Source organism: Caldimonas sp. KR1-144 (assembly GCF_049446155.1).
In the GTDB taxonomy this organism is placed as follows: Bacteria; Pseudomonadota; Gammaproteobacteria; order Burkholderiales; family Burkholderiaceae_C; genus Rivibacter.
In genome coordinates this window covers 658,660-707,676 of record NZ_JBMSEE010000002.1, presented here as the reverse complement: position 1 = coordinate 707,676, position 49,017 = coordinate 658,660, and the positions used below count along the sequence as shown (strand labels likewise).

Sequence of the window (49,017 nt, the reverse complement as noted above, 5' to 3'; positions counted from 1 at the left end):
CGCGCGCGGCGTCGCTTTCGATCTTCTTTCGCGCGGCTTCGGCAGCGGCGTCCTTCTTGGTCTTGGCCTTGACCGCGGTCGCGTCAGCGTCATCCTCATCGACCGCGGTCTTCGTGGCCTTGGACGGGAACACGTAGTTCACCGCACGCTTGATCGCGGCCGAGCTCGCGTATCCGCGCGCCTCGAAGGCCGTTCGCAGCTCCATGACCTCTTCGAGCTTGTCCTCGTCGAACTCGTCGGCCTCGGGGTCCAGCTCTGGATGCTCGCGCTCGATTTGGTCGATCAGCAGGTCGACCTTGACCTGCTCCACCGCGATGGCGCGCGCCTGCGCGGCTTCGGCGCTGGACTTGATGCCGATGATCTCGCGGTCCAGCTGACGGATCTGACGCATCAGCTGGGTAGCCTTGGCGGCCTGGCCGTCGTCGAGCGCCTTCTCGTAGTCGGCTTCGAGCTTCGCGATCTCGGTCTCGGCGTCCTTGATCTTCTTGGCCGGCGAGTCGGGCGCGTCCTTGCTGCGCGCTGCGGCGAGCTCTTCTTCGAGCTGCTGGATGCGCGTCTTCGACTTGCGGTTCAGCTCGTCGAAGCGGGGCTTCGGGATCATCTTGACCGGCGGCTTGCCCTTGTCGGCGCCCTTGCCTTCCAGGTCGTCGTCGCCGGGCTCAGCGTCCTTCGCCCCGGCCTTGGTCGGGTCGTCCTCGTCCGCGCCGCCCTTGTCGGCGTCGCCAGCGTCGGCCTTGTCCTTGGCGCCCTTGTCGGCAGGCTCGCCCTCGTCATCGGGGGTGAACTCGTCGCCGCGATCGGCGTTCGCCAAATCGTCATCGCTCGCGCCGCCTTTGTCGTCGGCGGCACCGCCGATCGGCTCGTCATCGACGATGCCGAGCATGTACGGGGCCAGCATCCACTTGAGCAGCTTGTTCATTGGTTCTCGTTCTCCGGGGTTGGGGCTTGGGGGGTCGTCATTGCTTGAGCCACGCGGGCGCGGCTCTCCTGGTCTTCACGCTCTTGGGCGCGAGCGTGTTCGTCGGCCTTCAGCATCTCGTCGAGCTGCTGCTGCCGTTGTTCGAGCGCAAACTTGCGGTTCATCTTCTCGACCTCGAGGGCGTGCTCGCGCTCCATGCGCTCCCACTCGAGCTCCGGGTCGGCGCCCGCGGCCTTGGCCTGCATGTCCATGACCTTGAGCTGCGGGTCGACTTCCTTGGCCGAAGCGTCGGCCAGGGTCTTGCGCGTCTGCGCCTGCTTGAGAGCCACCTCGGCCTCGGCGCCAGCGGTTTCCAGCTGTGCGCGGCGCTGCGCTTCGGGCGAATTCGCCGCCGCGTTGATGTCTGCCAGGATCTCGCGCTTGCGGCGCAGGCGGCTGTTCTCGATCAGGACGCTGTCGGGGATCGGCACGCCGAGTTCGCGCAGCGCCACGGCCTGTTCGAACTGGCTGTCTTCGATGCTCGCGCGGTACGGCACCGTCGTGACGATGATTTCGTACTCACCCACCGACAGATCGTTGACGATCCGGCCCGCGGCCATGTCGTAGGTGTTGATCTCGATCGGCTCGGCCTGGCCGGACAGCGGGTCGCGGATGATGTTGAGCACGCGCGGCGCTGTGTAGAACTCCTGCACGATGTCGATGACGTTGCGCGCCAGGAAGTAGTCGCTGCGCTCGAGGTTGTCGAACAGCGACGTGAAGTTCACGTTGCTGGCCTGGCGCTTCTGCGCGATGGCCTTGGCCGCCACGTCCTCGCGGTCGAACCCCTGCATCGAGTCCGACACGTTCGAGATCGACTTGATGTATTCCTCCGCCTTGAAGCTGATGCGCTCCAAGCCGGTCGGGATCTGGTTCGGCGTGATCTTCTCGGCGCTGGCCACGTCGTCGAGCTCGAGCACCAGGCCGGTCTCGGCGCCGCGCTCTTCCAGCTCTTCCGGCGTCATGTTCGTCAGCGCGCCGGTCTTGACCTTCCAGCCGGAGTTCGCCGTCGTGTTGATGACGTGCAGCTCTTGCGACGTCGTCTTGTTGAGCAGTTCCTGCGGGCCGAGCAGGTTCTCGACCAGGCCGATCGTGCGGCCGTGCCGGAAGTACGGGAAGTACGGAACTGTCGTGAAGTGCTTGTACGGGCTCCAATCGTCATGGAGCACGATGTCGTCGGCCGTCACGCGCCACTTGATGCGTTTCTCGAAGCGCGTGAGCACCTCGAGCGCGAACTGCTCGCGCACCGCGGCGATGCGGTTGCGATCCCAGTGCTCGGGGATGCGGCGAACCTCGCCCGAGATCGGGTCGACGAAGAACTTCGACTTGGTCAGCTCGCGGAACTGGCGGTCGAGCAGGCGCACGTAGCGGCGCTGGCCGGCGCTGCCCTCGTCGTTATAGAAGCCGCGCACCTGGGTCGGGCCGCTGAAGCGGTCGCGCATGTGGTCGAGCGAGTCGTAGCCGTGCAGGTAGGCGCTGTCGACGCGCGTGCGCAGCTCGGCGGCCGCCTCGCGGTCGTACTGCAGCGCGATGTCGTCGGGCGTCTGCCACCGGGTGACGAACACGTCGTTCCAGGTGTCGGGGTCGTAGTCCTCGGCGTCCGGGTCGACCACGACGTTTTTCGGGTTCAGCTTGTCGATGGCGATGTCGCCATAGACCGAGTCCGAGAAGTCCAAGCGCACGTCATAGAAGCCGCGGCTGGTGATCGCGCCGTCGGCGAACACGTCCGAGCGCACCCACTGCAGCTGGTTGGCCGTGGCGATGTGCTGCCAGACCATGTTCAAAGCGTCGGCCGTCTCCCCGGTGCCGCCGCGCTTGGGCAGGAACGTGGTCTCGGAGCGGTTCTCGATCTGCTGGCCGAACATGGTCGACAGCGTCGAGAGGATCTTGTTGATGGTCAGCGCGGGCCGACGCGCCGCGCGCAGGCGGTCCAGGTCTTCCTGCTGCCACTGCAGGCCGGCGAAGAAGTTGTTGCAGACGTCCGCCTTCTTGACGAAGTCCACGTGGCCGTTGTCGCGGCACCAGATGTACCGCTCCCACTGCTCGTTCGCGATGTTGTTGTCGACCCGCGCCTTACCCATCACACGTCCTTTAGGTGTTCGACGGGGCGAAGCTCGGCGCCGGCTTCAGGGACGAGCCCTGGCGGACCATGTTGTTCATGCTGCTGATGCCGTGGTCGGCGTCCAGGCTCTCGATCGGCACATGGATCTCTTCGCCCGGTGCCGGACTCATGCGCTCCAAGAACTGCTCGAGCGTCTCGTTCAAGCCTCGAGGCGTTCCACGTGAAACTACGGCCTTCTTCAGTAGAGAATCTGCCACGGCGAGGTTTGGCGCTTGGTGCTTCAGTGCGTCGAGGTCCGCCTTCGACAGCTCCTTCGCCTCGGCCACCGGGATGGGCTGCTCGGCGGCCGGCTTGGCCAGGTCGTCGGCGATCGTGTAGTGGTGAACGTCGCGGCCGGCGTAGCGGTCGATCAGCGCGCCCGCCTCGGTGTTGAGTTGGTCGAGGTCGCCCGGGCGCAGGCCGCGTGGCGGCCGATCGTCGACCCAGTTGCCTTCCAGCATCGAGTCGCGCAGCACCATCAGCGCTGCAATCGCTTTGTCGAGGTGGTGCTTGCCACTGTCGGGGTCGATGTCCTCGCCCTCCCACCACGGGCCGATGTGGCGCGACACGATGGCGTCGAAGTAGACGCTGGCGCGGGTGCCGGCGGCGCGGTAGTTGTGGCGCCCGTACTTCAGCGCGCCCTCGAGCATCGCCAGGCCGACGTGCCACAGCACGCGCCACGGCAGCGCCGACAGGGGTGCTTTGCGCACGCCGACGGCGTCCTTGGGGTTGGTGTCCTTGACGCTCATGCCTGGCCTCCCAGCTCGAAGAAGCGGCGCAGGAAGGTTGCGGCGGCCGCCGTCGGCGGCAGGCCCAGGACCGTCACATCAGCAGGCTCGCCAGGCACGCTCCACGGTGCGGGAGACGGTCCGAGCAACTGCTCCTTCTCCGCCAGCAGCACGGCGTTGTCGGCGTCCTTCACGGCCTGGTCGAGCGCGTACGGCAGCCCGAACTTCGCGGCGACCGCCGCCCAGTTCAGATCCTCGAGGTCGCAGTAGCCCGGCAGCATGTGCTTGATCGGGCGCGGCAGGTCGACGAGGTAGGCCTCGGTCGCGTCGTGCAGCAGGGCTTGCATGGCCAGCTCGGGCGGCACGACCTGTGAGACGAGCACGCTGTGCTCCGCCACCGAGTAGAACGTGCTGCAGTGGCCGCCGTAGCGGCACAGGTTCGACAGCGCATGGGCGATGTCGAAGATGTCGATGTCCTCGGCGCGCGGGTCTGCCGGGAAGTAAGCCTTGCCGGACGACGTCTGCATCCAGTCGCCGGCTCGCAGGGGCATGGGGTGGTTCAAGAGCGTGATCTCCCGAGGTACGCGATCAGGCGCACAAGAGTCGCGGCGTTGTCGCGCGCGTGCCCGAGTGCGAGATTGCAGTGGTTGCAGATGTACCCGCGGGTGTGGCCGAGGCGGTGGCAGTGGTCGCGTACGAGTCGGACGCCCTTAGCAAAGCACAGAGGACAGTCGCCCTCGCGCCGGTTCGCAGCGGCTGCTGCGCGGCGCTCTGCGTTGATGCGTTCCTTGTTGCGCTCATAGCTCTCGCGTTGCTGCTGTCGCTTCTGCTCAGGTGTGCGGGTGGTCTTCCACGTGCCGTCGGGGTTCTTCCAGAGCTTCTCCTTGTTGCGCTGGTAGTACCTCTGAGCCTGCGCCTTCGCGGCGGCCGGGTCCTTGTACGGCACTGGACGATTACTCTACGCCGTTCTACGTAGAGTGTAAAGGCTGGTGTTGCGGCTAGTCCTCATCGGCCGCCGGGGGCTGGCCGCCCATGGCGAGCTCGCCGACGAGGAACACGATTGAGTGGAAGCCGGCCCACACACCGAGGCATGTAGCAAGGCCGCCCGCGAGAAATCCGAACATGAAGTCGCTCAGATGACCACCCGATTCTTGAACCAGCCGTAGAGAAAGTCCTCGTTCGCTGCACGCTGCTCGGTGATGGCGATGTAGTGCGCGCCCTGCAGGCTGTTGAGCATGCGCACCAGGACCGAGTCGTCGCCGCGGTGCTTGAGGTGATCCTGCAGCGCCGCGATCGTCACCAGGCCGATGCGCCCGTCGACCGCGATGTCCTTGAAGACCGTGTGCTTGACGTTGAGCACGTTCAGGCATCGCTGCAGCCAGGTCGCCGCGGTCGACACGCCGCAGTTCACCGCGCTGTCGAAGAGCTCGTAGGACGTGTTGGGCGCCAGCGGCGCGATCACGTCGAGCAGCAGCGGGTTCCAGTACTGCAGCTTGTAGATCTGCTGCGCCGTCTCGAGGGGCAGCTCCTTCATGTCGCCCGTGTAGCCGAAGGCGCGCGCGGTCTTCTCCGTGACGCCGTACTTCGTCGCCCCGCCCGCATCGCTCGGGTGGTTCGAGTACCCCTTCTCGAGCCCCAGGGTGTGGTCGAAGGCGCGAAGGAAGTGCCCGTTCATCGGCTCTTCTCGAAGTGGCGCCGCAGGCGGCGTGCGCGTAGCTGCAGGAACGAGGCGACCGCAGCGTCCAGGGCAGCGTGGAAGAAGATGAGGTTGCGCTCCAATGGCTGATGGAACGCTGCGGTCAAGCGGTACGTCGCGCTGGGCAGGGCGGCCAGCGCCAGGAGCAGGGAGACGAAGATCACTGCGCCGGCGGCGCCGATGACGACCAGGTACTGCATCTCGCGCGGGCGCCCAGGCACGTGCTCCGGTGCCGCCGCGCAGGCGAAGGACGCATCCGACGCGGTCAGCGCGAACAAGATGGCTGTGTAGCCCAGCAGGAATGCCAGGCCCGACAGCATCACGACGTCATTGGGGCTGGTCATTTTTCGGGCTCCGAGGCTGCAGGCCGAGGAACTTGCGCGCCCAGTCTTCAAGGAAGTCAGGCACCCGGTCGAGCAGCTTCTGCGTGGCGAAGCCCACGATCACGGCGATGCCGAACGACAGGAACAGGCCGACCCCCGCTTCCACGAGCGCCGCGCCGAGAACCGGCGGAACCAGGAACGCCGCGGCCACGTCGCGCGCGACCTGGAACCAGGTCGTCTGGCGCGCCTGAGCGACGACCAGCACGGCCGAGATGACGCTGGCCGGCAGGAAGTGGCTGAGCGTGGTGAGGATCACCAGCCAGCGGTCGGGCTCGGTCGGGGGCGTGGCGTTCACTGCTCGCTCGCCCAGGTGCCGTAGTCCTTGACCTCTTCGCCCATGGCCTCGGCTTCGGCCTTGTAGAGCTGCCAGTCGCGACGGCTGGACTGCTTGGTCTGGCGCTTCGGCGCGGACTCGCGTGCGGGCGCCGTGGTGCGCTCGCTACCGACTCCGGTCTTGGCGGGCTGACCGCGCAGCCCCAGCTTCTCCAACAGTCCCATCGCGTCCTCGCTGGTTTGGCCGAGTGTATCACCTACCGAAGACTACCGTTGAGCGTTAAGCGGACATATGCCCGACACGCCCCATGCGGCGCGCGTAGGCGCTGAGCTTCTGCGCCACCGTCTTCTCCCGCTTCCTGACCGCTCGGTCCACGGTTGAGATGCGCAGCGGCGGATGCTCGAGGATGAGCCGCATGCACCAGGCGTAGGCGTCGACCGTGTCGTCGTGCTTGCCGCCTGGGAAGCGCAGCAGCTCGGTGTCCACCGTGGCGCGGAACGAGGCGTGCTGCAGGAAGAAGAGCTTGCCCATCTGCATGCGCCCGCGCAGCGGGCCGGCGCGCACCATCTTGTCGGTGAGCGGCGTCAGGGTCTGGTAATTCATCGTCACCCGGCGCTCGGCCAGGCGGCGCTTGAGGATCGCCTTGATCGACTTGAAGATCTGCCCGTCCTCGAAGCCCACCAACCAGGCGCCCCAGCGCTCGTGGAAGTCGATGATGGCGTCCACCAGGGCGAAGCCGTCCTCGTCGACCTTGAAGCGCACGGTGTCGAGCTCGTAGACGTTGTCGAACTCGTCTTGCAGCATGCACGCACCCACGATCCAGTCGCTGGTCTCCTTCTCGGTGATCGAGAAGTCCCAGGCCTGGAAGATGCGCCCGTTCTTGTGGTCCGGCGCGTGCGCGACGTACTTGAACATCTCGCGCTTGAAGAACGCGCCCTCGTCGGGCATGGGGTTCTGCTGGTACAGCGCCGACCACATGCGCGCCTGGCCGGCAGCGACGAAGTTCTTCTTGATGCGCTGAAGGTGCGCGATGTCGTAGCGTGCCGGGTGCAGCGCCGAGTTGATCACGCGCAGGAGCTCGGCGCCCTCGGGTACGGCCGCGCCGGGCGGCAGCTGGGCGATCGTGTCGTCGGGCAGCAGGTACTCGTCGCCCAGCTCGTTGATGGCTGGGTAGCTGACGACCTCGAACTGCTCGCCCTCCCCGGTCTGCATCGCCAGGATGATGCGGCCAGACCAGTCGTCGTCGTGCCAGCGCGTCTGAATGCCCAGCACGCCGCCGCCCGGCGCGATGCGGGTGTAGGCCGTCGACAGATACCACTCCCAGGTGCCGTCGCGGATCACCTGGCTGTCGGCGGCCTCCATGTCCTTGACCGGGTCGTCCACGATGAGCACGTGGGCGCCCTTGCCGGTGATACCAGTGCCCACGCCTGCGGCCGTGTAGCCGCCGCCGGTCGTGGTGCGCCAGGCCTCCACGGCCTGGCTCTCGTCCGACAGCCGCGTCTCGCCGAACATGGCCATGTAGGCCGGGTCGCGCAGAGTCTCGCGGATGCGCCGGCTGAAGCCGGTCGGCAGGCTGATGTTGTAGCTCGCCGCGATGATCTCCCACTCGGGGTGGTGGCCCAGCATCCAGGCGGGGAAGTACTGGCTGGCGATGAGGCTCTTGCCCAGGCGCGGCGGGCAAAACAGCAGCATGCGCGGGCTCTCGCCGGCCGCCACACGCTCCATGAAGCGCTCGAGCCGGCGGCAGATGTCCTGGTGGACCCAACCATCCTGATACCCCGGGTGGAAGCGCTTGATGAAGTGAAGCAGGCGACGTCGAGCGAGGATGCGTCCCGCCAGCTCCTTCTGGAACGCGGCCACGCCCTCGGCGGTGGGCTTGCGGTCGCTTGGCGGCTCAGTCCCGCGGGCGCGCAGCGCCACGTCGGAGTTGTAGTCCATCAGCTGCGCGCGGGGGCTGTCGATCTCGATGCCGCGCGCCAGGCGCTGGGTGCAGCGCCGGCATGAGCGGTGCAGGCCGCTGTAGTACTGGCTCGGCAGGCAGGTCTTGTTGCAGGTTGCGCACGCGCGCTCGGCGTTCTCGCGCAGGCTCAGCACCTTGCCGCTGTGGTCGACGTGGAAGTCCTGGCCTTCAACCCAGCCATCTGCGACCGCGGACTCCCGGTCGTACTTGCGCTTCGCTTCCTTGCGCGCGGCCGCCTTACCCATTGAGCGCCTTCAGGGCGGCTTCCAGGCGCCGCACGGTCTCGTCCTGGCGCTGCTGCACATCGAGCGGCGGCGGGGGTGAGGGAGGCGGGGGGCTGGCGGGCGGGCGCAGGAGGGTTGCGGCGCGCGCGATCCAGTCGCTCACTCGTCGACCTCCCGAGCCTGCACGTCGACCACCTCGGCCTCGTGGATGCGCAGCAGCTCTTCGTCGGACAGCTGCTGCATGCGGTCCAGCACCTTCGCGGCCGGGCCGGAAAGCTCGACCTTCTTGACCTCGGGCGCGTAGAAGCCGCAGATCTTGGCGATCTCCTTCCAGCCCATGATCTCCACGGCCGGGTCGCTGATGATCTTGGCGCTGTCGATCGCGTCCAGGATGCCTTGCAACACCTTCTCGCGCGTCAGGCCCAGCATGTGCGCGGTCTTCGCGCGCTCCGAGATCAGTGCCTGCGTGATCTTGGGCAGCTTCTCGAGCTTGTTGCCCTCGAAGTTGATGTCGGCATAGCCCGCCGCGGCCGCGGCGTCCTTCTTGGTCATGCCGTAGGCGCGCGCGTCAACGTAGGCGGCCTGCTTGGGAGTCAGGTCGCCTACGTCCGAGGGGGCGAGCGCTTGTCGCGCAGCCGGCTCGGGGCTCAGCAGCGACTTTTTGTTGGGCATTGCGACCCAACTCTACCGCATTCTACGTAGAACAGGCAAGAATGCGGTGGAGCGCAACAGATCGTGTTGCACTGAATTTTCGCGGCGGAATTTTTGCAACACGACGAGTTGCGCTTGCAAACGCCTTGGGCGAGGCCGCGTGGCACCCCTCCCCCCACCTCTGCCAAGCCCACCCCCACTTCGGATTCGGTTTCTTGGCAGAGACCGGAGTCCCGTCTCCCCGTCACTTCGCGCGAAGAACGAAGAGCCCGACCCGCAAGCGGGTCGGTCCTGGCTGGCTGAGCGAGCACGTCGCTCGATCAATCAGGAGCACCGCATGTCCGCAGCCCACTACATCGCCCGCCAAGCCCGTATCGCCACCGAGTACACCCGCTTCGGCGTGATCCTCGCCGGCGACGCCATCGTCAACGCCAACGCCGACATCAAGGCCGGTTGGCAGTCCGGCAACGACCTTCGCGCCAAGCTCGACGCGCGCATCGCCGAGAAGCGCGCCGCACGCGCCCCGATGCCCTTGCCCGAGGTCACCGAGATCGACGCCCCCGAGGTGCAGCTCGTTCAGCCGCGCAACCGCCGCGGCCAGTTCGCCAAGGCCTGACCGTGCGCCCCAGCCCGCGAGGGCTGGGGCTTTCGGCGTGCGACCAAACCACAAGGGAGCCCGCATGCCACGACCGACGCTTGCCTCGCACGATGTGCAGATCCGCCACCTGACCCAGCAGCTCAACGACGAGATGGCGCACCGCCAGCGCCTCGAACGCAAGGTCGAGCAGTTGCTGCAAGCCGCGCCGCCCCCGCCGCGCAGCCGCGTGGCCACGCCGCGCTCTCAGCTCGTCGTGCGCTATTTCCAAGCTCACCCCGACGCCAAGAGCGTGACCCAGGCGGAGCTCGATCGCTTCGCTGCCGCGAACTGAGAACGGAGAACTGAGATGTTGATGCTCATCTTCCTCGGCAGCCTGCTCGTGGCTGCCCTCGCCTTCATCGGCGCCTGCTGCTCGCTCGCCGAGCTTCGAGTCGACTGATGGACGCCATCGACGCCATCGCCATCGCCGCCGGGCTGGCCTGGGCCGCCGTGACGGCGTACGGCCAACTGCGGGCGAAGACGTCCGACCTCACGCCCGATGAGCCCGAGGCGCTCGGGTACGAAGCCGCCTGGTGCGGCGAGCGGAGAGACGAATGATCGACGCCGTCCTGCTCTTCGGAGCGCTGAACATGATCTTCGAGACCGTACTGCTGTGCATGCTCGCACCGCGCACTCGGCTCCGCGTGCTGGGAAGCGACGCGGCCTGCCGGGCGCTGCACGTCGCCTTCCTTGGATTGAATTTGGCTATCCACTGGGGTACTTTAATAGGGACAACTTCGGCCGTATTAGCCTTCTGCGGAAGCCTAATAACGGTAAAAGCCTGCAGATTGTTGTTCGGAACGATAGCAAACGGTCGTTTCTACACCACAGGCCTCATCCGCTACACCGCGGATGAGCTCCGCTGATAGCTTATGCCTATCGCCGACCCGCAAGCGGGTCGGTCCTTGCGGGCTGTGTGTCACCAACACGGAGCCCGCCATGAGCCCCACTTTGTCGACTTCTCGCGCGCTCGTCACGACGCGCACGATCAAGCTACCGCGCAGCTCGCCAGCGCCCGAGGGCAGCTTCCTGCACGAAGTACCGCTGCCCGAAGCCGAAGAAGTCCCCGGCCTACCCCGCGGCGAAGTCGCCATGAGCCGCTTCCCCGCTTGGCTACTCGACACCCTGGCCGCCAAGCTGGCCACGCTCGACCACGAGCCCTACACGGTGCTCAACAAGATGGTCGACATGGTCATGGAGCACCACGGCTTCACCGACCGCGCCGAAGCCGAACGCGCCTGGCTGCACGACATCGGCCCCCAAGTGCGACAGCTCGCTCGCCAGTACTGGCAAGCCTCGCAACGATGAACTGAACCCGCATCGCCGGCGGCGTCACAGCCGGCACTTTGGAGAACCCACCATGTCCCGTACCTTCCTGATCACCAAAACCTTCGACCTCTTCGACGCTATCGACCAGGCCGCCGACCAGCGCGTCAAGCAAGCCATCAACATGCGCCTGGCCAGCTACGTCGGTGGCGTCGCCGCCTTCACCGCGCTCGGCCTGGCCGCCAAAATGGCCACCACACTGAAGGACCTGAGCGGCGTCGAGTTCGTTCGCGAAGCCCTGGCCTTGATGGAAGAAGAAGGCGCTCGCACCACGGCCATGCTCGACCTGGGCGTGGAGTACACGAGTCGTGCCGAGAAGATCCGCCTGATGATCGCCCTCAAAGCCAAGTTCGACGACGGCGTGCGTGCCGCTGGCTGGACCGACTACCGCGGCCGCTCGATGGAAGAAGAACTCAGCCGCACGACCGACCCGCGCCAGGTGCGCGACGCCGACGTATCAGCGATCGTCGAACACTTCGACGGCGAAGTGGAAGCCGAACACGTGAAGGCCTTGCTCAAGCAAGACGCCACGCGCGAAGCCAGCCGCAACGCCGAGCGCATCGACGCGGCCATGATCGTGATCGAGAACGCGCTGGCCGGCTCGGATGCCCCGAGCGACGACAACCCGGACACTGCGCTGAAGGAGACCTGGCTCAAAGCACAGGCGCGTCGGGAGGCGCTGCACTTCGGCGATCTGGACGCCCAACTGCGCTCGCGCCTGCTCGAGTCCGCGCGCAGCGCGCTCATGCAATTGGAGATGGATCTGCTGTCAGGCAAGTCGCGCGGTGCGGGTAGCGCCGTCGAGAAGTTGGCCACACTGGCCGTTGCCAAGAACCTGCGCAAGACGCTGACTGAGGCCGTGACGGCCCTACAACAAGCCGAACAGAAAGCAGCCATCGACTGACCTTCTGCCGTAGACTGCCGCACTCTCCAAGCCAACAGGCTGCGGAGAGTGCGGCCGTTACTTTTTCCAAGCCCTGGCCCGCATGGGCCTCAACACACGAGACCACAATGCCCCCGCAACAAAGCAAAGCGTTCCTGAAGCACGCCATCGGCCCGTTCCCCGGCTCCAAGAAGCCGCCAAGCGATCGCGTCGGCAACTTCCTGCGCGAGTCACCCGACACCGGGCAGCTCGTCTGGTCCTGGTGGAATGGCGAGAGCTGGGGTCCGTTCAGCGACGACCCCAAGGTGGCCAAACGCCGCGCCGACAAGAAGCCCTCGAAGTACCAGAACCTGAAGTGGTACGGCGCGGCGACCAAGCCCAAGACGCACTAACCCCATGGGCCAGCAGCACCTTGGTGCCTGGCCGATCGGCGCCTTCGACACGCGGCCCATCCCCTGGGCCGTGCTCAGCCCCGGCCAGAGCCTGACGATCACCTTCACACCGGCCGAAGCCGACTACGCTCGCGAACGCATCGCAGCCAGCTTGGCCTGGCACATGCAGCACGAGCACAGCGCGTACCGAGCCCGACTCGAACAGCGCACCACGCGCGTCGTGATCACGCGCCTCAAGAACAAGGCCAACTTCATCCAGGCCAAGCGCCGCTTCAAGTTCGAGCTCAAAACCTGGAAGCCCTTCGAGCTGCGCTTCAAACGATGCCTGCCCGCACACCGCGACCAACTCACGCGCGAACTCGAGCAAGACCTCAAGAGCATACGCACCAAGCGGCGCGACCCCTCGTTCACGATCACGATCGAGTGGACACCGGCCGGCGCACGACTGCTGCGCACAGGGTAGGCCCACGAGGGGCCAGTTTGCTCCCCCCGCGGAAAACGAGCACCGGCGCGGGTTTCAGCCGGTTTTCCCCTCCTTCTCTGCTCTTCTCAACTCTCTTAGTGAGTAGTAGTTAAAAAGAAGGAGGTAGAAAAAATAGAGGGTGTATATAAGACGGGCTTTGCGTTTTCTAGAGATAGACACCCACCTCGCTGCCAGCCCGCACCAGTCTTAGCTCTCAGCTCGAAGAGCAAAGCGTCCCCTCGTGGGCCTCCCCGCCTCACAGCCATCCCGAGACCCTGAAACTACGTACCTGAGTACGTATCTCTCCGCCGATCAACGCCGCTCGGTGTAGAGTTGGCGCCCTCCATGCCGCACATCCAAGCTCTCAGCGCTGAGGTCGCGCTCGTCAAGACCTACCGCTCCACCCCCCAAGGCGTCGAGGGCTCGCCGTACCCGATGGTGCGCGACTTCACCTCTCACCAACTGCCGGCCGACACCCCCGAGCACCTCTTTGACGCCATCCGCTTGGCCGCCTCACGCGGCTGGTGCCTGCTCAAGGGGCAACTCGACCAGGCGCTGGTCGATGAGCCCCGCGCCGGCCACACCGACCCCGAGCAGCCCACCCACTGGATCTGCCTCGACTTCGACGGCCTGGACATGACGCTCGACGAGGCGTTGAGCCGCCTCGGCCTGGCCGACGTGACCTGCATCGTGCAGTACTCCAACAGCCATGGCATCAAGCCTGGCCTGCGCTGCCACGTGTTCGCGCTGCTCGAGGGCACGATGGCGCCACGCTCGCTCAAACTGTGGCTGCAACAGTTGAACCTGCGCCACTTCAAGGAAGAGATCGGCCTGAACCGCATCGGCACCGCGCTGCGCTGGCCACTCGACACCACGACGTGCCAGAACGACAAGCTGCTGTACGTCGCACCGCCCAAGCTCATCGACCTGGTCGACCCGCTGACCGAGCGTATCGTGCTGCGCACCGCAGCCCTGCGTGCGATCCCCGGCAGCCGCATCCAGTTTGATGCAGCGGGACTTCAAGCTGCGAGCCAGGAGCTACTGCACGAGCTGCGCAAGATCGCGGGCTACCCCAAGCTGCGCGACAGCCAGTTCAAGACCTCCGGCGGCGTGCCATACCTCGCCAAGCCGGGTCTCATGAACATCACCGGCGTGAAGGAAGCCCGCGGCTACCGGTACTTCAACTTCAACGGCGGCGACAGCTGGGCGTACTACCAGCCCATCGACCAGCCCCGCTTCGTCCACAACTTCAAAGGCGAGCCCGCATACCTGCTCGAAGAGATTGCGCCGGAGTACTTCTACGAGCTGATGAAGCGCAACCGCCAGGAGCGCGACGCCAACTCGGTTCACTTCGCCTTCCACAGCGTGGTTCACGACGCTTACTACGTGGGCCAGTGGGACAAGCGCACGAACGACGTGCAGACCTGGAAGGCCGGCAACGAGAAGAAGGCCAAGGACTACCTCAAGCAACACGGCCAGGCTGTGCCCGACGTACTGCCCCTGATGGAGCAACGCTTCGACCCACAGTCCAGCGTGCAGATCGACCTAGACGAAGGTGTCATCAACACCTACCGCGCCCCGAAGATCGAACCTCGCGCATGCGCCGAACTGCCGGAGTGCTACCGGCGCTTGTTCGAGAGCGCCGTGGGCAAAGGCGAGGTGCTCGAGCGCTGGCTGCAATGGCTCGCGTTCATCGTGCAGTCGAAGGATAAGACCGGCATGGCCTGGGTGCTCCATGGCATCAGCGGCACCGGCAAAGGCGTCATCGTCGAGCACGTGCTCAAGCCGCTGCTCGGCGCGCACAACGTACGCATGATCACCATGGCGCAACTCACCCAGCCCTACAACGGCTGGATGGAGAACGCACTGCTCGTCGTAGTCGACGAGGCGCAGCTCTCAGCTCTTCGCGACCAGGTAGCGATCACCGCGAACCTGAAAAGTTGGATCTCCGAGCCCGAGGTCATGATCCGCCAGATGTACCTGGCGCCGTACAGCACACGCTCGTACGTGAACTTCCTGATCCTGTCGAACCAGCCGGACCCGGTCCATCTTGACGCCACCGACCGGCGCTTTCACATCGGCCAGTACCAACGCGAGCGCCTGACCGTTGATCGGGCATTTATCGACCGTTTGTCGGAAGACCTGCCCGACCTGTTAGGGTTTACAGCTGCGCTGCAAGTCGAGCTCACAACAATTCGACGCCTGATCAACAACGAAGACCGCGCGAAGTTGCTGGACCTAAGCCGCAACAGCGTCGACCACGTTGCCGAGCGGATCGTGGCAGGGGATTTCGAGTTCCTGCTACAACAACTGCCGCCGACCGCGGCGGGCGCACTGGGCCTCATCAGCCCGGAAGAGCAGAAGTTCCGCTCCACGCTCACCGACATCGCAACCCGGGCTCTTGCGACCAACGGCCAGGCCGACCCCCTGGATCGGTCCGAGCTCCACGCTCTTTTGAACTTCTGCGTCGGCAACGTGCCATCGGCGCCGCTGAAGTTCACACACTTCCTCAAACACCACCGCATTTACTGCGAGTCGGCCACCACCGACCGCGGCGTGCGCCCCGTTCTGAAAGTGAAATGGTCCTATGACCAACTTTCGTTCGCCCGCGCATTGAAGACCCAGCTCGGAGTTGATGGGAACGCCGTAGCGAAGCTGATGAAGAAAGCTGGAAATGAATCTTGATGAGGCCACAGACGTCTTCCAAGACGCCACCAATCGCATCGCTGCGCTCCTGAAGCAAGGCATCGACATCACGTCACTCACCGTGATCTACACGCCAAGCGCCGGCGCCGCCGAAGTCCTCGCTCTCGGCTCAACGTCCGACGCTCTGGACGCCGCAGGCGAGTTCGTCACCACGCTCGAGGCTGTCGAAGAACACACACTCGTCGACACCCCGACGCCCATCGACGAAGGCGCCTTGCCCGCCATCGCCGGCGGCCAAGCTGCGCCAACTGACAGCGACTTCTCGCCGCTGCTGTAGCGACACGAAGGCCGAGCAAAACACTCGGCCACTGGTGAGCGTCCGGGAAACGCTCTACCATCTTCAACGGGAGATTGCAGAAGATGACCACGCAACAAACGCCAAGCGCCGAATGGCGCGCCGCCGGCGAACCTGATCCGCACGGCGATCGCTACGACTGCGAACGCGCCGCGCTGGCTATGGGCAACCTGACCGACGACGTTCTCGCGAACGAGGCGTTCCTCAACTACAACGCGCGCCCACCTCTCCAAGACCTTCTCTCCGGCAGCGCGATCCCACCAATCGCCTGGATGACGGCGGTCAAGGACCGCATCCGCTGGCTCTCGCGTGCATTGGAGAAAGCGAAGACCGAGCGCAACGACGCCGCTCGCGGCTTCATCGAGCTGCTCAACGAGGCACGCACACAAAGCTCGCAGAACATGGAGACCGCGCTGATGTGGCAACGCAAGTGCTACGAGGCCGAGTCCCAGCGCGACGCGCACTGCGCCAACTTCCTCAAGCTCAACCACGACGTCAACGAAGTCATCGGGCTGCTCACGCCCGATGACGATGGCCCCGTCGTTCCTCGCGTCAAGCGCCTGGCTGACGAGCACATCGCACTCGAGGACTCGCTGATCCATCTGTCCAACGACCTGCGCTGGGCGATTCGCCGACTCTACAACTCGATCAACTTCACGATCGACGACCGCCGCGACCTGGCAAGGCAGCTCGAAGGTACGCTCTCGCGCTATGGCGTACAGGAGCCCTGACATGAAAGACGACCTCAAAAAGCACATCGCCTCTATTCGCTGGGTCGGCAAGTTGCAGCCCACCATCATGCTGCCCAACACACAGCCGATGCCCCTGAACTCGGCGCCCATCCGCCACATGGTCGAGCGCTTCTTCGAAAGCGGCGTTAGCCACCACAGCGCCCAAGGCGCCACGCTGTGGGCACTACTCGACTTTCTGCAATGCGCGAAGGTATCTTACGTCCTCGAGGCTCACCCAGGCGAAGGCTACACAGTACGCCATGCACCCGGCACCAACGGGTCCTGACATGACCTTCCTCGCTCTGAACACGAGCATGCGCAGCAAAGAGCGCCTGAAGCTCGCGATCTACCACGTGCTCAAGGTCGTCGACGGCGCGGTGTTCCTCGCCAGCTTCAGCCTGGTCAGCCTCGAGCTCAGCACGAACTGGCTGTTCTCCGAGTATCTCGAGGACTGATATGACCGTCACCAACCTCCAAGCCAGCGCCTGCATGCGCCACATCGCGTCGGTCCGCGTCGACTTCGAGTACCAGGACATCGACGACGCCGACGAGCTGTTCGACGTCATCGAGCTGAAGCTCGAAGGCGCCGGCTACACGCCAAAGATCGAGCTCTACACCGGCAGCCCGGCATGCGCCCCGTACCTCGAGGTGGAAGTCGAGGGCGCCAACGACGAAATCATCCTAGGCCTGGTCAACCAGGCCTTGGAAATGGTGTAGCCATGCCTCGCTACACCAAGAAGGACTTCGAGATGGTCGCCGACGTGCTCAAGCGCGCCCGCAAGGCGGTGCTGCGCACGGGCGACACCCACGTCAGCGCCCAATTCGATGTCTTCTTCGTTCCGGCCATCTGCGACGAGCTGGCCGAGACCAACCCCAAATTCGACCGCAAGCGCTTCGCCGCGGCGTGCGGCGTCTTCGAGGACTGACTCATGGACCTCGCCTTCCAGAACACGCTTCACAACGAGCTCAACGCCCTCCAAACGGAATGCACCCACCTGTGTTCCATCGCCCGCGCGTTCAAGACCACGGGCAACAACACCATGGCCAAGGAACTCGAAGCACTCGGCGTGCGCATCTACCTCTCGCTCGAACACGTCCGCATTGACTACGACCGTGCGCTGTCTAAGTACGTGCGCGAGTCCGTCGAAACCACCGATCGAGTGCTAGGCGCACTCATCACCGCGACCCACACCGCGAACTGATCATCTACCGCAGACATTGGGAGATTTCTGCAAAATGAACGAACCCGCCGAACGCATCGACTCGCTCGAGAAGACGATCGAAAAGTACTCCGCCCTGGTGTGCAGACAACACCCGACAACCGACACCATCGCATTGTGGGACTACATCCCGAGCCAATTCGCTCACATCGCATTTCTGGACAACGCCATTGCCTCCTATCAATGGGGCGCGATGACCAGCAACGCCACGCTCGAGGGCGCACGGAATCACAACGAATACCGTCGCTCGTACATCCTCAACGCCGCCAAACAAAATTGGTGGCTTGTACGCGAGATCGGCCGCTTCCTCGACGGCAGCTACATCTCCCTACCTGAGCCAATCTTGCAGCGCCTACTGCACATTGGCGCGTTTCAAACGCAGCACTTCCTGCACCTCTCTGTCCAAGGCGACGACGCTGCAGTGGCCTACACGGCCAGCCGCGACGATGCCTTGCGCGACCGCCAACTGCGCCTGCCGCTGGGCCGCTACCTGCGCAAGCACTACAGCTGGCTGCCGGACCACGAGATCCAGTACATCGACGCGCAACTGCGCGCGTGCATGAACGCCAACGTCGAGCTGCTGGAAGGCTTCGACGCCATGCTCGAGGTCTACATGGCCGTCAGCCCGGCGTGCATGTCGCGCGATGCCAAAGATCGTTGGGGACTCGAAGACATCTCGATGCACCCGCTGAACGTCTACGCCCCGGAACACGGTTGGCGCCTGGCCATCACGCGCAATGCCAAGGGTGAGCCCGCCTCTCGCGCCGTCGTCTGGATCAACCCCGACGATCCGACCGACAAGCGCTGGGGCCGCGCCTACGGCGACAAGGCCCTGTCCTACGCGCTGGATCGCAGCGGGTTCAAGAACCGCGGATTCGAAGGCGCCACCCTCAAGACCGTGCTCGACCAAGACGGCTGCTTCGTCGTGCCATACATCGACGCCAGCAAGAACAACACCGGGGGCAACAACCGGTACTTCTCGCGCATCGGCGCACTGCGCATCCTGACTCAGAACGAATGGAGTCAGCTCGGCGACCTCGCGTTCGAGCATCACAGCGACGCCGTGCGCACCGAGATCAAGCCTCTCGCCGGCGACTTCACGTGCGCCGTCACCGGCGAGAGGCACAAGATCACCATCGACAACCGCCCCATCAAGATCTGGCGCCACAACACACTGGTATCCGTCCACAGCAGCTTGCAGGACCAGCTGGTCTCGGCGTACACCCCGTCTGGCTATCACAAGATGCTGGTCGAAGACGCGACCCTCGTCCTTGGCGAGTACTACGCCAACGACGAAGCCACGTTCGCTCAGTACGGCATCACCAGGCTGTCGGAACGCTTCTACCCGGACGCCGCGGATCAGGAACAGCTCTTCCATCGCAGCCACTTGGCTCAATGGTCCGACACAACCGGCACGACGCACTACCTCAAGCCCGAGGACTGCGTCGACGTGATCGACGCCCCGGAAGGCGCGTCGAGCCCGTACATCACGTCGATGCCTCGGATGCTGGTGAGCGAAACCATCCGCGTTCATGGCGGCCGGCTGGCCACCAAAGCCGCAGCTCGCCTGATCCAGCGCACGCCCAGCGGCGCCAAGGTCATCATGGGCATCCACGACGTCGAAGTGGCCTGGAACGGCCAGGTCGACTTCTCTCGCAACCTGCAGCGCATCGCCCGCGACGGCTTCGCGACGTACATCCATCGCCGCGAGTCGCTCGAAGACCTGACGGTGCCCGAGCTCGGCGATGCTGCGTTCGAGCAGCTCCTCGAACCGCACACGCTGTATCTGGCCAGCCGCTATCGCGCCTGCCGGGTCTACGCCTACGCCAACACGATCTTCTGTCCGCACCTTCGCTCCGACGGCACGGTGAGCTGGAAGATCTTCAGCAACGACGGCGGCCTTGCCCACACCATCCATCAGCTCGAGGACAGCCTGACATACGAAGCCACGACGGAGCAAGGGCAGCGCGCCAAGGCCTGGACGAGCTGGTTCATCAACCGCTTCCACGAACACCTCGACGCACGAGGCGACGTGCCGGCCCGGCCTCGTCCGCAATCCGCAGCGGCGCCATCTGCGCCCGAGGTTATGGCCCCCCGTCTCGAGCCGCAGGCCGCTCCCGCCGCAACCCTGGTATCTGGCGTCTTGGGACGGATCGAAGGCGTGTCGGTCATCGAGCCTGTCAATCTGGACGTGAGCGATGAACTCTTCCGCAGGGCCATGGAGCTGCGCGACGAAGCCTACCGAACAACCATCGAGCGCATGGATGCCGAACGTCGCGCCGAACGCCTCGCCGAGTTCCAGACTTTCACGACGCTCATGGCCCAACCACAACACGACGACGCCCGGGATGCCATCCGCACCGTCGACATCTAAGAAGAACCGCAAGGAACTTCAATGAAGAAGATCGAAACCAAGGAGGCGTTCGAAGCCTGGTGCATCGAACGCCACCTCCGTCCAGCCGACATGATCCGCCACTACGCTTGCAGCGCGTGGCGGACGGCAGACGACGCCTGGTGGACGGCCCGCGAGAAGATGCGCGCAGAGAACTACGCCTTCGAGGACAACCAGCACAAGGCAAAGCTGCTACCCTACGCTCTGACGAGCGCGATCTACGCCAACGGCCTGAGCGTGCCACCACAGGCCTACTTGCAGCTGGACCCCGAGAACAAAACCAACGTCACGTTCTTCTCCAACTGGGCCGACGGCGTGCGTGACCGCCGCACCAGCTCGACATTCGGTCGCTTCTTGAAGTGGGCCAACCCCCACGCGCCGGACACGGCCATCCAGGCCGCCGTCAATACCTGGCGCCAGCTCTTCATTGAGCGCGAGATCAAGTTCACGCAGGACGGCGACCTCATCGAAGCGATCTACCTCACCGGCCCCACAGCGTGCATGCGCTACGACAAAGAACACTTCGGCATCAGCCACCACCCGACGCGGGCCTACGCCGACATACCCGGGTTGAAACTCGCCTACTTCGAGCCCACGCCCGGCCGCTACACCGCGCGCTGCTGGACCTACGAGAACCCGAGCGATACCACCGACAAGCGCTGGATTCGCTGCTACGGCGATGAACTCCTGCTCACGCTTCTTGAACACGACGGCTTTCGCGCTGGAAGTCTCGACGGCGTCAAGCTGCATCGCATTCATTGCGAGAGCGATCCGCGCAAAGTGATCTGTCCGTACATCGACGGCGCCGCGGACAACATCCAGCTGCTCGACGACGGCCTGCTTGTCACAGACGACATCAAGTATCCGAATTCAAGCTCGGATGGCTACCTGATGCTGAGCGACTTCGAGCCGAGCCGCGAAGATCAGGTCCAGCTGCTCACACGCTTCTACGGCGAAGATCACTGGATCGACCAGAGCAACGCAACATACTGCGAACGCTACGCCGACTACATCGACGATGAAGACCTCGTCGAGCTGTACGAAGGCGACTGGGCGCACGTCAACGACGAGAACCTCGCCACCCTGAGCACGCGGTACTACCGCAATGGAGGCCACTACACCTTCCGCAACACCGTCGAAGATGGCAACGACCAAACCATCCTCGACGACGACGCCTGGTACGACGAGGTGCGCAAGTGCTACTGGCATCACGAAGTCAGCCTGGTTACGCTGATTGACGGGCGGGACACTCGTCACGACGACACCGTGATCGAGGACGTGCAAGGCGACTACGAGCTGAATACCACGCCACACGTCTGGTTCGTCGAAGACGAGGACCAGATTCTCTTTGCCAAGCACTTCGACGCGTACGACCTCGGTCTGGAACACGACGAGCTCGGTTGGGGCACCACGCCCGACGAACAGACCGCTCTGCTGCTCTTCCTCGCCCCGATGAGCGACGCGCAGCGCGAGGCCTGGCTCAACACACAGATCGAGGTGTCGCACGAACGCGCCATGACGCTCATGCTGGACTTCCTGCGCGAGCAAATTTCGAATCTAATCATCTCTCTACCGCTGACTGCGGTAGTCATCGAAGAAGAGGAAGAGACCGCATGACACTCACCGCCGAAGCCCTGGCGACATCGCCCAATCCGATCGTCGCCCAGCTCGCTGCCACCATCCTGGATGGCAACACCAACGATGCGGACAACGCCGACTCCAACAGCGGCGACGAACGCTTCGCCTCGCTTGACGGCACAGCCGAGATGGCCGCCACGACCGCCGAAGAGGACGACGAGAACCCGCCGCCCCTTCTGCTGAAGATCCTCTCCACCAAGCGCTGCCACGGCAGCGCCAGCGAGCGCAGCTTCGTCGAAGACTTCCTGTTCGAGTTTCTCGACAACTCGGAGTACGTCGACGACGTCTACTACACGACCGCGCCAAAGGCCGACAAGGAAGCCAAGAACCTGGTGGCCATCGTGAAGTACCCGGACGGCCGCGAGAGCAAGACGCTGTTCTCGTGCCACACGGACACGTGCCACACCTTGCTGGGTTCGGACGAGAGTCAAGGTCTTCAGAACCTGGCCTACGACCCGAACATGGAGCAGATCTTCCTGGGCGAAGAAGCCAGGAAGGAAGGCGGCAACGTGCTCGGCGCGGACGACGGCGTCGGCATCTGGCTGATGCTCGAGATGGTCAAGCGCGGCGTGCCCGGCACCTACGTCTTCCATCGCGGCGAAGAACGGAGCTGTATCGGCAGCAAGCACCTCTCGCAAGCATACGACGCCTGGCTCAGGAGCTTCGACCGCGCGATCGCGTTCGACCGACCCGGCTGCGACGAGGTCATCACACACCAACGCAGCGAACGCGGTTGCAGCAAGGAGTTCGCCGAGGCGCTGGCTGGCGAGCTCACGATGCTCGGCAACCTCACCTACGAGCCGAGCGACCGCGGCGTCTTCACCGACACCGCCTGCTACTTCCGACAGATCCCGGAATGCACGAACTTGGGCGTCGGTTACGACTTCCAGCACGGCCCCGACGAATACCTGGACTGGGGCCACGCCCGCGAACTGGCCGACGTCATCGTGCGGCTCGACTGGGATGCCTTGCCCACCAAGCGCGACCCGGCAGCCAAGCCCGAGCACAAGTCCACTGGCACCTACGGCCGCGGCAACTGGGGCGGCAACAGCCACGGTTACGGCGGCTATGGCGCCTACGGCACCGCGCTCAGCACCGGCGGCGTCGAAGACGACGAGCCGCTGCCCACGCACAGCAACAACGTGTCGCCCTTTCCGACGTCGTCGAGCCAGGCGGCGAACACGGGCGCGTTCAAGGCGACCACGGTCGCCGGCCTGGCAGGCATGAGCCGCCGCGAAATCGCGGTGCTCGTGCGCGAAAAGCCCCTCACAGTGGAACGACTTCTCGTCGATCTGCTTTCCGAACGCAAGGGCTTGGAGGCACGCCTCGAGCAACTGCGTCTTTTCCTCTGACGGCAACTTTCAAGGAGATCCCATGCCGCTCATCGTTTCCCAAGACGAACTCGCCCGCATCACCGCCCTCACCAAGATGGCGGCCGCGTTCCCCAACGAGTCGGGTGAATTCAAGACCCGCAAGAAGGCCTGGTGGGCCGAGATCCGCAGCACGTACGGCATCCCCGCCGACGTGAAGCTGAAGATCGGCCTCGACACCGGCGAACTGCGCCACAAGGGCACCGACCAGGCCTACGAGCAAGCTCCGCCGCCGGCGCCGAAGTTCAACAAGGTCAGCGTCCAGCTCGACCAGTTGATCAGCGCGATCGACACCCACAGCTTGGGCGGCGTGGTCGAAACGGACCTGACCTCAGCCGGCACCCCGTACATCGACGCCGAGCGCAACGCCCTGGTCGTGTACGTGCAAGAGCCGATCCCGGCCTGATCCTCAACGTAGAACTGAGCTGAGTAATGAAGAGTTGGTCGTTCTCCCGCCTCGAGGTCTTCGAGAAGTGCGGCTGGCGCGCGAAGTTGCAATTTGACGACCGCGCGCCCATCCCGCCAAACCCCAAAGGCGACCGGGGAACGGCCATCCACGACTCCGCGCAGGACTACGTCCGGGGCATGCGCGACGATCTCATCCCGGAGTGCGCGCACTTCAAGAACGAGCTCGACGCACTGCGCCCCCTCTTTTCGAAAGGCGACGTGCTGATCGAAGACGAGTGGGGCTTCGATCGCGAGTGGAAGCACGTCGGCTGGCATGGCGAGTGGCGCACCACCAGCACCCTTCCAACCGGCGCAATCCTCTACACCGCCAACGACACCGAGTCCGACTTCCGCGACGTCTCACCACGAGAGCTTGCGCAACGCGACGGCCTTCAAAGGTGGCCGACGCACCTGCTCTTCATGGGCATCCTCTACGAGTGGGTGCCCGCCTGGTGCCGCATGAAGCTCGACTTCATGGTTTGGCTGTCGCCGACCAAGGTGCTGGTCATCGACCTGAAGTCCGGCAAGAAGGACGGCAATGAGATCAAGCACACGGAGCAAGGGCAGCTCTACGCCGTCGGCGTGATGCTCAAGTACCCCGAGGTCGAAGAAGTCGTCGTCGAGTTCTGGTACGTCGACCAAAACGACACCAAGCCCAACAAGTACAGCGCGACCCAGGCGGCGCGCTTCCTTCAGAACTTCACCGCCCGCGGCCAGAAGGCCACCAGCGGCGTGTACCAACCGCGCCCCAGCATTTTTTCGTGCAAGTGGTGCCCGTATCGCCCCGAACACCAAGGCGGCAACGGCATCTGCGAGCACGCAACCGGCGCCGCGCCACGTCGCGCCGCGCCGTCTACCAGCAGCAACCCCCTCTTCTTCGACTTCGGCAAAAGCAAATGACTGGCTACGACATCGACGTGCGTAAGCACCGCGTGGGCCAAGACATTCACGTCCACATCAAGGCCTGGCGCGGCCGGGCCGAGGTGTTCAACACCCACGCAATCGCAACAGACAACGAGCAAGCGAACGAGTTCATCGTCCGCACGCTCGAGAACCACAACCTCCCCATCCCCGAGGCATACCAATGATCCCGAACCACGTCGACAGCCCGCTGTTCTTCATGCCACCGAAGATGTTCGACCACATCGGCCAGCAGCTCGAAGCCATCAGTGGCGAACCGAACCTGCCGCAGCCCATTCAGCAAGTCGTTCAGATGGGCGTCTCCGTTCTCTGCTCTTCGATCGCAGTTCAGAACTACGCCGTCGACGCGCTCAAGGCCACCCTGGACGAAACGACCGCGTTCGAAGACCGCATGCAGCTGCTGGGCCGCATCGCCACGGCCACGCAGTTTTTCGCCGAGAACAACGAGGCGGCTCTCAACTTCTTCATGACAACCCTGCAAGACGAGGCCCGCTACCTGGGTGACCAGGCCGGGCCGGTCTTCGAAGCCGCGCGCCAGCTGGTCGCAACCAGCGTCGGCGGCATCCAAACGCTCATGAAGCCCACCACCGCCGAACCTGCCGCGCTGCCGCAATGACAACGCTCTTCGCCCACCAGACCTACAGTCTGGACTTCACCGCCGACCGGCCCGAGGTCTTCGACATGAGCGAGCCGGGCACGGGCAAGACCGCAGTTCACTTGTTGGACTTCGCGCGCCGCTACGCCAAGCACGGCCACCCAGGCATCATTTTCGCGACGAAGTCGCTGCTGCAGTCCGCCTGGGCGAATGACGCGGCCAAGTTCGTCCCTGATCTACCCATCAGCGTGGCATGGGCCGAGAACCGCGAGGAAGCATTCGAGAAGGACGCAGCGCTCTACATCACGAACCACGATGCGGTGAAGTGGTTGGCCGAGCACAAGCCAAAGCTGTTGAAGCGGCTGCTCTACATGGGCACGGACGAAAGTACGGCCTACAAGCACTCGACCAGCCAGCGGTCCAAAGCTGCCATGTTCGTACGCAACCAGCTGCCCCGCAACCACCCCGACGTGGCGGCGCGCAACTTGTCCGGCACGCCATCCCCGAACGGCATCCTAGACTTGTGGCACCAGGCTTACCTGCTGGACTTCGGCAAGCGCCTGGGCGCGAGCTACTTCAAGTTCCGCGCCGCCACGTGCGACGCTGTCCAGGTCGGCCCCAAACCTGAGCACGTGCAGTGGGTCCAGCGCGAAGGCGCTGAAGAAGCTGTCGCCGCGCTGCTGGCGGACATCACCATCCGCCACGAGCTGCGTGCCTGCGTCGACATGCCCGAGCAGGTTGTCTACACGGTGCCCTTCAAGCTGACGCCGAAGCACCGCGCCATCTACGAGAAGATGGAAAAGGACATGCTGGTCGACGTCGGCCCGCACCAGGTCATCGCACTGAATGGCGCCGTGCTCTACACGAAGCTGCTGCAGATCGCCAGCGGCAGCGTCTATGGGCAGGACGACGAAGTCAGCATCGATCAACAGCGCTACGAGCTGGTCATGGACCTGGCCGAGCAGCGCCGCCACAGCCTGGTGCTGTTCCAGTGGGGCCACCAGCGCCGCGCGCTGACGGAGCTGGCCGACAAGCGCGGGCTGAGCTTTGCCGTCATCGACGGCAGCACCAGCGCCAAAGAACGCGCCTCGATCGTCGAGCGCTACCAGGCCGGCTTCATTCGCATCCTGTTTGGCCACCCGCAGTCGATGGGCCACGGCCTGACGCTCACGCGCGGCACCGCCACGATTTGGGCGTCGCCCACGATCAACCAGGAGTGGTGGGAGCAGGCCAACCGCCGGATCTTCCGCATCGGCCAGACCGAGCGCACCGAGACGATCGTCGTCTGCGCTCAGGGCACGATCGACGAGGTCGTGACCGCGGACCGCGAGGTCAAGGAATTCAACGCGATCGCATTGCTCAACGCCCTGAAGTCTTATCGCCGCTGATCATCTACCGGAGAAAACCATGGACAACCAGAAAGCCTTCGACAACGCCCTCTTCGGGGTGCGAGCGCAAGGCAGGCTGAGCAAGAGCAGCGCAGGCCGCTGCGCATACCGCGAAGCTAGCGGCGCGAAGTGTGGCGTCGGGCACAGCATGCCTGACGAGCTGTACGACCTGGGCTTCGACGATGGCGACGGCGTGAACATCAAGAGCGTACTCGGCATGGACCCCGCCATTGCAGCGCACTTCGCTGGTTGCGACACCGACGTTTTGGATGACATTCAGATCGCACACGACTCAGCGAGCGATCTAACCGACTTCGAATCGCGCATGCAAGCGCTCGCCGACAGACACAACCTCATCTACACCCCCAAACAGCAATGAACAACACCGCACTCATCGCCTTCGCGGACTTGCAGAAACTGTTCCCCGCGGTCACGCGAGAGACGATCCTCGAGATCCTCAAGCGCAAAGAGATCACCGCCGCACAGGAGATGAAGTACGGCATGGGCTACGCACGCTGGTATCCCAAGCAGACGGCCGTCGCCGCGGTCCAGGAATACTGGGCCGCGCGCAACGAAATCGAATCGGAGACGCCTGTCGAGCCGCCCACACCCGCCGCGCTGTCCGAGAAGGTCGACCAGCTGCTGGCCAACCAGGAGAAGCTCGGCCGGATGATGGCTTCGATCCTGCAGAACCTCGGCGTGGCCGCGGAAGCCTGACATGCAGATCTATCGCATCACCTGGGACGAGGGCGCCACGCCCCACTTCGCCGGCACGCTCGGCGACGCTCACGCCAGCGCCAAGCTGGCCCCGGCCCCCGCCAGCGTCCTCATCGAGCTGCTCGATGTCGATGTGTCCAAGGACAGTGCCCTGGCCATGCTGGGCGGCGGTATGCCTGCCCACAAGGTGCTGCGCACCTGGGGGCTCACGCCTCGGCGCGGGCTCAAGGAGCAGGCGCCGTGAACGCACCGGAACCGCCGCAACATGCTTCGTGGCAGCGCCCTGTGCGCTGCACGCAATGTGACGACGTCATCTGGTCTCGGTATCGCGGCGAGTTCCGCAGCTGCAAATGCGGTGCGATCTCGGTCGATCAGACGCCGCACTACTCGCGCTACGTTGGCAATCCGGCAGACTTTCTGCCGCTCGGCGACGAGGGGGTCCAGTGATCTGCACCCACCGACACGCTGACTGCTGGGTCTGGCAGGACGTCGAAGTCGGCTTGTACGGCGAGACGGAGCAGCAGCTTGTCAACGTCGGCGGCGAGTCAGCCTACGAAGACCTCGACACCGGCCGCTTCCGCTGCACGCTTTGCGACGAGGTCGGCTACTACACCGGACTGTGGAAGCGCTTTTTTGAAGAAGGCGTCCCATGCCCCGGATCTGATCGGATCAAACGATGACCAATCCCACCCAACAACCCGAGCGCGTCCATTGGACTTGGGACCGCCGCCGCTCGAGCAACTCATCGATGATGAAAGTCGGCACCTACCCGCTCAGCATGTCCCGCGAGGAAGTCGAGAAGGAAGTCGCCGGCACCTTCGGCGGCACGTTCCTCTCGTTCGGCAACGGCCGCTTCGAGTACCGGGCCTACACGGACTGAGCCATGGCTATGACTTTCGACCAATGGGCCGAGAAGCAAGGCTTCCCAGTAACGTCGACGCAGCGCCCACTGTGGAAGAAGTGCTGGGAAACCGCACAGGCACAGGTCGTCCGATCGAGCGCACCGCTGACCGCCGAACAGGTGTTCGCGAGCAACCGAATCATGGAAGCGAACGTGCTTGCCGGACTCTCCATGGCGAAGCTCATGCCACTCGTACGCGCCATCGAGGGGGTTCATGGCGTCGAATCAACATGAGCAACACGATCGCATGGCTCAACGAACGCCTGACCACGATTCTTGCTCGCTATGTCGAACCGCTCTTCAAGCCAGGCACCAAGCTGACCATCATCGCGCGTACACCGGACAACAACGAGGCTGACATACTCGTGAGCAGTGACGACCTTGACGCCGTCATCGCGCTCATCGAGCGCAGTAAACACAGGGAGCCCATTCAGTGAACGACTTCATCAAGAAGGCGCGCGCCTACGTGCGTCAGCGCCCCGCCCTCGGCTTTGTCCTCGCCACGCTTGTCCTGCTCGCCTACCTGGCGGCTGGCGTCTATGGCGTGAAGTGGGAATGATCGGCCATGTCGAGTGACCGGAGCACACCATGTCTGAAGCACAACGACGCCGAGAGCTGGCGGACAGGCTCGGCCTGTACATCTGCGACGAGCATCTATGCGAGAGCTACGCGGACGCAATGATGGATGCCGCCGAAATACTGCGCTCCGACGCCGCCGCGCTGGAAGCGGTGGGTGCGGAACCGATCGGCTACTTCTACGAGCTTGAGTCAGCCAACGAGAAGGCTGGCCCGATCTGGCAGGGCTGCGAGTCTGAAGCGGTCTGCGATGTTGTCGCGGCCGACATCGAGCGGAAATCGTTTCCCCTCTACGGCCCCGATGTCGCTCTACGCCTCGCTGAAGCGCGGCAAGCCTTGAGGAAGATCGCGGCCATCGAAGACAAGATGTTCGGCGGCGATTGGGATGAGATCAGCGAGGCGCGAGAGATTGCCTGCAACGCATTGGGGGTCGGCCATGAGTAACCACAAACAAGGCTGCGATGCACTCGGCGGCTACGGCAACGGTGTCGGACCTTGCTCTTGCGGGCAGGCTGACGACCTGATTCAACGGCTGCGCACCTTCGGCTATGCAGGCTTTCCGATCGCCAACGAAGCCGCCACCCTCCTCGAACAGCAGGCCGCCGAGATCGAGCGGCTGACGAAGGCGCTGCGCCGTCTGTGCCGCAGCTTCCCGACCGACACCGACATGGTGAGCGCTGGTTGGTCTGCCGCCGAGATCGAAGAAGGTTGCGCCGCTCACGCCGCAGCTTACGGAATCCTCAAGGAGATCGGCCGTGTCGAGTGACCTGATTCACCGGCTGCGCGACGGACAGCGCGGCTTTGTGAACTTCCCTGACGGCTTCTTCGAAACGCTGTTCGCCCTGGCGGCCATCGGCGTCGTTGCGCTGCTCGGGTTTCTCGGGTGGGGCATCTGGTGGCTCATCCAGCATGTGAGGCTCGTATGAGTGACGTAGTGCTCTTTGGAGTGCTGCGCATGCCTTACGAACTCGCGATGTCGGACGAGGTTTCGCGCCGCCAGTTCTACCGGCGCGCACAGGAAGCCGCCACCCACATCGAGCAGCTCGAAGCCGAGCGGTCGCAGGAGTGGATCGACGAGGCGATGAGGCTGGCCGAAGACTACGCCGACAAAAAGACGCACGGCGGCGGTTACCACTCGTCCGAGATTATCGATGGCGTCCGCGCCCGCGCCGCCCTCCTCGCGCACCTAACCGGAGCCACGAAATGACCGACCCCACCACCGCGATGCGAGCGGCGCGAGAGGCGCTGGAAAAGATTGCCGAACCGATATCAAGCCGCCGCAACGATACCGAGTGGCTTTTGATGGTGATCGACCTTCGCCGTCGAATTGCGATGGACGCCCTAGCCCAGCTCGACGCCGCCCTCGCGCAGCCCAGCGAGGAGGCGAGGGACGCGGCGCGTCTCGATGCCATCGAAAGAAATATTTGGTTCGTCGAGCCGCAGTATCAAAACGATCCGGCGACGTGGCGCGTCGGCAAAGCGACCGGCAGCGCACACGCGAAGACGCTTCGAGGGGCCATCGACGCCGCACTGCAGGCGAAGGACGGTGCGCGATGAGCACGGCATCCATGCGTCGCGGCGCCAAGGAAGCGAACGATGAAAGCGCCGGTACGAAGTACGGCCGCGAGGTCGGCAATGCAGTCGGCGCGCTGGCGGTCGCCATGCTGCGAGTCAAGGAGCACGAGGAACGCATCGAGGCCCTTGAAGAGCGGATCAAGCGACTCGAAGGGCGCCTCAACGTCTTGGAGTCGCGATGAGCCGCTACACCGAGCGGCAAATCCGCGAGTTCGAGCGCATCCGCGACGGCGACGACGCGCTCATCGACACGCACCCGGAGATCTACCGGCGGCTGATCGACATGCGCGGCGGTTGCCGGTGCTGCGTCTCGCCGCCGTGCAGCGCTTGCAGCGAACCGCTCTTGCTCGAAGAGGCCGACCGGCTCGGCCTTCTCGACGACGGACGCGATGCGCCTGTTGACTTCTCCGCGATCACGAAGGGACTCTGCAAATGACCCCCACCGACACCACCCCGGAGCTGCCGCCGACTGACCCACTCTTTCTGACGCGCCGATACCTGACGGATACGCTTGAATGCGGGACGGTCAGTGAAACGGTTGTCGCTCGAACGGCACTGAAGCTGCTTGACACCGCCCTGCAATCCATCGCCGCAGACCGTGCAGCGCGAGAGGGGGCGCCGATCGACATGGTGCTGCACTGCCCGGCTTGCGGCCTGCAGCACATCGACGCGCCGGAAGACGCTGACTGCGATGGCGAATCTGTCCATTCGTTCGGCTGGAGCAACCCGCCGCACCGCTCGCACCTGTGCCACGGCTGCGGCCACATCTGGCGCCCCGCCGACGTACCGACGAACGGCGTCGCTGCGGTGAAGACCGATGGCAAAGCTGACTCGCCTCTCGCCGCCCATCGCGGGGAGGCAGTAGCGCAGCCCGGGTGGGTCAGCGTCGCCGAACGTCTACCGCCTGCCGAGACGGAAGTGCTTGTGATGAGACGCGGCCACATCGATGTCGGCGCCCTCAATTGGGATCACCCGGGCCACGAAGACTCCTACCAGTCGCACCTCTACTGGGCGCACCCACAAGAGCATTGGATCGCTGAAGACCCGGGCGAGGTGACGCATTGGATGGATCTTCCGGGGCTCGCCGCTGTTCCCTCTCCCACCGCAGCGGCGGCAGAGCCGACGCCAGCGCAAGTCGCCGCTCTTGAGGGCCTCACTCGATCATCTGAGGAACTCGGCTGGTATGAAGCGTCGGCATCGATCCCGCCAGCTCAGAGCGCACCGCCCAGGTGGCATGAGCCGTGGCGCGTGGCTGTCATGGTTTCGTCGTCAGACCCGTCTAGGCAAACTCTCTGGCTGGCCGCCGGTGATAGCGAAATTGCACACGTCGGCGCCCATCGAAGCTTCGTGCGCTGGCTCGCCGCCGCCCCACCCCCGCCAGCGCGGGAGACGGAACGGGAGTTGATCGCGTCGTCGCTCTGCACCATGCGCGCGCTATCAGCGGCGCGAGACGGAGAGACCGACAGCCTGCTCTACCGCGAAGCAGGCCGCGCCATTGTCGCAATCGAACTGCTGTGCGCCACGCTCGCTGCTCGCCCAGCAGAGGCAGCAGTGCCGACCGCCGACCCGGACACGCGCCCGCTACCGATTGTCATGCACCACGACAACCCGGCCCTGAAGCACTTGCCGGACGGAACGCTCGTGCTGCTGCAGCGCCGGCTCCCGCCGACCGAGGACCAGATCATTCAGGACGCACTCAACGCGGTGCGCCTCTTCTGACATGAAGGCCCACATCGCTACCTACCTGCCGTACCTGCTCTCGGCGATCACCATCTGGATGACGCTGTTGGCCGGCAACCTACACCCCCGCGCCTGGCTCGTGGGCATCATCAACCAGGCGCTCTGGCTGATCTGGATCATCGCCGACGCGGCATGGGGACTCCTGCCGCTCACCGCGGCGATGGTGGTCGTCTACGCGCGCAACCACTTCAAGTGGAAGAAGCAATGAGCAACAAGACTTGGACGCCCGTACAAATCGAAGTTCTACTGGCGTGCTACTACAACCGCGAGGGGAATAACGGGTTGCGAGATTCCCAATCCGTTAGAAGCGCGCGCGGCATGCTCCGAGATTTAGGGCTGGTCGAGCCCCTCGTGCCGACCGACTTCATCTGGAAGACCACGCCGAAGGGCGACGCGCTCGTCAAGATGTTGATGAGCACACCGCTGCCGGTGGAGCGTTTCGTCGACCCGCGGGAGGCGACATGAACACATTCCGCCCCGAACTATGGGTGCGCGTTCCCATCACCGAGCTACAAGCGCCCAAGCAGAACGGCCCGCACATGGTCTACATGGACCGCTGGTGGGCGGTCGACGCCGATGGCAGCGCCATCTTCTACAAGTCGACGCGCTACCCGCAATGCAACCCCAACCGTTCCGTCGTCGAGCACCTCACCAAGAGCTTGCCAGGCGCGACCGCCCGCCAAATCCCGCTGGTGATGGTGCCATTCAAGATCAGCGACTACGAATGAGGCCCCAAGTCCTCCCTCGCGTCGTCGCTGCGCTCACCGACTTCGGTCCAATGGCCAGCGTCGAGATCGCCGAAGAACTGCAGCTACCCGAGCGCCGCGTGGCCGGCGCCCTGCACCGTCTACACCGCGGCGAGCGCAAAGGAACCATCCACATCGCCCGCTGGGAGTACGACCTGGGCGACGGCCGCCGGCGCTACCCGCGCCCCATCTTTGCTCTCGGCTCGAAGCGCGACGCGCCTAAGCCGAAGCCGCCGACCGACACCGAGCACTGCCGCGCGTACCGGGCCCGCAAGAAAAGCGCCACGCCCAGCGTGTTCCTGCTCGGCGTCCCCCCGAAGCAACGCAACGTGTTGCAGCGTGCCGAAGTCCGCCCTACACTCTGCGGCATTCTTCCTTAGTCTTCAAATGCGCAAACGCTCCAAGTACCGCCCCCGCCCGGTTCTCGCCGACCCGGTTGCCTTCGTCCTGTCCGGCATGCGCAAGCCCGACAAGGCCACGTCGGGCAAGGTGCTGACGCAAACCTACCTGGCGCTCGAGGCCATGCGCACCGGCAGCGCCACCAAGGCGGACTGGGACGACCTGGCCAACACGCTCAACGCCGCCTGGGTGCTGTGCAACGACTTCCAGGTCGGCGCCGAATACCGCGAGCAGCTCATCGAAGCCCGCGAGGCACTGATCGCCCTCGGCCGGCGAGCCGATCAGAACGGCATGCGCTTCACGCTCTACGCCGCCGAGCTCGCCGCGCTTCGCACTGCGATCGAGATCCACGACGCGCAGATCGAGGCGAGTACCGCCGACCAGATGGCGCGCGTCGCCCACCGAGTGATGAACCTGATGCGCAGCGCTCCGCGCATCAGCCCCAAACACAAAGAGACCGCATGAAAGTTCTCTTCCTCGACATCGACGGCGTGCTCAACAGCAGCCGCACAGTCCTGGCGCACGGCGCGTACCCGCACACGCTACGTGACGGGGACTGGGAGAAGTTCGACTGGACGGGCATCCTCATGATCCAGCGGCTCTGCGCCGTCGCCGACCTGAGTGTCGTGCTGTCGTCAGCCTGGCGCCTCGATCACGACTTCCGACAGGTCGGCAGGGTGTTCAACCTGCCCATCATCGACCGCACTCCGTCGTTCCCCGGCACCCGGGGCATGGAGATCAAGTACTGGCTCGACCAGCACCCCGAGGTCGAGGCCTTCGCGATCGTCGATGACGACGCCGACATGCTGCCCGAGCAGCTGCCGCACTTCGTGCAGACCGACGGCCACGAGGGCGTGACCTTCAAGAACTACCAACAGCTCTGCGAGCGCTTCGGCGTCAATCCGTGGGATCGGCCACCGCGAGAGCGCAACGAGATCCTGAACGCTTCAGCTCCGGCCTAGCCGGGGCAGGGATAAGGGAACCGTGCCCGCCGTGCGACCCGGCAAACGGACTCAGTTGACGAGCTGCGTGCTGCGGCGGGTGGTCTGGCCTGGCCCGTTCACAGCATCCTTTCCACGCCTTCGGGCGTGAGCGGCGGCGTTAGCCGGTTGCCCCCTCCGAGATGGGGGCGCCAAGTCCCCTTCGTCTAGCGGTTAGGACACGACCCTTTCAAGGTCGAAACGCGGGTTCGAATCCCGCAGGGGACGCCAGACAACACGACGAGACCATGCGCCCTCTCTACATCTTCGACCTCGACGGCACGCTCGCCGACATCACACACCGCCGCCACTTCGTGGACGGCACCGGCCCGGAGAAGTCTTGGCCCAAGTTCTTCGCCGCGTGCGTCGACGACAAACCGATCCCGGCGGTCATCCGCACAATGGCCGCCGTGTGGGCTGGTTCTCTGACCAGCGTGTGGATCTGGTCCGGGCGCAGCGACGAGGTCGAGCAGGAAACGAGGGAGTGGCTCATCGAGCACACCATCTTCGGCGATCCCGACGCCGAGTCGATACAGCTGAAGATGCGCCGCGCCGGCGACTACACGCCGGACGAAGTGCTCAAGCAGTCCTGGCTCGACGCTCTCAGCCCGGAGGACCGCAGCCGCATCGTGGCCGTGTTCGACGACCGCGACCGCGTGGTCGAGATGTGGCGCCGCAACGGCATCCCCTGCTTCCAAGTTGCCCCCGGAGACTTCTGATGCCCCGCACATTCATGATGGTGGACTGCGAGACGCTCGCGCTCACACCCGACGCTCTCATCACGCAGATCGCAGTCGGCGTCTACGACCGCGATGCCGGCCAAATCACGTCGATGCTCGTCCTCCACCCGGACACCCACGAGCAGAGCAACCGCCGCATCGACTACGACACTGTCAGCTGGTGGATGAAGCAGAGCGCCCCGGCCCGCGAAGCAGTGTTCGGCTACACCGGCGAGCGCTTCAAGAAGGCTCGCATCCGCGAGATCCTCCACGCATTCTGCGCGAACGCCGAGGGCGGAATTTGGGCTGCGCCCAGCGCCTTTGACTTCGCCTTGCTGCGCGACTACTTCGATGCCTGCACGCCGTGGAGCTACCGCGCCGAGCGCGACATGACCACGCTGCGCCGCCTCATCGACCCGGACAGCACCTTGGAGCCGCCGAGCGACGCGGCGCGCGAGCACGACGCGGCTTATGACGTCGAGTGGCAGAGCACGTACCTGACCCTCCTGCTGGCCCGCTTCGATCGCCTGCGCGGGCCAGACTTCCGGCTGCAGGGGCTCGACAAGTGACGCCCGCCACCAAGCCGCGAGCACGGCTCGAGCACTGGTTCTTGCTCGGCGGCAACACTCTGTATGGGGCCGCCTACGGCTCCGTTCGCGCGGACGGCTCCCGCCGCCCCGACGGCACCGCCATCACGACCTCGCGCGTGCTGCGCTTGGACACGGCGGAGGGCATCGCGGAGACCGAGAACACGATCTACGAGCTGGGCAAGAAGCACCCCAGCTACAGCCCGGAAGAACGTTCCATCTACCAACCGTGCTGCGCGATCGAGAGGCGCAACCTGAACGGCAGCTGCGACAACTGCGGAGCCCCATGCCTATGAGCCACATCCTTGCCGCCTTCATCGGCGCCCTCCTCGGCCTGGCGCTCCTGGGTGGCTGCTCACCGCGTGCAGCTGTCGAGCCGTGGCACTACGCGACTGCCGTCGAAGCATGCCGCGGGGAACTCGCCTGGTTCACCGTCGACCCGCGAGGCGTCGCCGACAACAGGCGCTATGCCATCGAGGCCCGTTGCAAGAACAACACCACCGTGACCGGCAACTACGCCGTCCCGAGATGATTCACGACCTCGACGACATCGTCACGTTGGACTTCGAGTCCTACTACGCGGCGGACTACAGCCTCACGCAGAAGACGATGAATACGTCTGGCTACGTGTGGGACGACCGATTCAAAGCGCAGTGCATCGGCGTGTGCGACGGCACTAAGGACGCCGTGTGGTATGGGCCGGAGGACATCGAGCGGGCGATCAAGAAGCACGCGATCGACAAGCGCCCGATTGCCGCGCATAACGCCCACTTCGACGGATTCATCCTGTCGCAGCGCTACGGCGTCGTGCCGCCGTTCTACTACGACACGCTGAGCATGGCGCGCGCCCTCCACGGCTTCGCCACCCGGCACAACCTCGACACGATCGCGCGCCTGTACGGGCTGGGCGTCAAGACCGAGGGCCTGCTGAAGACGAAGGGCGTGCGGGACTTGGACCCCGAGACGCTCGAGATCCTCGGCGAATACTGCTGCAACGACACGGAGCTGTGCCGCGACGTGCTGGCCATCCAGGTCAAGAACTTCCCCCACAAGGAGCTGCGTCTCGTCGACTGGACGATTCGCGCCTTCTGCGACCCGGTACTGCGGCTCAACCAGGACCTGGTCAAGGAAGAGTACGACGCCCAGCTGGCTGACATCGAGGCGAAGCAGAAAGCAGCCGCGACCGACGCGATGCAGCTGCTGAGCGCCGAGAAGTTCGCGCTGATGCTCGAAGCGCTCGGCGTTGAGGTGCCGCTCAAGATGAGCCCCAGCACCGGCCAACTGACCTACGCCTTCGCCAAGTCCGACAAGGCGTTCACCGAGCTGCTCGAGCACGACGACCCGCGCGTCGTGGCCCTGGTCGAAGCCCGCCTGGCCACGAAGTCGACTATCGGCGTGACTCGCGCGAAGCGGTTCATGGACATCGGCGACCGCAAATTGCCGATGGCCTACAACTACGTGGCGGCGCACACCACGCGGTTCGGCGGCTCGAACAAGATGAACATGCAGAACCTCGAGCGCCAGGGGTATCTCGCAGACGGCAAGACCCCCGACATGGCCACGGCACGGCTGCGCCGTTCGATCGAGGCCCCCGCGGATCACATGGTGGTCGTGCGCGACTCGATGCAGATCGAGCCGCGCACCAACGGCTGGCTATGGGGGCAAGAAGACCTGGTCGACGCGTTCCGTCAATTCGACGCCGGCACCGGCCCCGATGTCTACCGCGTCCAGGCGCGCAAGACGTACGGCGTCCCGCTAGAAGAGATCACCAAGGACCAGCGCTTCCTGGGCAAGGTGCAGACGATTGCGCTGGGCTACCAGATGGGTTGGCGCAAGTACCAGGCCACGCTGGAAGGCGGTGCCCTCGGCGGTCCGCCGGTGATCGTCTCGGACCAGGAAGCCCAGCGCGACGTCTACGGCTATCGCGACTCCAACAAGCAGATCGTCGGCGGCTGGGAGCTGTGCGAACGCATCCTGCTCGAGATGGCCATCGGCAAGCCCGGTGAGTACAAGTGCCTGGCCTGGGAAAAGGACACGCTGTGGCTGCCCAACGGGCTGCCGATGCACTACACCGAGCTGTACGGCGTCGAGACGGACCGCGGCATCAGCGACTTCACCTACCTGTCGAAGAACAACGGCAAGCGCTCGAAGATCTACGGTGGGCTGCTGACCGAAAACATCGTCCAGGCCCTGGCCCGAATCATCGTCTCCGAGCAGCTGCTGCTCGTGCAAGACGCCGGATGGCGTGTCGTTGGCATGACGCACGACGAAGTGATCGCCATCGCGCACAAGACCCAGGCCGACCGCTGCCTGGATGACATGGCCAAGGCCATGAGCATCACCCCCGCCTGGTGCCGCGATCTCCCCATCAACTCCGACGGCGGCTACGCCTTCAACTACTCCAAATGAGCAACCTCACCGAAGAACTCGAGAAGAAGATCGTCGACGCAGCGCGGCGCCAGTCCCAAACCCACGCCGACACCGCGTTCACCCCCGCTTTCACCTACACCTACGAGCTCGATCGGCTGCTCGACCGCTGGGAACAGCGCTTGTTCCCCATCCGCGCGCGCGTCGGCGAGATCAAGAGTCAGATGCTCAAGCTGCGCGAGGAACTGGCGCAAATCCACCAAGCCCAGTTGGCCGAAACCATGCGCGCGAAGGTCGCCGACGAGGCCGCCACCGTCCTGGTCAAGATGCTCGGAGCCTGACATGACCGAACACCGCTTCAACCTCCCCATCGTCGCCAGCGTCGCCACCGGCGCCCTGCTGCTGTGCGTGCTCATGGCCGTCGACGCCTGGAAGACCGTGGCCACCAAGCGCTTGGACGCGGCTGCCAGCTCGAACAACCCCGCCGCACTGCTGTGCGCGGCCGAGGGCATCGACCGCTACAACCAGTCGTTCTGCCTGGAAGCCGCACGCGCCGCGCCGGCGCCGCACAAGCCCGCGATGCCCACCTCGTTCTGAGCCCGTCTCAGCTCTCAGCCCGAAGCCCGGCGATCCCGGGCTTCTTCACTTCGGAGACACCATGCGCGCGATTCTCATCGACCCCTTCGAGCGAACGATCACCGAGATCGACACGATCGAGCCGGGCAACCTCGACAGCTACTACGCCGCCTTGTCGCGACCAGGCGCACCCGTCACGACCTTCGATGTGGCGCGTTACGACGAGGCGGACATCGACATCTACGTCGATGACGAGGGGCTGATCACCGGCCGCGCGACGGCGTTCTTCCAATTGGGCGATCTCGACCCCTTGGCGGGACGCGGCGTCGTTGTCTCGACCGACGACGAAGGTAACTCGATGCCGCCGCGAGCCTCGCTCGAGCAGGTCAGGGCGATGACCCGATGGATCACGCCGATCAGCATCAACGGCAAGATCTGCTTCCTGCGGGAGGCTGCCGCGTGAAAAGCCGCTTCGCGTTGGGCGCCCTGCGCACTTCGCAAGCGGCCAAGAGCGCGCTTCACCGCATCGCTTACGACCTGATCTGCCGCCACGCCCTGTGTGACCACGGCCAGATCTCCATGATCGAGCGGCGCGCCAACGAGCGCAGTCTGGTGCATGGCGGGCGCGTCGTCTCACGCTACCGCAGCGACCCAACCAACCCGAACGCCCCATGGGTCATCGTGGTCACGGAGGCCGGCGGCATCCACACGACGGTGTTCATGGAGCACGAACTCACGACGCAACGCTAGGTGTTGCATTCTTCCACTCTCTACCATAGACTATGCAAGACGCACTCGACGCTCCCACCAAGATGGACGCAGCACCCCCGCCAAGCCCCCCGAAAACGATTGGCGACCTCATCGACAAACTGACCGAAGTGAAGCGCGAGCGCGCAGCACTGTCGAAGCAAGACAAGGTCTTGAAGGCCCAAGAAGACGAGCTTGATGAAGCGCTCATGGATCTGCTGGATGCCTCCGGCACCCGCGGCGCCGCCGGCCAGACGGCCAGCGTTTCGATCCAAGAGTCGGTCGTCCCGACGCTGAAGAACTTCGAGCTCTTCGCCGAGTTCCTCTACGAGAACCGCTACCTCCACCTTCTCAATCGCGCCCTCAACGCAGCCGCCTGCCGCGAGGTGTTCGAGAAGTTCGGCTCGATCCCGGGCGTCGAGCCATTCAACAAGCGCTCCCTGCGCTACACCGCCCGCTGACCCCCCCAAGGACTCTGAGATGCCCGACACCAAAGACGACGCCGTCCAAACCGACGCCGGTGCCGAAGTCGCTGCTCCGGCCGCGCCCGTGAACCAGGAACTCGTCGTGCGTGCGCGCGTCGACCTGCCGGCCATCCACGGCCAGTTCGGCGATGCCGCCAACGAGGTGCTGTCCCGCCTGGGCGCGCCGAGCTCGAACCGACTGAAGGTTACCCAGTCGAAGACCTTCGTGCTGCCCGACGGCACCGAGATGGGCGGCCCCCTGCCGTTTGTCATCGTCGACTTCGTGGCCGCGAACGCCTGGTACGCCAGCCAGTTCAACCCGAACGACATCACCCCGCCCGACTGCGCGGCGATCGGCGTCGATCCGAACGGCCTCAAGGCCTACGACGACAGCCCGGACAAGCAGTGCGACACGTGCGCGGCGTGCCCGAAGAACCAGTTCGGTTCGAACGGCCGCGGCAAGGCCTGCAGCAACACCAAGCTGCTGGCTCTGATGTCGCCGACCGCCGAGCCGGGCGCCGAGTTCCTGAAGCTGCGCGTGTCGGCCACGGCGCTGCGTCCGTTCGAAACGTACGTCCGCCAGCTGGCCAAGACCTTCGGCCGCCCGCACTACAGCGTGCTGACCTGGATCGGCTTCGATCCAGCCTCGACCTACGCCACCCTGCGCTTCGGCAACCCGATGCCGCTGGACGGCGATCTGTCGATCGAGGGCAAGATCGTCGACGGTCCGTCGCTGCTGGCCGAGGCCGTGGCCCGCCAGGACGAGGCTCGCGAACTGCTCCTGGCCAAGCCCGACTTCACGATCCAGGCCGCTCCGAAGCCCGCTGCGCGCGGCGGCCGTCGCGGTTGATGAGCTGAGCGTCCATGACCGACAACGTCCACAAGGCGCTCAAGTCGTGGCGCTCGCTCGTCTCCACACTGCCGTCGTTGACGGCAGAAGAAGTGCTGGCCGCCATCGAGCGCGAGAAGAACGGAAAGCGACGCAAGACCGTGCTTGACCGCCTCGCTCGCCGGATGACGCGGCTCAGCGAAATCCAAGCCTCTACCTTCTACAAGGATCTCACCCATGGCAACCACTGCCCCCAAGATGACTGCGACCGCTCCGAAGGCTGACCCGAAGCTGGTGAAGATCGCCACTGTGCGCTCCCAGCTCGCGGCCGCGCGCAAGGCCGCCGCCATTGCCCGCAAGGAGCACCTGGCCGCGCGCAAGCGCGTGACCGCCGCCGATGCCACGGCGCGCAAGGCTGCCGCCCAGGCGGTGCGCGAAGCGCAGAAGGCCGCTGCGCCCGTGGCCAAGGCCCGCGCCGCTGCGGACAAGACCGTGGCCAAGCTCTCTGGCCAGCTGGCCCGCCTGACCGCCCCCAAGGCGGTCTTCTCGGCCGCCGCAGCCGCCGTGGTCTGACCGCCAGCGATCGCAACGAAAGCCCCGGTCCGCCGGGGCTTTCTTCTTGGGAGACCCTCACATGCAAGACCTGGACGCACGCCGTGCGCACGAAGCCCGGCTCAAGGAAGCCATCCTCAACGCTGCCCGCCAGGCCGGTGTCGCGCATCTGCGCGGAGAGTATTCAGGCGCCGGTGACAGCGGCGACCACTGGGAAGTCAGCCTCGAGCCGGACAACCCCGAGCTGGACCAGGACGTTACGGTCGAGCTCGCCGAGTCCCAGTTCGACGCAAAGTCCCGGGAGTACAAGACGGTCCTTGTCGAGACGACGCTACCGCTGTCCGAGCTGTTCGACCGCTACATGGAGATGGTCGTCGAGTCGCGCCACGGCGGTTGGGAGAACAACGAAGGTGGCGCCGGCAGTCTGACGATCGACGTGGTCGAGGGCACCGTGACGCTCGAGCACACGACGTACTTCGAGGCGTCCGAGACGGACACCTACGCGCTGTGAACGCCCAGTTCTCAGCCGCCTGCTGGCCCGGCCTGAACCACCGGATGGTCGCCGCGCAGCTCCTGGCTGACGGCGCGCCGGTCGAGCCGCTGTTCGGCCCGCTCAGCCTGGACCATGTCCAGCTGGTCCCGCAAAGCTTCGGCCTGCTGGATGAGGCGATGGCCGACGAGCTGCAGGACGCGCTGCCCGGCACGCTGTTTCGTCTGCACGCCAACGTGCGGGTGCTCCCGCGGCACCGCTTCGCGGACCTGTCCGGCTTCAACCAGCACCGCGACTGGTTCACCCAGGCCGCGAGCATCAGCAAGCGCCTCGGCGCCGGCGCCTACAGCGCGCACTCTGGCTCCCGCAAGGAGGCCACATTCGCGCAGATGCTGGACAGCGCCCGGCGCTGCGAGGACTTGTTCGAGTGCGTGGTGGGCGTCGAGGGTCAGTACCCCACGCCGGCTGGCGACCTCTTGGTCAACAGCTGGGCTGAGTACGAGGCGCTGTTCGGCTCGGGCGTGTCCTACGCGCTCGACCTGTCCCACATCAACATCCTCGCCCACCACACCGGCGAGCGCCACACGGACCTGCTCGCCGAGATGCTCGGCGCCCCGCGGTGCCTGGAAGTCCACGTCAGCGACAACGACGGCACCGGCGACTGGCACCAGGTCTGCAGCGAACCCCCCTGGTGGCTCGACCTCCTTCACCACACCCACCCCGACGCTGTGATCTTCAGCGAAGGGAACCACCGCCGCAGCCGCAAGCTATGAACACCACCCTCTACACCTACGACACCGCCGCCGGCAAGCTCATCACCAACCCCGATGCGGTGCGCCTCGCCAGTGAGGCCGCGTTCGTCCGGGCCAAGCAAGCGGTGGCCGACGCCGCCTATGCCGGCACGGTGTGGGCGAAGCTGTTCATCGACACCCCATGGGTCGACTCCCTGCGCGTCACTATCAACGGCGAGCACGAGTACGACGACCAGGGCGGCACACGGTTGTATATGTACCCCAGCGTGCGCGCCGTAGATGTGGTTGACGGCGCGGAGCTGCCGGAGGGCGCGGAGCTCGACCCCGACGGCTGGCTCGACGACGAAGTGCGAGACGCGAACGACGACGGCGGCCTCACCCAGCCCTGGCGCGAGCGCGAGCTATTCGACGAGTCGTACACGCTGCGGCGCGAGAGCGTGGCGCAGCTGCTGAGCAGCCCGTTCGTCGATGGCTGGCCGGTTTTCCGCGCGCTGTTCCCGGAGTTCGCCGCCACGCTGTGGGCCGAGTACGAACACGCTGCGTCCCGGGTGGCGGCATGAGCGAAGCCGACATCCGCCGCCAGCTCGAAGCTGCCGGCTACGAGCCCGACCAGGTCGATGACATGGTCGCCGAGTGGGCCGACTTCGAGGTCGACCGCCGGCGCGACGAAGAGATGGAGGTCGCATGGACGCCTACGCCCGCGAGTACCTGAAGCGCAACGCCCCCGACCTGTCGTAAACCCTTCGCCGCCCTGGGGAGGGCAGCGCGGCTTGTGAGCCACCATGGCATCCAAGCCCGAGAACACCTGGATCTCCGCCACCCACAAGCTGCTGCCTCCCCTCAAGGAGCTGTACCGCGAGAAGATGTCGAACCCCTACCGGGGCGGCACGCCGGATGTCTTCTACAGCGGCTTCGCGCTCGACCTGTGGTGCGAGTACAAGCACGTGCTCAAGCTCCCGGTGCGAGTCAACCTTGTGCCGGACCTCTCAGAGCTGCAGCTCGACTGGCTCACCAAGCGCCGCGCCGAGGGGCGAAACGTCATCGTCGCCGTGGGCGTCGGCTCCGGCCGCAACGCAGGCGGCCTCTTCTTCCCCAACCCCAATTCGTGGCGAGAAGGTCTCAGTCCTGAGTCTTGCCGCGCCCAGTTGCTGAGCCGCGCCGAGTTTGCGGCTCGGCTCATTGCACACTGCAACCAGGGGATCAACCTGTGCTCAACACCTTGATCGTCGTCGCGCGAGGCGCCGGAGCGATCTACAAGTCTCTGAACTTCACCATCGGAGCGGTCGTGATCGCCCACGGCGCCTGGAAGTGGTATCAGAAGAACCGCTACATCGACAAGCCCCCCAAATGACAGGCCCCGGTTACAAAGGGGGTCCAAGAATGCGGTAGATTGTCGTTGGGAGTCCCCGATCCACTTAGATGGAGACCACGCAATGATCACAGATGACCTCTACACCGCCATCCGGCGGGAGCTCAAGAAGGCCAAAGACCCCAAGACCTGCAACGACATCTTCGACACGGCGGCGATCCGCCAGATGGAAGACGTCGACACCGAGGATGTCAGCAACGCACTGGCCGCCCTGTGGCGCCGGGGGTTCCTCGAGCGCTTCGCCGTGAACCGCGCCCACGGCCGCGGACCGCGGTATGGCTACAAACTTCGGGCTCCGAACGAAGAAATCCCGGCATTCAAGCCGGCCCCCCACGCAGTGAACGTCGACAATCTCAATGTCGAGGCACAAGATGATGGCAGTGTCGTCATCTCGACCGACAAGTTGGTGATCACTGTGAAGGCGGCCGGAGTTTCTCGTGCCCACAGTTCGTAAATCATCCGCTCGGTACTTCGTACTGGAAGCGAAACAGGTTATCCCTACGCCCGGGCCGCGCGCCTGGGCGCAGTGGATGAAGTTTCTTCCGGTCGCCGAGAGGATGGTTGGGGTCGACGAAGTTGGTGACGCCACGGTGGTTACCTGCTTCGTCGGGATAAAAATACCAAACCAAGAGCCCCGCCTGTTTGTCACAACGGTCTACGGCGGCGCCGAAGACCAGCTGACTCAGTGCTCGCCTGATTTGGAGAGCGCGACAAGGAAGCACAAGGAAATAGTGGCGCGGCTGCGCGCCGCGAAGTGATACTTCCACTCTACGCCACTCTACGATGGGGGAAACTGACCGTTTCCCCTGACCGCCCGCCAGACCGCGCCAATGCTTGACGTAGAGTCCGGCCCCGGGCACCAGGCGCGGCACGTTTTCCGCGCGCATCACACCGCAACATGCCGCCGATTCCATCCGTCACCCGTTGGCTGCTGATCCTGTGCGTGGGCATCTTCTGCGCGCAGCAGATCCCCGCACTGCGGGTGGCCGAGGCGCTGCTCGCGCTGTGGCCGCTGGGCAGCGGCATGTTCTGGCCGTGGCAGCCTGTGACCTACGCGTTCTTGCACGCCGATCCGACCCACCTGCTGTTCAACATGCTGGGCCTGTGGATGTTCGGCGCGGAGCTCGAGCGCGTATGGGGCTACAGGCGCTTCATGCAGTTCATGGCCGCCAGCATCCTGAGCGCTGCGCTGGTGAATCTGATGTGGTCCGCCATGTTCGGTTCGAACGCGCCCACCGTCGGCATCTCGGGCGGCGTCTATGGCCTGCTGCTGGCCTATGGCGTGCTGTTCCCGCATCGCCAGGTGATGCTGCTGATCCCGCCGATGCCCGTGAGCGCGCGGACCCTGGTGATCATCTTCGGCGTCATTTCGCTGGTCTACGGCGTCGCGCCGGGAGCCGGCGGCGTCGCGCACTTCGCCCACCTCGGCGGCATGCTCGGCGGCTGGCTGATGATCAAGTACTGGCGCGGACAGCCGCCGTTCGGCCGCCGCCGCTGACTTTCACGTGACGCAAAGCCCCTGGGGATTGCCGGGGGCTCGGGGCAGGTCCATGCTTTCGACTCGACGGGTTGCGAGTTGGAGGCCGTCATGCTGCTGCGATCTCTCTGCCTGGCCGCGGCCTGCTGCCTGAGCGCGGCCGCCACCCACGCTGCCGATCCCGAGCCCAGCCGACAAGCCCAGGCGCTGCGCCAGGCCAGCGATGCCGTGATCGGCCTGGACGTCACCGTGGCCGACGGGGCGCGCTCGATCGAGACGCTGGGCCGACAGCGCAGCGGTTCCGGCGTCGTGATCGGGCCCGACGAGCTGGTGCTGACGATCGGCTACCTGATCCTCGAGGCTGACGACGTGCAGATCGCGCTCGACAGCGGCAAGCGCGTGCCGGCGCGCGTGATCGCCTACGACCTCGCCTCCGGCTTCGGGCTTGTGCAACCGCTGGTGCCGCTCGGCATCGTGCCGGCCCCGCTGGCGCCGCCCGGCGCCGACACGCCGGCCGGCGAGCCGTTGATGGTGGTCAGCGGCGGCGACGAAGGCGCGCTCAGCATCGCGCGGCTGGCCTCGCGGCGTGCGTTCTCGGGCTATTGGGAGTACCACATCGAAGGCGCGCTGTTCACTGCGCCGGCGCGCACCGACCACTCCGGCGCGGGCCTGTTCAACGCGCAGGGCGAGTTGCTGGGCATCGGTTCGTTGCTGGTGATGGACGCGATGGGCGACGGCGAACGCTCGCCGGGCAACATGTTCGTGCCGGCCGCACTGCTGCCGCCGATCCTGGCGGAGCTGCGCCAGCACGGCAGCTCGCAGGCCAGCCACCGCGCCTGGCTCGGCCTCAACTGCGTCGAGCAGCAAGGCAGCGTGCGGATCGTGCGCATCAGCCGCGACAGCCCGGCCGAGCACGCCGACATGCGCGTGGGCGACGTGATCAAGTCGATCGACGGCCGGCCGGTCGCGAGCCTGGAGGCCTTCTACAAGACGTTGTGGGCCGGCAGTGCCGAGCGCGACGTGCAACTCGCGCTGCAGCGCGACGGCCGCGAGCGCCAGGTCGTCGTGCGCAGCGTCGACCGCATGCAGACGCTCGCGCGCGCAAAGGGCATCTAGCGCCGGGCCAGGGCCGCGAGGCCTTCGCGCACCGTCGGGTAGCGCAGGCGCAGGCCCAGCTCGCGGGTCAGCCGGCGGTTGTCGAGCCGGCGCGACTCGCTCATGAAGCTCAGCAGCGTCGCCGGCAGCTGCGCCGACGCGTCGGCGCGCGCGATGCGCGGCGGTCGCGGAAGGCCGGCGAGGTCGGCCACCAGGTCGAAGTAATCGCCCATCTTCAGCTCGGTGTCGTCGCTGGCGTGGATCACGCGATGCGGCGCGGCGCGATGCAGCGCCAGCACGCAGGCGCGCGCCAGGTCGTCGGCGTGGATGTGGTTGGTGTAGACGTCGTCGTCCGCGGCGAGCACCGGCGTGCCGCGCGCCAGGCGCGCTCGCGGATCGCCGCCCTCGCGGTCGAGCGCATAGATGCCGGGAATGCGCAGCACGCTGACCGCGACGCGGTGGCGGCGACCGAAGGCGCGCAGGCTGCGCTCGGCCGCAACGCGCCGACGCGCGCGCGCCGTCGCAGGCGCTGTGGCGCGCGTCTCGTCGAAGCGCTGGCCGCCGGCATCGCCGTAGACGCCCGTGGTGCTGCCATAGACCAGGCGCTCGACCACGCCGCCGCGCGCGAGCGCGCGCAGCAGCGCATCGGTGCGCGCATCGCCCTCGCCTTGCGCGGGCGGCGGCGCGAGGTGCAGCACGCGCGAGGCGAGCGCTCCGAGCCGCCCGAGCGTGGCCGGCTCGTCGAGGTTGCCGACCAGCGGAAGCGCGCCGGCCGCGCGCAGCTGCGGCGCGCGTTGCGGGCTCGAGGTCAGCACGCGCACGCGAAAGCGGCCGGCCAGCTGGCGCACGACGCGCGATCCGACGTCGCCGCAGCCGACGACGAGCAGGCGCGGACGCCGGAAAACGCTTGGACGGCAGGCAGGCAAGGTCATCGGCAAGGCGGCCGGCGCGATGGCGCCGGGCGGGCACAATTTCGGTTGGCGTCGCGAACGGGATCGATCTCCGCCCCGATTCGCGCGAATCGAGTTTCGCATCGAGGACAAGGAAATGACGTTCAAGGTCTTGCTGCAACCCAGCGGGCGCAGCTTCGACGTCGCACGCGACGAGCCCGTGCTCGCCGCGGCGATCCGCCAGGGCGTCGGTCTGCCCTATGGCTGCAAGGACGGCGCCTGCGGCTCGTGCAAGAGCCGCCTGCTCGAAGGCCGCGTGATCCACGGTGCGCACCAGACCAAGGCGCTCACGCCGGCGGAAGAGGACGGCGGCTACATCCTCACCTGCTGCGCGACGCCCCAGACCGATCTGGTCGTCGAGGCGCGCACGGTGCCCGGCGCCGGCGAGTTCCCGGTGCTCAAGATGCCCACGCGCGTGAGCGCGATCGCGCGCCCGGCGCCCGATGTCGCGGTGCTCAGGATGCAGCTGCCGGCCAACCTGCAGTTTCGCTACCACGCTGGTCAGTACGTCGAGTTCATCCTGCGCGACGGCACGCGCCGCAGCTACTCGATGGCGACCGCGCCGCACAACGCGCACGGCGGCATCGAGCTGCACATCCGCCACATGCCGGGCGGCAAGTTCACCGACCACGTGTTCGGCGCGATGAAGGAGAAGGAGATCCTGAGGCTCGAAGGCCCGTTCGGCAGCTTCTTCCTGCGCGAGGATTCGACCAAGCCGATCGTGCTGCTGGCCTCGGGCACCGGCTTCGCGCCGATCAAGGCGATCATCGAGCAACTGCAGTTCAAGCACAGCGAACGCGAGGCGGTGCTGTACTGGGGCTGCCGCAGCCGCGCCGACCTCTATTTGAACGAATGGGCGCAGGAGGCCGCGATCTCGATGCCCAGGCTGCGCTATGTCCCAGTGCTGTCCGAGCCCAAGCCCGAGGACGCCTGGCAAGGCCGCACCGGCTTGGTTCACCACGCGGTGATGGCCGACCTGCCGGACCTGTCGGGCTGGCAGGTCTACGCCTGCGGCGCCCCGGTGATGGTCGAGTCGGCCCAGCGCGACTTCGTTGCACGCTGCGGCCTCCCGGCCGACGAGTTCTACGCCGACGCCTTCACCTCCGAGGCCGACAAGCACGGCGGCTGAGGCTGCATCGTGGCCTCAGCCAGCCCATGGCGCGACCTCAGTGCCGCGGGGCCTCGGCCACCAGCGGCCGCGACAGCACGCGCCCTGCCGGCAGCGGCAACTGCACTTCCCACTGCGCAAAGTCGAGCTCGCCGGCCGCCTTGGCGCGAACGAACTCGGCCATGACTTCCGCACGGGTCAGCCCCGCGTGGCGCGTCGGGCTGCTGACCACGGGCGCGGGCAGCATCACTTCGCTGGCGGCGTGGTCGATCTGGTTCGCCGCGCGGGCCCGGGCAAGCTCTTCAGTCACCTCGGCGCGGCTCATCGGTGTCGACTGCGCCATCGCGCACATCGAGACCAGCAAGCCCACCCCCAGGACCTGGCAATGAATCCATGCTGTCTTCATGATCCGACCCCTCGACAAAGCCTGACAGCCGCCCGCCCCAAGGCGGGACGGCAACGCCTGCATCGCAGGCGGTATGGATCAAGCTAGATGGCCGGATGCGCCGGGGCAATCCATCGCCGGACGTAAGGCGTACGCAGTCTTGCGTACGCTTTCTTGCCGGCCAAGGAACGGCTTACTCGCCCAGGTAGGCAGCGCGGACCTTGGGGTCGTTGAGCAGGGTCTTGGCATCGCCGCTCATCGTGACTTCGCCCGAGTCCATCACGTAGCCGCGGTTTGCCAGGCCCAGCGCGCGGCTGGCGTTCTGCTCGACCAGCAGGATGGTCGTGCCGCGGGAGTGGATGTCGTTGACGACCTCGAAGATCTTGTCGACCATGATCGGCGACAGGCCCATCGAAGGCTCGTCGAGCAGCAGCACCTTGGGGCGCGCCATCAGCGCGCGACCCATCGCAAGCATCTGCTGCTCGCCGCCGGACATCGTGCCGGCGAGCTGATTGCGGCGCTCCTTCAGGCGCGGGAAGA

General features: G+C 65.4%; 85 protein-coding genes and 1 tRNA gene (2 of these 86 cut by a window edge). 72 read left to right on the top strand and 14 right to left on the bottom strand.

Annotated elements, in window-relative coordinates:
* The 11 genes from ACO2TI_RS07590 to ACO2TI_RS07540 form a co-directional block, all read right to left on the bottom strand.
* On the bottom strand, positions 1-919 hold the 5' portion of the coding sequence (locus ACO2TI_RS07590) for a hypothetical protein (protein WP_423283206.1). Its footprint begins 197 nt before the window's first position; the window shows 919 of its 1,116 coding nt (coding positions 1-919); the start codon lies at positions 917-919; the stop codon falls past the left edge of the window.
* Positions 916-3,036: a hypothetical protein gene (locus ACO2TI_RS07585; RefSeq protein ID WP_423283205.1), complete on the bottom strand. Its 2,121-nt coding sequence runs from the start codon at positions 3,034-3,036 to the stop codon at positions 916-918. The genes ACO2TI_RS07590 and ACO2TI_RS07585 overlap by 4 nt, the downstream gene beginning before the upstream one ends.
* A gap of 10 nt (positions 3,037-3,046) precedes the next feature.
* A complete protein-coding gene (locus tag ACO2TI_RS07580; RefSeq protein ID WP_423283203.1) occupies positions 3,047-3,805 on the bottom strand; it encodes a dATP/dGTP diphosphohydrolase domain-containing protein in 759 nt (252 codons plus the stop codon).
* Positions 3,802-4,335 (bottom strand): HD family hydrolase, encoded by a 534-nt coding sequence (locus tag ACO2TI_RS07575; RefSeq protein WP_423283202.1) that lies wholly within the window; start codon positions 4,333-4,335, stop codon positions 3,802-3,804. Before ACO2TI_RS07575 ends, ACO2TI_RS07580 begins: the two co-directional genes overlap by 4 nt.
* An 8-nt stretch (positions 4,336-4,343) precedes the next feature.
* Positions 4,344-4,730, bottom strand: coding sequence for an endonuclease domain-containing protein (locus ACO2TI_RS07570; protein WP_423283201.1), 387 nt, complete (start codon positions 4,728-4,730; stop codon positions 4,344-4,346).
* Positions 4,731-4,916: 186 nt separating this feature from the next.
* Positions 4,917-5,459, bottom strand: coding sequence for a glycoside hydrolase family 108 protein (locus ACO2TI_RS07565; protein WP_423283199.1), 543 nt, complete (start codon positions 5,457-5,459; stop codon positions 4,917-4,919).
* Positions 5,456-5,800 (bottom strand): hypothetical protein, encoded by a 345-nt coding sequence (locus ACO2TI_RS07560; RefSeq protein WP_423283197.1) that lies wholly within the window; start codon positions 5,798-5,800, stop codon positions 5,456-5,458. Before ACO2TI_RS07560 ends, ACO2TI_RS07565 begins: the two co-directional genes overlap by 4 nt.
* A 7-nt stretch (positions 5,801-5,807) precedes the next feature.
* Positions 5,808-6,158 carry a hypothetical protein gene (locus ACO2TI_RS07555; RefSeq protein ID WP_423283196.1) on the bottom strand — a complete coding sequence of 117 codons (351 nt, stop codon included), beginning with the start codon at positions 6,156-6,158 and terminating at the stop codon, positions 5,808-5,810.
* Entirely contained in the window at positions 6,155-6,361 is a 207-nt protein-coding gene (locus ACO2TI_RS07550) for a hypothetical protein (protein WP_423283195.1), read from the bottom strand. The genes ACO2TI_RS07555 and ACO2TI_RS07550 overlap by 4 nt, the downstream gene beginning before the upstream one ends.
* A 55-nt stretch (positions 6,362-6,416) precedes the next feature.
* Entirely contained in the window at positions 6,417-8,342 is a 1,926-nt protein-coding gene (locus ACO2TI_RS07545) for a terminase large subunit domain-containing protein (RefSeq protein ID WP_423283194.1), read from the bottom strand.
* A gap of 138 nt (positions 8,343-8,480) precedes the next feature.
* Positions 8,481-8,993: a hypothetical protein gene (locus ACO2TI_RS07540; protein ID WP_423283193.1), complete on the bottom strand. Its 513-nt coding sequence runs from the start codon at positions 8,991-8,993 to the stop codon at positions 8,481-8,483.
* Between the two features lie 316 nt (positions 8,994-9,309).
* Between ACO2TI_RS07540 and ACO2TI_RS07535 the strand changes: the two genes are divergently transcribed.
* The 71 genes from ACO2TI_RS07535 to ACO2TI_RS07185 all read left to right on the top strand — a co-directional run bounded on the left by ACO2TI_RS07535 (position 9,310) and on the right by ACO2TI_RS07185 (position 46,055).
* The gene (locus ACO2TI_RS07535; protein ID WP_423283191.1) at positions 9,310-9,588 is read left to right on the top strand and encodes a hypothetical protein; all 279 of its coding nucleotides are present in this window, start codon (positions 9,310-9,312) and stop codon (positions 9,586-9,588) included.
* Positions 9,589-9,652: 64 nt separating this feature from the next.
* Positions 9,653-9,901, top strand: a complete 249-nt coding sequence (locus ACO2TI_RS07530) for a hypothetical protein (protein ID WP_423283190.1) — start codon at positions 9,653-9,655, stop codon at positions 9,899-9,901.
* 107 nt (positions 9,902-10,008) lie between these two features.
* A complete protein-coding gene (locus ACO2TI_RS07525) occupies positions 10,009-10,167 on the top strand; it encodes a hypothetical protein (RefSeq protein WP_423283189.1) in 159 nt (52 codons plus the stop codon).
* Complete coding sequence (locus ACO2TI_RS07520) at positions 10,164-10,475, top strand: hypothetical protein (RefSeq protein ID WP_423283188.1); 312 nt, start codon at positions 10,164-10,166, stop codon at positions 10,473-10,475. Before ACO2TI_RS07525 ends, ACO2TI_RS07520 begins: the two co-directional genes overlap by 4 nt.
* A gap of 73 nt (positions 10,476-10,548) precedes the next feature.
* The gene (locus ACO2TI_RS07515) at positions 10,549-10,917 is read left to right on the top strand and encodes a hypothetical protein (RefSeq protein ID WP_423283187.1); all 369 of its coding nucleotides are present in this window, start codon (positions 10,549-10,551) and stop codon (positions 10,915-10,917) included.
* Between the two features lie 52 nt (positions 10,918-10,969).
* Positions 10,970-11,839, top strand: coding sequence for a hypothetical protein (locus ACO2TI_RS07510; RefSeq protein WP_423283185.1), 870 nt, complete (start codon positions 10,970-10,972; stop codon positions 11,837-11,839).
* A gap of 107 nt (positions 11,840-11,946) precedes the next feature.
* On the top strand, positions 11,947-12,210 hold the full coding sequence (locus ACO2TI_RS07505) for a hypothetical protein (protein ID WP_423283183.1): 264 nt from the start codon (positions 11,947-11,949) through the stop codon (positions 12,208-12,210).
* Between the two features lie 4 nt (positions 12,211-12,214).
* Positions 12,215-12,673, top strand: coding sequence for a hypothetical protein (locus ACO2TI_RS07500; protein WP_423283181.1), 459 nt, complete (start codon positions 12,215-12,217; stop codon positions 12,671-12,673).
* A gap of 345 nt (positions 12,674-13,018) precedes the next feature.
* Positions 13,019-15,358: a primase-helicase family protein gene (locus ACO2TI_RS07495; protein WP_423283180.1), complete on the top strand. Its 2,340-nt coding sequence runs from the start codon at positions 13,019-13,021 to the stop codon at positions 15,356-15,358.
* Entirely contained in the window at positions 15,348-15,656 is a 309-nt protein-coding gene (locus ACO2TI_RS07490; protein WP_423283178.1) for a hypothetical protein, read from the top strand. The genes ACO2TI_RS07495 and ACO2TI_RS07490 overlap by 11 nt, the downstream gene beginning before the upstream one ends.
* Positions 15,657-15,739: 83 nt before the next feature.
* Complete coding sequence (locus tag ACO2TI_RS07485; RefSeq protein WP_423283177.1) at positions 15,740-16,405, top strand: hypothetical protein; 666 nt, start codon at positions 15,740-15,742, stop codon at positions 16,403-16,405.
* A 1-nt stretch (position 16,406) separates the two neighbouring features.
* Complete coding sequence (locus ACO2TI_RS07480; RefSeq protein WP_423283175.1) at positions 16,407-16,691, top strand: hypothetical protein; 285 nt, start codon at positions 16,407-16,409, stop codon at positions 16,689-16,691.
* A gap of 1 nt (position 16,692) precedes the next feature.
* Positions 16,693-16,860, top strand: a complete 168-nt coding sequence (locus ACO2TI_RS07475; RefSeq protein ID WP_423283174.1) for a hypothetical protein — start codon at positions 16,693-16,695, stop codon at positions 16,858-16,860.
* A gap of 1 nt (position 16,861) precedes the next feature.
* Complete coding sequence (locus ACO2TI_RS07470) at positions 16,862-17,122, top strand: hypothetical protein (protein ID WP_423283173.1); 261 nt, start codon at positions 16,862-16,864, stop codon at positions 17,120-17,122.
* Between the two features lie 2 nt (positions 17,123-17,124).
* On the top strand, positions 17,125-17,331 hold the full coding sequence (locus ACO2TI_RS07465; protein WP_423283172.1) for a hypothetical protein: 207 nt from the start codon (positions 17,125-17,127) through the stop codon (positions 17,329-17,331).
* 3 nt (positions 17,332-17,334) lie between these two features.
* The gene (locus ACO2TI_RS07460; protein ID WP_423283171.1) at positions 17,335-17,607 is read left to right on the top strand and encodes a hypothetical protein; all 273 of its coding nucleotides are present in this window, start codon (positions 17,335-17,337) and stop codon (positions 17,605-17,607) included.
* Positions 17,608-17,641: 34 nt separating this feature from the next.
* On the top strand, positions 17,642-19,999 hold the full coding sequence (locus tag ACO2TI_RS07455) for a hypothetical protein (RefSeq protein WP_423283169.1): 2,358 nt from the start codon (positions 17,642-17,644) through the stop codon (positions 19,997-19,999).
* 21 nt (positions 20,000-20,020) lie between these two features.
* Positions 20,021-21,634 (top strand): hypothetical protein, encoded by a 1,614-nt coding sequence (locus ACO2TI_RS07450; protein ID WP_423283167.1) that lies wholly within the window; start codon positions 20,021-20,023, stop codon positions 21,632-21,634.
* Positions 21,631-23,007 (top strand): hypothetical protein, encoded by a 1,377-nt coding sequence (locus ACO2TI_RS07445; protein WP_423283165.1) that lies wholly within the window; start codon positions 21,631-21,633, stop codon positions 23,005-23,007. Before ACO2TI_RS07450 ends, ACO2TI_RS07445 begins: the two co-directional genes overlap by 4 nt.
* A gap of 22 nt (positions 23,008-23,029) precedes the next feature.
* Positions 23,030-23,431, top strand: coding sequence for a hypothetical protein (locus ACO2TI_RS07440; protein ID WP_423283164.1), 402 nt, complete (start codon positions 23,030-23,032; stop codon positions 23,429-23,431).
* A 26-nt stretch (positions 23,432-23,457) separates the two neighbouring features.
* Positions 23,458-24,372 carry a PD-(D/E)XK nuclease family protein gene (locus ACO2TI_RS07435; RefSeq protein ID WP_423283163.1) on the top strand — a complete coding sequence of 305 codons (915 nt, stop codon included), beginning with the start codon at positions 23,458-23,460 and terminating at the stop codon, positions 24,370-24,372.
* Complete coding sequence (locus ACO2TI_RS07430; RefSeq protein ID WP_423283162.1) at positions 24,369-24,560, top strand: hypothetical protein; 192 nt, start codon at positions 24,369-24,371, stop codon at positions 24,558-24,560. Before ACO2TI_RS07435 ends, ACO2TI_RS07430 begins: the two co-directional genes overlap by 4 nt.
* Positions 24,557-25,009: a hypothetical protein gene (locus ACO2TI_RS07425; protein ID WP_423283160.1), complete on the top strand. Its 453-nt coding sequence runs from the start codon at positions 24,557-24,559 to the stop codon at positions 25,007-25,009. Before ACO2TI_RS07430 ends, ACO2TI_RS07425 begins: the two co-directional genes overlap by 4 nt.
* Positions 25,006-26,376: an SNF2-related protein gene (locus ACO2TI_RS07420; protein WP_423283159.1), complete on the top strand. Its 1,371-nt coding sequence runs from the start codon at positions 25,006-25,008 to the stop codon at positions 26,374-26,376. The genes ACO2TI_RS07425 and ACO2TI_RS07420 overlap by 4 nt, the downstream gene beginning before the upstream one ends.
* A 19-nt stretch (positions 26,377-26,395) precedes the next feature.
* Positions 26,396-26,755, top strand: coding sequence for a hypothetical protein (locus ACO2TI_RS07415; protein ID WP_423283158.1), 360 nt, complete (start codon positions 26,396-26,398; stop codon positions 26,753-26,755).
* Positions 26,752-27,093: a hypothetical protein gene (locus tag ACO2TI_RS07410; RefSeq protein ID WP_423283156.1), complete on the top strand. Its 342-nt coding sequence runs from the start codon at positions 26,752-26,754 to the stop codon at positions 27,091-27,093. Before ACO2TI_RS07415 ends, ACO2TI_RS07410 begins: the two co-directional genes overlap by 4 nt.
* Before the next feature lies 1 nt (position 27,094).
* Positions 27,095-27,337 (top strand): hypothetical protein, encoded by a 243-nt coding sequence (locus ACO2TI_RS07405; protein WP_423283154.1) that lies wholly within the window; start codon positions 27,095-27,097, stop codon positions 27,335-27,337.
* Complete coding sequence (locus ACO2TI_RS07400) at positions 27,334-27,540, top strand: DUF7695 domain-containing protein (RefSeq protein ID WP_423283153.1); 207 nt, start codon at positions 27,334-27,336, stop codon at positions 27,538-27,540. The genes ACO2TI_RS07405 and ACO2TI_RS07400 overlap by 4 nt, the downstream gene beginning before the upstream one ends.
* Positions 27,537-27,773: a hypothetical protein gene (locus tag ACO2TI_RS07395; protein WP_423283151.1), complete on the top strand. Its 237-nt coding sequence runs from the start codon at positions 27,537-27,539 to the stop codon at positions 27,771-27,773. The genes ACO2TI_RS07400 and ACO2TI_RS07395 overlap by 4 nt, the downstream gene beginning before the upstream one ends.
* Positions 27,770-27,973 carry a hypothetical protein gene (locus ACO2TI_RS07390; RefSeq protein WP_423283150.1) on the top strand — a complete coding sequence of 68 codons (204 nt, stop codon included), beginning with the start codon at positions 27,770-27,772 and terminating at the stop codon, positions 27,971-27,973. The genes ACO2TI_RS07395 and ACO2TI_RS07390 overlap by 4 nt, the downstream gene beginning before the upstream one ends.
* A 3-nt stretch (positions 27,974-27,976) precedes the next feature.
* Positions 27,977-28,228 carry a hypothetical protein gene (locus ACO2TI_RS07385; protein WP_423283149.1) on the top strand — a complete coding sequence of 84 codons (252 nt, stop codon included), beginning with the start codon at positions 27,977-27,979 and terminating at the stop codon, positions 28,226-28,228.
* Positions 28,225-28,431, top strand: a complete 207-nt coding sequence (locus ACO2TI_RS07380; RefSeq protein ID WP_423283148.1) for a hypothetical protein — start codon at positions 28,225-28,227, stop codon at positions 28,429-28,431. The genes ACO2TI_RS07385 and ACO2TI_RS07380 overlap by 4 nt, the downstream gene beginning before the upstream one ends.
* Positions 28,428-28,553 carry a hypothetical protein gene (locus ACO2TI_RS07375; protein WP_423283146.1) on the top strand — a complete coding sequence of 42 codons (126 nt, stop codon included), beginning with the start codon at positions 28,428-28,430 and terminating at the stop codon, positions 28,551-28,553. Before ACO2TI_RS07380 ends, ACO2TI_RS07375 begins: the two co-directional genes overlap by 4 nt.
* A 29-nt stretch (positions 28,554-28,582) precedes the next feature.
* Positions 28,583-29,014 carry a hypothetical protein gene (locus ACO2TI_RS07370; protein WP_423283144.1) on the top strand — a complete coding sequence of 144 codons (432 nt, stop codon included), beginning with the start codon at positions 28,583-28,585 and terminating at the stop codon, positions 29,012-29,014.
* A complete protein-coding gene (locus ACO2TI_RS07365; protein WP_423283142.1) occupies positions 29,007-29,336 on the top strand; it encodes a hypothetical protein in 330 nt (109 codons plus the stop codon). Before ACO2TI_RS07370 ends, ACO2TI_RS07365 begins: the two co-directional genes overlap by 8 nt.
* Positions 29,326-29,496 (top strand): hypothetical protein, encoded by a 171-nt coding sequence (locus ACO2TI_RS07360; RefSeq protein ID WP_423283140.1) that lies wholly within the window; start codon positions 29,326-29,328, stop codon positions 29,494-29,496. Before ACO2TI_RS07365 ends, ACO2TI_RS07360 begins: the two co-directional genes overlap by 11 nt.
* Positions 29,497-29,525: 29 nt before the next feature.
* Positions 29,526-29,777: a hypothetical protein gene (locus ACO2TI_RS07355; protein WP_423283139.1), complete on the top strand. Its 252-nt coding sequence runs from the start codon at positions 29,526-29,528 to the stop codon at positions 29,775-29,777.
* The gene (locus ACO2TI_RS07350) at positions 29,774-30,127 is read left to right on the top strand and encodes a hypothetical protein (protein WP_423283138.1); all 354 of its coding nucleotides are present in this window, start codon (positions 29,774-29,776) and stop codon (positions 30,125-30,127) included. The genes ACO2TI_RS07355 and ACO2TI_RS07350 overlap by 4 nt, the downstream gene beginning before the upstream one ends.
* Positions 30,124-30,327 (top strand): hypothetical protein, encoded by a 204-nt coding sequence (locus ACO2TI_RS07345; protein ID WP_423283137.1) that lies wholly within the window; start codon positions 30,124-30,126, stop codon positions 30,325-30,327. Before ACO2TI_RS07350 ends, ACO2TI_RS07345 begins: the two co-directional genes overlap by 4 nt.
* Positions 30,324-30,581, top strand: a complete 258-nt coding sequence (locus ACO2TI_RS07340) for a hypothetical protein (RefSeq protein WP_423283135.1) — start codon at positions 30,324-30,326, stop codon at positions 30,579-30,581. Before ACO2TI_RS07345 ends, ACO2TI_RS07340 begins: the two co-directional genes overlap by 4 nt.
* Positions 30,578-31,864 (top strand): DUF551 domain-containing protein, encoded by a 1,287-nt coding sequence (locus tag ACO2TI_RS07335; RefSeq protein ID WP_423283133.1) that lies wholly within the window; start codon positions 30,578-30,580, stop codon positions 31,862-31,864. The genes ACO2TI_RS07340 and ACO2TI_RS07335 overlap by 4 nt, the downstream gene beginning before the upstream one ends.
* 1 nt (position 31,865) lies before the next feature.
* Positions 31,866-32,093, top strand: a complete 228-nt coding sequence (locus tag ACO2TI_RS07330; protein WP_423283131.1) for a hypothetical protein — start codon at positions 31,866-31,868, stop codon at positions 32,091-32,093.
* Positions 32,090-32,350 carry a hypothetical protein gene (locus ACO2TI_RS07325; RefSeq protein WP_423283130.1) on the top strand — a complete coding sequence of 87 codons (261 nt, stop codon included), beginning with the start codon at positions 32,090-32,092 and terminating at the stop codon, positions 32,348-32,350. The genes ACO2TI_RS07330 and ACO2TI_RS07325 overlap by 4 nt, the downstream gene beginning before the upstream one ends.
* Positions 32,347-32,613, top strand: coding sequence for a hypothetical protein (locus ACO2TI_RS07320; RefSeq protein WP_423283129.1), 267 nt, complete (start codon positions 32,347-32,349; stop codon positions 32,611-32,613). The genes ACO2TI_RS07325 and ACO2TI_RS07320 overlap by 4 nt, the downstream gene beginning before the upstream one ends.
* Before the next feature lie 50 nt (positions 32,614-32,663).
* On the top strand, positions 32,664-33,011 hold the full coding sequence (locus tag ACO2TI_RS07315) for a hypothetical protein (protein WP_423283127.1): 348 nt from the start codon (positions 32,664-32,666) through the stop codon (positions 33,009-33,011).
* Entirely contained in the window at positions 32,971-33,495 is a 525-nt protein-coding gene (locus tag ACO2TI_RS07310) for a hypothetical protein (RefSeq protein ID WP_423283125.1), read from the top strand. The genes ACO2TI_RS07315 and ACO2TI_RS07310 overlap by 41 nt, the downstream gene beginning before the upstream one ends.
* Positions 33,492-33,992, top strand: coding sequence for an HAD domain-containing protein (locus tag ACO2TI_RS07305; RefSeq protein WP_423283124.1), 501 nt, complete (start codon positions 33,492-33,494; stop codon positions 33,990-33,992). The genes ACO2TI_RS07310 and ACO2TI_RS07305 overlap by 4 nt, the downstream gene beginning before the upstream one ends.
* 174 nt (positions 33,993-34,166) lie before the next feature.
* A tRNA-Glu gene (locus ACO2TI_RS07300) sits at positions 34,167-34,241 on the top strand.
* Positions 34,242-34,258: 17 nt separating this feature from the next.
* Entirely contained in the window at positions 34,259-34,729 is a 471-nt protein-coding gene (locus ACO2TI_RS07295) for a hypothetical protein (protein ID WP_423283123.1), read from the top strand.
* The gene (locus ACO2TI_RS07290; RefSeq protein WP_423283121.1) at positions 34,729-35,298 is read left to right on the top strand and encodes a 3'-5' exonuclease; all 570 of its coding nucleotides are present in this window, start codon (positions 34,729-34,731) and stop codon (positions 35,296-35,298) included. Before ACO2TI_RS07295 ends, ACO2TI_RS07290 begins: the two co-directional genes overlap by 1 nt.
* Complete coding sequence (locus tag ACO2TI_RS07285; RefSeq protein WP_423283120.1) at positions 35,295-35,612, top strand: hypothetical protein; 318 nt, start codon at positions 35,295-35,297, stop codon at positions 35,610-35,612. Before ACO2TI_RS07290 ends, ACO2TI_RS07285 begins: the two co-directional genes overlap by 4 nt.
* Positions 35,609-35,848, top strand: a complete 240-nt coding sequence (locus ACO2TI_RS07280; RefSeq protein ID WP_423283119.1) for a hypothetical protein — start codon at positions 35,609-35,611, stop codon at positions 35,846-35,848. The genes ACO2TI_RS07285 and ACO2TI_RS07280 overlap by 4 nt, the downstream gene beginning before the upstream one ends.
* Positions 35,845-37,725, top strand: coding sequence for a DNA polymerase (locus ACO2TI_RS07275; protein WP_423283118.1), 1,881 nt, complete (start codon positions 35,845-35,847; stop codon positions 37,723-37,725). Before ACO2TI_RS07280 ends, ACO2TI_RS07275 begins: the two co-directional genes overlap by 4 nt.
* Positions 37,722-38,024, top strand: coding sequence for a hypothetical protein (locus tag ACO2TI_RS07270; protein WP_423283116.1), 303 nt, complete (start codon positions 37,722-37,724; stop codon positions 38,022-38,024). Before ACO2TI_RS07275 ends, ACO2TI_RS07270 begins: the two co-directional genes overlap by 4 nt.
* A gap of 1 nt (position 38,025) precedes the next feature.
* Complete coding sequence (locus ACO2TI_RS07265; RefSeq protein WP_423283114.1) at positions 38,026-38,280, top strand: hypothetical protein; 255 nt, start codon at positions 38,026-38,028, stop codon at positions 38,278-38,280.
* 61 nt (positions 38,281-38,341) lie between these two features.
* On the top strand, positions 38,342-38,722 hold the full coding sequence (locus tag ACO2TI_RS07260) for a DUF3846 domain-containing protein (RefSeq protein ID WP_423283113.1): 381 nt from the start codon (positions 38,342-38,344) through the stop codon (positions 38,720-38,722).
* Positions 38,719-39,009, top strand: a complete 291-nt coding sequence (locus ACO2TI_RS07255; RefSeq protein ID WP_423283111.1) for a hypothetical protein — start codon at positions 38,719-38,721, stop codon at positions 39,007-39,009. The genes ACO2TI_RS07260 and ACO2TI_RS07255 overlap by 4 nt, the downstream gene beginning before the upstream one ends.
* Before the next feature lie 32 nt (positions 39,010-39,041).
* Positions 39,042-39,467, top strand: coding sequence for a hypothetical protein (locus tag ACO2TI_RS07250; RefSeq protein WP_423283110.1), 426 nt, complete (start codon positions 39,042-39,044; stop codon positions 39,465-39,467).
* A gap of 19 nt (positions 39,468-39,486) precedes the next feature.
* Positions 39,487-40,320 carry a hypothetical protein gene (locus ACO2TI_RS07245; protein WP_423283108.1) on the top strand — a complete coding sequence of 278 codons (834 nt, stop codon included), beginning with the start codon at positions 39,487-39,489 and terminating at the stop codon, positions 40,318-40,320.
* Between the two features lie 14 nt (positions 40,321-40,334).
* Positions 40,335-40,583 (top strand): hypothetical protein, encoded by a 249-nt coding sequence (locus ACO2TI_RS07240; RefSeq protein ID WP_423283106.1) that lies wholly within the window; start codon positions 40,335-40,337, stop codon positions 40,581-40,583.
* Positions 40,558-40,872 carry a hypothetical protein gene (locus ACO2TI_RS07235; RefSeq protein ID WP_423283104.1) on the top strand — a complete coding sequence of 105 codons (315 nt, stop codon included), beginning with the start codon at positions 40,558-40,560 and terminating at the stop codon, positions 40,870-40,872. Before ACO2TI_RS07240 ends, ACO2TI_RS07235 begins: the two co-directional genes overlap by 26 nt.
* A gap of 61 nt (positions 40,873-40,933) precedes the next feature.
* A complete protein-coding gene (locus tag ACO2TI_RS07230; RefSeq protein WP_423283102.1) occupies positions 40,934-41,362 on the top strand; it encodes a DUF6878 family protein in 429 nt (142 codons plus the stop codon).
* Positions 41,359-42,114 carry a hypothetical protein gene (locus ACO2TI_RS07225; RefSeq protein ID WP_423283100.1) on the top strand — a complete coding sequence of 252 codons (756 nt, stop codon included), beginning with the start codon at positions 41,359-41,361 and terminating at the stop codon, positions 42,112-42,114. Before ACO2TI_RS07230 ends, ACO2TI_RS07225 begins: the two co-directional genes overlap by 4 nt.
* Complete coding sequence (locus ACO2TI_RS07220) at positions 42,111-42,653, top strand: hypothetical protein (protein WP_423283098.1); 543 nt, start codon at positions 42,111-42,113, stop codon at positions 42,651-42,653. The genes ACO2TI_RS07225 and ACO2TI_RS07220 overlap by 4 nt, the downstream gene beginning before the upstream one ends.
* The gene (locus ACO2TI_RS07215; protein ID WP_423283096.1) at positions 42,650-42,805 is read left to right on the top strand and encodes a hypothetical protein; all 156 of its coding nucleotides are present in this window, start codon (positions 42,650-42,652) and stop codon (positions 42,803-42,805) included. The genes ACO2TI_RS07220 and ACO2TI_RS07215 overlap by 4 nt, the downstream gene beginning before the upstream one ends.
* Positions 42,806-42,875: 70 nt before the next feature.
* A complete protein-coding gene (locus ACO2TI_RS07210; RefSeq protein ID WP_423283094.1) occupies positions 42,876-43,316 on the top strand; it encodes a hypothetical protein in 441 nt (146 codons plus the stop codon).
* Positions 43,301-43,444, top strand: coding sequence for a hypothetical protein (locus ACO2TI_RS07205; protein WP_423283092.1), 144 nt, complete (start codon positions 43,301-43,303; stop codon positions 43,442-43,444). The genes ACO2TI_RS07210 and ACO2TI_RS07205 overlap by 16 nt, the downstream gene beginning before the upstream one ends.
* A gap of 82 nt (positions 43,445-43,526) precedes the next feature.
* Positions 43,527-43,916, top strand: coding sequence for a hypothetical protein (locus tag ACO2TI_RS07200; protein WP_423283090.1), 390 nt, complete (start codon positions 43,527-43,529; stop codon positions 43,914-43,916).
* Positions 43,900-44,220 carry a hypothetical protein gene (locus tag ACO2TI_RS07195; protein ID WP_423283088.1) on the top strand — a complete coding sequence of 107 codons (321 nt, stop codon included), beginning with the start codon at positions 43,900-43,902 and terminating at the stop codon, positions 44,218-44,220. Before ACO2TI_RS07200 ends, ACO2TI_RS07195 begins: the two co-directional genes overlap by 17 nt.
* Positions 44,221-44,360: 140 nt before the next feature.
* The gene (locus ACO2TI_RS07190; protein ID WP_423283086.1) at positions 44,361-44,960 is read left to right on the top strand and encodes a rhomboid family intramembrane serine protease; all 600 of its coding nucleotides are present in this window, start codon (positions 44,361-44,363) and stop codon (positions 44,958-44,960) included.
* 90 nt (positions 44,961-45,050) lie between these two features.
* Entirely contained in the window at positions 45,051-46,055 is a 1,005-nt protein-coding gene (locus ACO2TI_RS07185) for a S1C family serine protease (protein WP_423283084.1), read from the top strand.
* On the opposite strand, the gene ACO2TI_RS07180 is transcribed toward ACO2TI_RS07185, so the two are convergent.
* A complete protein-coding gene (locus ACO2TI_RS07180; RefSeq protein WP_423283082.1) occupies positions 46,052-46,966 on the bottom strand; it encodes an NAD-dependent epimerase/dehydratase family protein in 915 nt (304 codons plus the stop codon). The two genes, ACO2TI_RS07185 and ACO2TI_RS07180, sit on opposite strands and share 4 nt — an antisense overlap.
* 115 nt (positions 46,967-47,081) lie before the next feature.
* Here ACO2TI_RS07180 and ACO2TI_RS07175 point away from each other — a divergent pair, with 115 nt between their 5' ends.
* Positions 47,082-48,113 (top strand): CDP-6-deoxy-delta-3,4-glucoseen reductase, encoded by a 1,032-nt coding sequence (locus ACO2TI_RS07175; RefSeq protein ID WP_423283081.1) that lies wholly within the window; start codon positions 47,082-47,084, stop codon positions 48,111-48,113.
* Positions 48,114-48,150: 37 nt separating this feature from the next.
* Here ACO2TI_RS07175 and ACO2TI_RS07170 read toward each other — a convergent pair whose 3' ends face one another.
* Positions 48,151-48,417 carry a hypothetical protein gene (locus tag ACO2TI_RS07170; protein ID WP_423283080.1) on the bottom strand — a complete coding sequence of 89 codons (267 nt, stop codon included), beginning with the start codon at positions 48,415-48,417 and terminating at the stop codon, positions 48,151-48,153.
* A 253-nt stretch (positions 48,418-48,670) separates the two neighbouring features.
* Positions 48,671-49,017, bottom strand: the 3' portion of a protein-coding gene (locus tag ACO2TI_RS07165) for an ABC transporter ATP-binding protein (RefSeq protein ID WP_423283078.1). It continues 367 nt past the right edge of the window; only the last 347 of its 714 coding nucleotides appear in the window; its start codon lies beyond the right edge, outside the window; its stop codon occupies positions 48,671-48,673.

Excerpts from the sequence above, each read along its gene's own strand:
- ACO2TI_RS07585 (WP_423283205.1), bottom strand. The coding sequence starts at position 3,036 with ATGGGTAAGGCGCGGGTCGACAACAACATCGCGAACGAGCAGTGGGAG.
- ACO2TI_RS07580 (WP_423283203.1), bottom strand. The coding sequence starts at position 3,805 with ATGAGCGTCAAGGACACCAACCCCAAGGACGCCGTCGGCGTGCGCAAA.
- ACO2TI_RS07575 (WP_423283202.1), bottom strand. The coding sequence starts at position 4,335 with ATGCCCCTGCGAGCCGGCGACTGGATGCAGACGTCGTCCGGCAAGGCT.
- ACO2TI_RS07565 (WP_423283199.1), bottom strand. The coding sequence starts at position 5,459 with ATGAACGGGCACTTCCTTCGCGCCTTCGACCACACCCTGGGGCTCGAG.
- ACO2TI_RS07560 (WP_423283197.1), bottom strand. The coding sequence starts at position 5,800 with ATGCTGTCGGGCCTGGCATTCCTGCTGGGCTACACAGCCATCTTGTTC.
- ACO2TI_RS07550 (WP_423283195.1), bottom strand. The coding sequence starts at position 6,361 with ATGGGACTGTTGGAGAAGCTGGGGCTGCGCGGTCAGCCCGCCAAGACC.
- ACO2TI_RS07545 (WP_423283194.1), bottom strand. The coding sequence starts at position 8,342 with ATGGGTAAGGCGGCCGCGCGCAAGGAAGCGAAGCGCAAGTACGACCGG.
- ACO2TI_RS07540 (WP_423283193.1), bottom strand. The coding sequence starts at position 8,993 with ATGCCCAACAAAAAGTCGCTGCTGAGCCCCGAGCCGGCTGCGCGACAA.
- ACO2TI_RS07535 (WP_423283191.1), top strand. The coding sequence starts at position 9,310 with ATGTCCGCAGCCCACTACATCGCCCGCCAAGCCCGTATCGCCACCGAG.
- ACO2TI_RS07530 (WP_423283190.1), top strand. The coding sequence starts at position 9,653 with ATGCCACGACCGACGCTTGCCTCGCACGATGTGCAGATCCGCCACCTG.
- ACO2TI_RS07525 (WP_423283189.1), top strand. The coding sequence starts at position 10,009 with ATGGACGCCATCGACGCCATCGCCATCGCCGCCGGGCTGGCCTGGGCC.
- ACO2TI_RS07520 (WP_423283188.1), top strand. The coding sequence starts at position 10,164 with ATGATCGACGCCGTCCTGCTCTTCGGAGCGCTGAACATGATCTTCGAG.
- ACO2TI_RS07515 (WP_423283187.1), top strand. The coding sequence starts at position 10,549 with ATGAGCCCCACTTTGTCGACTTCTCGCGCGCTCGTCACGACGCGCACG.
- ACO2TI_RS07510 (WP_423283185.1), top strand. The coding sequence starts at position 10,970 with ATGTCCCGTACCTTCCTGATCACCAAAACCTTCGACCTCTTCGACGCT.
- ACO2TI_RS07505 (WP_423283183.1), top strand. The coding sequence starts at position 11,947 with ATGCCCCCGCAACAAAGCAAAGCGTTCCTGAAGCACGCCATCGGCCCG.
- ACO2TI_RS07500 (WP_423283181.1), top strand. The coding sequence starts at position 12,215 with ATGGGCCAGCAGCACCTTGGTGCCTGGCCGATCGGCGCCTTCGACACG.
- ACO2TI_RS07495 (WP_423283180.1), top strand. The coding sequence starts at position 13,019 with ATGCCGCACATCCAAGCTCTCAGCGCTGAGGTCGCGCTCGTCAAGACC.
- ACO2TI_RS07490 (WP_423283178.1), top strand. The coding sequence starts at position 15,348 with ATGAATCTTGATGAGGCCACAGACGTCTTCCAAGACGCCACCAATCGC.
- ACO2TI_RS07485 (WP_423283177.1), top strand. The coding sequence starts at position 15,740 with ATGACCACGCAACAAACGCCAAGCGCCGAATGGCGCGCCGCCGGCGAA.
- ACO2TI_RS07480 (WP_423283175.1), top strand. The coding sequence starts at position 16,407 with ATGAAAGACGACCTCAAAAAGCACATCGCCTCTATTCGCTGGGTCGGC.
- ACO2TI_RS07475 (WP_423283174.1), top strand. The coding sequence starts at position 16,693 with ATGACCTTCCTCGCTCTGAACACGAGCATGCGCAGCAAAGAGCGCCTG.
- ACO2TI_RS07470 (WP_423283173.1), top strand. The coding sequence starts at position 16,862 with ATGACCGTCACCAACCTCCAAGCCAGCGCCTGCATGCGCCACATCGCG.
- ACO2TI_RS07465 (WP_423283172.1), top strand. The coding sequence starts at position 17,125 with ATGCCTCGCTACACCAAGAAGGACTTCGAGATGGTCGCCGACGTGCTC.
- ACO2TI_RS07460 (WP_423283171.1), top strand. The coding sequence starts at position 17,335 with ATGGACCTCGCCTTCCAGAACACGCTTCACAACGAGCTCAACGCCCTC.
- ACO2TI_RS07455 (WP_423283169.1), top strand. The coding sequence starts at position 17,642 with ATGAACGAACCCGCCGAACGCATCGACTCGCTCGAGAAGACGATCGAA.
- ACO2TI_RS07450 (WP_423283167.1), top strand. The coding sequence starts at position 20,021 with ATGAAGAAGATCGAAACCAAGGAGGCGTTCGAAGCCTGGTGCATCGAA.
- ACO2TI_RS07445 (WP_423283165.1), top strand. The coding sequence starts at position 21,631 with ATGACACTCACCGCCGAAGCCCTGGCGACATCGCCCAATCCGATCGTC.
- ACO2TI_RS07440 (WP_423283164.1), top strand. The coding sequence starts at position 23,030 with ATGCCGCTCATCGTTTCCCAAGACGAACTCGCCCGCATCACCGCCCTC.
- ACO2TI_RS07435 (WP_423283163.1), top strand. The coding sequence starts at position 23,458 with ATGAAGAGTTGGTCGTTCTCCCGCCTCGAGGTCTTCGAGAAGTGCGGC.
- ACO2TI_RS07430 (WP_423283162.1), top strand. The coding sequence starts at position 24,369 with ATGACTGGCTACGACATCGACGTGCGTAAGCACCGCGTGGGCCAAGAC.
- ACO2TI_RS07425 (WP_423283160.1), top strand. The coding sequence starts at position 24,557 with ATGATCCCGAACCACGTCGACAGCCCGCTGTTCTTCATGCCACCGAAG.
- ACO2TI_RS07420 (WP_423283159.1), top strand. The coding sequence starts at position 25,006 with ATGACAACGCTCTTCGCCCACCAGACCTACAGTCTGGACTTCACCGCC.
- ACO2TI_RS07415 (WP_423283158.1), top strand. The coding sequence starts at position 26,396 with ATGGACAACCAGAAAGCCTTCGACAACGCCCTCTTCGGGGTGCGAGCG.
- ACO2TI_RS07410 (WP_423283156.1), top strand. The coding sequence starts at position 26,752 with ATGAACAACACCGCACTCATCGCCTTCGCGGACTTGCAGAAACTGTTC.
- ACO2TI_RS07405 (WP_423283154.1), top strand. The coding sequence starts at position 27,095 with ATGCAGATCTATCGCATCACCTGGGACGAGGGCGCCACGCCCCACTTC.
- ACO2TI_RS07390 (WP_423283150.1), top strand. The coding sequence starts at position 27,770 with ATGACCAATCCCACCCAACAACCCGAGCGCGTCCATTGGACTTGGGAC.
- ACO2TI_RS07385 (WP_423283149.1), top strand. The coding sequence starts at position 27,977 with ATGGCTATGACTTTCGACCAATGGGCCGAGAAGCAAGGCTTCCCAGTA.
- ACO2TI_RS07380 (WP_423283148.1), top strand. The coding sequence starts at position 28,225 with ATGAGCAACACGATCGCATGGCTCAACGAACGCCTGACCACGATTCTT.
- ACO2TI_RS07370 (WP_423283144.1), top strand. The coding sequence starts at position 28,583 with ATGTCTGAAGCACAACGACGCCGAGAGCTGGCGGACAGGCTCGGCCTG.
- ACO2TI_RS07365 (WP_423283142.1), top strand. The coding sequence starts at position 29,007 with ATGAGTAACCACAAACAAGGCTGCGATGCACTCGGCGGCTACGGCAAC.
- ACO2TI_RS07355 (WP_423283139.1), top strand. The coding sequence starts at position 29,526 with ATGCCTTACGAACTCGCGATGTCGGACGAGGTTTCGCGCCGCCAGTTC.
- ACO2TI_RS07350 (WP_423283138.1), top strand. The coding sequence starts at position 29,774 with ATGACCGACCCCACCACCGCGATGCGAGCGGCGCGAGAGGCGCTGGAA.
- ACO2TI_RS07345 (WP_423283137.1), top strand. The coding sequence starts at position 30,124 with ATGAGCACGGCATCCATGCGTCGCGGCGCCAAGGAAGCGAACGATGAA.
- ACO2TI_RS07340 (WP_423283135.1), top strand. The coding sequence starts at position 30,324 with ATGAGCCGCTACACCGAGCGGCAAATCCGCGAGTTCGAGCGCATCCGC.
- ACO2TI_RS07335 (WP_423283133.1), top strand. The coding sequence starts at position 30,578 with ATGACCCCCACCGACACCACCCCGGAGCTGCCGCCGACTGACCCACTC.
- ACO2TI_RS07330 (WP_423283131.1), top strand. The coding sequence starts at position 31,866 with ATGAAGGCCCACATCGCTACCTACCTGCCGTACCTGCTCTCGGCGATC.
- ACO2TI_RS07325 (WP_423283130.1), top strand. The coding sequence starts at position 32,090 with ATGAGCAACAAGACTTGGACGCCCGTACAAATCGAAGTTCTACTGGCG.
- ACO2TI_RS07320 (WP_423283129.1), top strand. The coding sequence starts at position 32,347 with ATGAACACATTCCGCCCCGAACTATGGGTGCGCGTTCCCATCACCGAG.
- ACO2TI_RS07315 (WP_423283127.1), top strand. The coding sequence starts at position 32,664 with ATGGCCAGCGTCGAGATCGCCGAAGAACTGCAGCTACCCGAGCGCCGC.
- ACO2TI_RS07305 (WP_423283124.1), top strand. The coding sequence starts at position 33,492 with ATGAAAGTTCTCTTCCTCGACATCGACGGCGTGCTCAACAGCAGCCGC.
- ACO2TI_RS07295 (WP_423283123.1), top strand. The coding sequence starts at position 34,259 with ATGCGCCCTCTCTACATCTTCGACCTCGACGGCACGCTCGCCGACATC.
- ACO2TI_RS07290 (WP_423283121.1), top strand. The coding sequence starts at position 34,729 with ATGCCCCGCACATTCATGATGGTGGACTGCGAGACGCTCGCGCTCACA.
- ACO2TI_RS07280 (WP_423283119.1), top strand. The coding sequence starts at position 35,609 with ATGAGCCACATCCTTGCCGCCTTCATCGGCGCCCTCCTCGGCCTGGCG.
- ACO2TI_RS07275 (WP_423283118.1), top strand. The coding sequence starts at position 35,845 with ATGATTCACGACCTCGACGACATCGTCACGTTGGACTTCGAGTCCTAC.
- ACO2TI_RS07270 (WP_423283116.1), top strand. The coding sequence starts at position 37,722 with ATGAGCAACCTCACCGAAGAACTCGAGAAGAAGATCGTCGACGCAGCG.
- ACO2TI_RS07265 (WP_423283114.1), top strand. The coding sequence starts at position 38,026 with ATGACCGAACACCGCTTCAACCTCCCCATCGTCGCCAGCGTCGCCACC.
- ACO2TI_RS07260 (WP_423283113.1), top strand. The coding sequence starts at position 38,342 with ATGCGCGCGATTCTCATCGACCCCTTCGAGCGAACGATCACCGAGATC.
- ACO2TI_RS07250 (WP_423283110.1), top strand. The coding sequence starts at position 39,042 with ATGCAAGACGCACTCGACGCTCCCACCAAGATGGACGCAGCACCCCCG.
- ACO2TI_RS07245 (WP_423283108.1), top strand. The coding sequence starts at position 39,487 with ATGCCCGACACCAAAGACGACGCCGTCCAAACCGACGCCGGTGCCGAA.
- ACO2TI_RS07240 (WP_423283106.1), top strand. The coding sequence starts at position 40,335 with ATGACCGACAACGTCCACAAGGCGCTCAAGTCGTGGCGCTCGCTCGTC.
- ACO2TI_RS07235 (WP_423283104.1), top strand. The coding sequence starts at position 40,558 with ATGACTGCGACCGCTCCGAAGGCTGACCCGAAGCTGGTGAAGATCGCC.
- ACO2TI_RS07230 (WP_423283102.1), top strand. The coding sequence starts at position 40,934 with ATGCAAGACCTGGACGCACGCCGTGCGCACGAAGCCCGGCTCAAGGAA.
- ACO2TI_RS07220 (WP_423283098.1), top strand. The coding sequence starts at position 42,111 with ATGAACACCACCCTCTACACCTACGACACCGCCGCCGGCAAGCTCATC.
- ACO2TI_RS07215 (WP_423283096.1), top strand. The coding sequence starts at position 42,650 with ATGAGCGAAGCCGACATCCGCCGCCAGCTCGAAGCTGCCGGCTACGAG.
- ACO2TI_RS07210 (WP_423283094.1), top strand. The coding sequence starts at position 42,876 with ATGGCATCCAAGCCCGAGAACACCTGGATCTCCGCCACCCACAAGCTG.
- ACO2TI_RS07200 (WP_423283090.1), top strand. The coding sequence starts at position 43,527 with ATGATCACAGATGACCTCTACACCGCCATCCGGCGGGAGCTCAAGAAG.
- ACO2TI_RS07190 (WP_423283086.1), top strand. The coding sequence starts at position 44,361 with ATGCCGCCGATTCCATCCGTCACCCGTTGGCTGCTGATCCTGTGCGTG.
- ACO2TI_RS07185 (WP_423283084.1), top strand. The coding sequence starts at position 45,051 with ATGCTGCTGCGATCTCTCTGCCTGGCCGCGGCCTGCTGCCTGAGCGCG.
- ACO2TI_RS07180 (WP_423283082.1), bottom strand. The coding sequence starts at position 46,966 with ATGACCTTGCCTGCCTGCCGTCCAAGCGTTTTCCGGCGTCCGCGCCTG.
- ACO2TI_RS07175 (WP_423283081.1), top strand. The coding sequence starts at position 47,082 with ATGACGTTCAAGGTCTTGCTGCAACCCAGCGGGCGCAGCTTCGACGTC.
- ACO2TI_RS07170 (WP_423283080.1), bottom strand. The coding sequence starts at position 48,417 with ATGAGCCGCGCCGAGGTGACTGAAGAGCTTGCCCGGGCCCGCGCGGCG.